42 protein-coding genes, 1 pseudogene and 1 riboswitch (2 of these 44 running past the window's edge) are annotated in these 57,671 nt (G+C 69.8%); of the genes and pseudogenes, 19 read left to right on the top strand and 24 right to left on the bottom strand.

Going from position 1 to position 57,671, the window contains the following annotated elements; genetic code table 11:
• From FMQ63_RS02555 to FMQ63_RS02535, 5 genes are all read right to left on the bottom strand, one after another.
• Positions 1–436, bottom strand: partial view of a HAMP domain-containing sensor histidine kinase gene (locus FMQ63_RS02555; RefSeq protein ID WP_011551059.1) — the beginning only. Its footprint begins 1,043 nt before the window's first position; only the first 436 of its 1,479 coding nucleotides appear in the window; it begins with the start codon at positions 434–436; its stop codon lies beyond the left edge, outside the window.
• A gap of 291 nt (positions 437–727) precedes the next feature.
• Complete coding sequence (locus FMQ63_RS02550) at positions 728–2,293, bottom strand: mucoidy inhibitor MuiA family protein (protein ID WP_011551060.1); 1,566 nt, start codon at positions 2,291–2,293, stop codon at positions 728–730.
• Between the two features lie 15 nt (positions 2,294–2,308).
• Positions 2,309–4,420 (bottom strand): mucoidy inhibitor MuiA family protein, encoded by a 2,112-nt coding sequence (locus FMQ63_RS02545; RefSeq protein WP_011551061.1) that lies wholly within the window; start codon positions 4,418–4,420, stop codon positions 2,309–2,311.
• A 36-nt stretch (positions 4,421–4,456) separates the two neighbouring features.
• A complete protein-coding gene (locus FMQ63_RS02540) occupies positions 4,457–4,993 on the bottom strand; it encodes a metal-dependent hydrolase (protein ID WP_011551062.1) in 537 nt (178 codons plus the stop codon).
• A gap of 32 nt (positions 4,994–5,025) precedes the next feature.
• Positions 5,026–5,259 (bottom strand): hypothetical protein, encoded by a 234-nt coding sequence (locus FMQ63_RS02535; RefSeq protein ID WP_011551063.1) that lies wholly within the window; start codon positions 5,257–5,259, stop codon positions 5,026–5,028.
• 101 nt (positions 5,260–5,360) lie between these two features.
• Between FMQ63_RS02535 and FMQ63_RS02530 the strand changes: the two genes are divergently transcribed.
• Positions 5,361–5,909: a MarR family winged helix-turn-helix transcriptional regulator gene (locus FMQ63_RS02530; protein ID WP_011551064.1), complete on the top strand. Its 549-nt coding sequence runs from the start codon at positions 5,361–5,363 to the stop codon at positions 5,907–5,909.
• A 62-nt stretch (positions 5,910–5,971) separates the two neighbouring features.
• Here FMQ63_RS02530 and FMQ63_RS02525 read toward each other — a convergent pair whose 3' ends face one another.
• Complete coding sequence (locus FMQ63_RS02525; protein ID WP_011551065.1) at positions 5,972–7,021, bottom strand: heparin lyase I family protein; 1,050 nt, start codon at positions 7,019–7,021, stop codon at positions 5,972–5,974.
• Between the two features lie 451 nt (positions 7,022–7,472).
• Between FMQ63_RS02525 and FMQ63_RS02520 the strand changes: the two genes are divergently transcribed.
• Positions 7,473–10,217, top strand: a complete 2,745-nt coding sequence (locus FMQ63_RS02520) for a CHAT domain-containing protein (protein WP_011551066.1) — start codon at positions 7,473–7,475, stop codon at positions 10,215–10,217.
• Between the two features lie 27 nt (positions 10,218–10,244).
• On the opposite strand, the gene FMQ63_RS02515 is transcribed toward FMQ63_RS02520, so the two are convergent.
• The gene (locus tag FMQ63_RS02515; RefSeq protein WP_011551067.1) at positions 10,245–11,252 is read right to left on the bottom strand and encodes a cupin-like domain-containing protein; all 1,008 of its coding nucleotides are present in this window, start codon (positions 11,250–11,252) and stop codon (positions 10,245–10,247) included.
• Positions 11,253–11,348: 96 nt separating this feature from the next.
• Here FMQ63_RS02515 and FMQ63_RS02510 point away from each other — a divergent pair, with 96 nt between their 5' ends.
• The 4 genes from FMQ63_RS02510 to FMQ63_RS02495 all read left to right on the top strand — a co-directional run bounded on the left by FMQ63_RS02510 (position 11,349) and on the right by FMQ63_RS02495 (position 15,497).
• A complete protein-coding gene (locus FMQ63_RS02510; protein WP_141276539.1) occupies positions 11,349–11,579 on the top strand; it encodes a hypothetical protein in 231 nt (76 codons plus the stop codon).
• Between the two features lie 136 nt (positions 11,580–11,715).
• Positions 11,716–12,276 (top strand): RNA polymerase sigma factor, encoded by a 561-nt coding sequence (locus FMQ63_RS02505; RefSeq protein WP_020478156.1) that lies wholly within the window; start codon positions 11,716–11,718, stop codon positions 12,274–12,276.
• Positions 12,273–13,679, top strand: coding sequence for a zf-HC2 domain-containing protein (locus FMQ63_RS02500; protein ID WP_011551069.1), 1,407 nt, complete (start codon positions 12,273–12,275; stop codon positions 13,677–13,679). The genes FMQ63_RS02505 and FMQ63_RS02500 overlap by 4 nt, the downstream gene beginning before the upstream one ends.
• Before the next feature lie 180 nt (positions 13,680–13,859).
• The gene (locus tag FMQ63_RS02495; protein WP_026113878.1) at positions 13,860–15,497 is read left to right on the top strand and encodes an acyl-CoA synthetase; all 1,638 of its coding nucleotides are present in this window, start codon (positions 13,860–13,862) and stop codon (positions 15,495–15,497) included.
• A gap of 11 nt (positions 15,498–15,508) precedes the next feature.
• On the opposite strand, the gene FMQ63_RS02490 is transcribed toward FMQ63_RS02495, so the two are convergent.
• The 5 genes from FMQ63_RS02490 to FMQ63_RS02470 all read right to left on the bottom strand — a co-directional run bounded on the left by FMQ63_RS02490 (position 15,509) and on the right by FMQ63_RS02470 (position 21,546).
• Positions 15,509–16,678 (bottom strand): acyl-CoA dehydrogenase family protein, encoded by a 1,170-nt coding sequence (locus FMQ63_RS02490; protein WP_011551071.1) that lies wholly within the window; start codon positions 16,676–16,678, stop codon positions 15,509–15,511.
• Between the two features lie 170 nt (positions 16,679–16,848).
• The gene (gndA, locus tag FMQ63_RS02485; RefSeq protein ID WP_011551072.1) at positions 16,849–18,273 is read right to left on the bottom strand and encodes an NADP-dependent phosphogluconate dehydrogenase; all 1,425 of its coding nucleotides are present in this window, start codon (positions 18,271–18,273) and stop codon (positions 16,849–16,851) included.
• A 37-nt stretch (positions 18,274–18,310) separates the two neighbouring features.
• Positions 18,311–18,982 carry a 6-phosphogluconolactonase gene (pgl, locus tag FMQ63_RS02480; RefSeq protein WP_011551073.1) on the bottom strand — a complete coding sequence of 224 codons (672 nt, stop codon included), beginning with the start codon at positions 18,980–18,982 and terminating at the stop codon, positions 18,311–18,313.
• Positions 18,979–20,523, bottom strand: coding sequence for a glucose-6-phosphate dehydrogenase (zwf, locus tag FMQ63_RS02475; RefSeq protein WP_011551074.1), 1,545 nt, complete (start codon positions 20,521–20,523; stop codon positions 18,979–18,981). The genes pgl and zwf overlap by 4 nt, the downstream gene beginning before the upstream one ends.
• A 123-nt stretch (positions 20,524–20,646) precedes the next feature.
• The gene (locus tag FMQ63_RS02470; RefSeq protein WP_011551075.1) at positions 20,647–21,546 is read right to left on the bottom strand and encodes an FkbM family methyltransferase; all 900 of its coding nucleotides are present in this window, start codon (positions 21,544–21,546) and stop codon (positions 20,647–20,649) included.
• A 187-nt stretch (positions 21,547–21,733) separates the two neighbouring features.
• On the opposite strand from FMQ63_RS02470, the gene FMQ63_RS02465 reads away from it, so the two are divergent.
• Positions 21,734–22,459, top strand: coding sequence for a 1-acyl-sn-glycerol-3-phosphate acyltransferase (locus FMQ63_RS02465; RefSeq protein ID WP_011551076.1), 726 nt, complete (start codon positions 21,734–21,736; stop codon positions 22,457–22,459).
• A gap of 151 nt (positions 22,460–22,610) precedes the next feature.
• Positions 22,611–25,322 (top strand): PQQ-dependent sugar dehydrogenase, encoded by a 2,712-nt coding sequence (locus tag FMQ63_RS02460; RefSeq protein WP_216608526.1) that lies wholly within the window; start codon positions 22,611–22,613, stop codon positions 25,320–25,322.
• Positions 25,323–25,554: 232 nt separating this feature from the next.
• Here FMQ63_RS02460 and FMQ63_RS02455 read toward each other — a convergent pair whose 3' ends face one another.
• Entirely contained in the window at positions 25,555–26,232 is a 678-nt protein-coding gene (locus tag FMQ63_RS02455; protein ID WP_225909754.1) for a hypothetical protein, read from the bottom strand.
• A gap of 235 nt (positions 26,233–26,467) precedes the next feature.
• On the opposite strand from FMQ63_RS02455, the gene FMQ63_RS02450 reads away from it, so the two are divergent.
• The gene (locus FMQ63_RS02450; RefSeq protein WP_011551079.1) at positions 26,468–27,712 is read left to right on the top strand and encodes an exonuclease SbcCD subunit D C-terminal domain-containing protein; all 1,245 of its coding nucleotides are present in this window, start codon (positions 26,468–26,470) and stop codon (positions 27,710–27,712) included.
• Positions 27,709–31,617 (top strand): AAA family ATPase, encoded by a 3,909-nt coding sequence (locus FMQ63_RS02445; protein ID WP_011551080.1) that lies wholly within the window; start codon positions 27,709–27,711, stop codon positions 31,615–31,617. Before FMQ63_RS02450 ends, FMQ63_RS02445 begins: the two co-directional genes overlap by 4 nt.
• Positions 31,618–31,632: 15 nt before the next feature.
• Here FMQ63_RS02445 and FMQ63_RS02440 read toward each other — a convergent pair whose 3' ends face one another.
• Both FMQ63_RS02440 and FMQ63_RS02435 read right to left on the bottom strand, forming a co-directional pair.
• Entirely contained in the window at positions 31,633–32,556 is a 924-nt protein-coding gene (locus FMQ63_RS02440) for a serine/threonine-protein kinase (protein ID WP_020478159.1), read from the bottom strand.
• A 5-nt stretch (positions 32,557–32,561) separates the two neighbouring features.
• The gene (locus FMQ63_RS02435) at positions 32,562–33,389 is read right to left on the bottom strand and encodes a TIGR02266 family protein (protein ID WP_011551082.1); all 828 of its coding nucleotides are present in this window, start codon (positions 33,387–33,389) and stop codon (positions 32,562–32,564) included.
• A 216-nt stretch (positions 33,390–33,605) separates the two neighbouring features.
• On the opposite strand from FMQ63_RS02435, the gene cglD reads away from it, so the two are divergent.
• Positions 33,606–36,998 (top strand): adventurous gliding motility lipoprotein CglD, encoded by a 3,393-nt coding sequence (gene cglD, locus FMQ63_RS02430; protein WP_011551083.1) that lies wholly within the window; start codon positions 33,606–33,608, stop codon positions 36,996–36,998.
• 116 nt (positions 36,999–37,114) lie between these two features.
• Here the strand turns inward: cglD and FMQ63_RS02425 are convergent, their stop codons facing one another.
• The 8 genes from FMQ63_RS02425 to thrA form a co-directional block, all read right to left on the bottom strand.
• The gene (locus FMQ63_RS02425; protein WP_011551085.1) at positions 37,115–38,890 is read right to left on the bottom strand and encodes a M14 family metallopeptidase; all 1,776 of its coding nucleotides are present in this window, start codon (positions 38,888–38,890) and stop codon (positions 37,115–37,117) included.
• 31 nt (positions 38,891–38,921) lie between these two features.
• Entirely contained in the window at positions 38,922–39,857 is a 936-nt protein-coding gene (locus FMQ63_RS02420; protein ID WP_011551086.1) for an MBL fold metallo-hydrolase, read from the bottom strand.
• Between the two features lie 98 nt (positions 39,858–39,955).
• Complete coding sequence (locus FMQ63_RS02415; RefSeq protein ID WP_011551087.1) at positions 39,956–40,789, bottom strand: MetQ/NlpA family ABC transporter substrate-binding protein; 834 nt, start codon at positions 40,787–40,789, stop codon at positions 39,956–39,958.
• Positions 40,790–40,828: 39 nt separating this feature from the next.
• Entirely contained in the window at positions 40,829–41,500 is a 672-nt protein-coding gene (locus tag FMQ63_RS02410; RefSeq protein ID WP_020478160.1) for a methionine ABC transporter permease, read from the bottom strand.
• Positions 41,493–42,485, bottom strand: coding sequence for a methionine ABC transporter ATP-binding protein (locus FMQ63_RS02405; RefSeq protein ID WP_011551089.1), 993 nt, complete (start codon positions 42,483–42,485; stop codon positions 41,493–41,495). The genes FMQ63_RS02410 and FMQ63_RS02405 overlap by 8 nt, the downstream gene beginning before the upstream one ends.
• 335 nt (positions 42,486–42,820) lie before the next feature.
• Positions 42,821–43,951, bottom strand: a complete 1,131-nt coding sequence (locus FMQ63_RS02400) for a PLP-dependent aspartate aminotransferase family protein (RefSeq protein ID WP_011551090.1) — start codon at positions 43,949–43,951, stop codon at positions 42,821–42,823.
• Complete coding sequence (locus tag FMQ63_RS02395; RefSeq protein ID WP_011551091.1) at positions 43,890–44,990, bottom strand: aminotransferase class I/II-fold pyridoxal phosphate-dependent enzyme; 1,101 nt, start codon at positions 44,988–44,990, stop codon at positions 43,890–43,892. Before FMQ63_RS02395 ends, FMQ63_RS02400 begins: the two co-directional genes overlap by 62 nt.
• 24 nt (positions 44,991–45,014) lie before the next feature.
• Complete coding sequence (gene thrA, locus FMQ63_RS02390; RefSeq protein ID WP_020478161.1) at positions 45,015–47,510, bottom strand: bifunctional aspartate kinase/homoserine dehydrogenase I; 2,496 nt, start codon at positions 47,508–47,510, stop codon at positions 45,015–45,017.
• A 300-nt stretch (positions 47,511–47,810) separates the two neighbouring features.
• Positions 47,811–47,933: riboswitch (SAM-I-IV-variant riboswitch) on the bottom strand.
• Between the two features lie 123 nt (positions 47,934–48,056).
• Here thrA and FMQ63_RS02385 point away from each other — a divergent pair.
• The 4 genes and pseudogenes from FMQ63_RS02385 to FMQ63_RS02370 all read left to right on the top strand — a co-directional run.
• Positions 48,057–48,278, top strand: a pseudogene (locus FMQ63_RS02385) (RNA polymerase subunit sigma-70); the annotation flags it as partial.
• A 166-nt stretch (positions 48,279–48,444) separates the two neighbouring features.
• Positions 48,445–49,368, top strand: a complete 924-nt coding sequence (locus FMQ63_RS02380) for a GIY-YIG nuclease family protein (RefSeq protein ID WP_171452206.1) — start codon at positions 48,445–48,447, stop codon at positions 49,366–49,368.
• 144 nt (positions 49,369–49,512) lie between these two features.
• Positions 49,513–50,340, top strand: coding sequence for an MbnP family copper-binding protein (locus tag FMQ63_RS02375; protein ID WP_253764453.1), 828 nt, complete (start codon positions 49,513–49,515; stop codon positions 50,338–50,340).
• 12 nt (positions 50,341–50,352) lie between these two features.
• Complete coding sequence (locus FMQ63_RS02370) at positions 50,353–51,492, top strand: MbnH family di-heme enzyme (protein WP_011551098.1); 1,140 nt, start codon at positions 50,353–50,355, stop codon at positions 51,490–51,492.
• Positions 51,493–51,590: 98 nt separating this feature from the next.
• Here FMQ63_RS02370 and FMQ63_RS02365 read toward each other — a convergent pair whose 3' ends face one another.
• Positions 51,591–53,003, bottom strand: a complete 1,413-nt coding sequence (locus FMQ63_RS02365) for a chloride channel protein (protein ID WP_011551099.1) — start codon at positions 53,001–53,003, stop codon at positions 51,591–51,593.
• Between the two features lie 35 nt (positions 53,004–53,038).
• On the opposite strand from FMQ63_RS02365, the gene FMQ63_RS02360 reads away from it, so the two are divergent.
• The 4 genes from FMQ63_RS02360 to FMQ63_RS02345 all read left to right on the top strand — a co-directional run.
• Entirely contained in the window at positions 53,039–55,630 is a 2,592-nt protein-coding gene (locus tag FMQ63_RS02360; RefSeq protein ID WP_011551100.1) for a heavy metal translocating P-type ATPase, read from the top strand.
• Between the two features lie 139 nt (positions 55,631–55,769).
• Positions 55,770–56,183, top strand: a complete 414-nt coding sequence (locus FMQ63_RS02355; RefSeq protein ID WP_020480688.1) for a four-helix bundle copper-binding protein — start codon at positions 55,770–55,772, stop codon at positions 56,181–56,183.
• An 87-nt stretch (positions 56,184–56,270) separates the two neighbouring features.
• On the top strand, positions 56,271–57,362 hold the full coding sequence (locus FMQ63_RS02350; RefSeq protein ID WP_011551102.1) for an aromatic ring-hydroxylating dioxygenase subunit alpha: 1,092 nt from the start codon (positions 56,271–56,273) through the stop codon (positions 57,360–57,362).
• A gap of 151 nt (positions 57,363–57,513) precedes the next feature.
• Positions 57,514–57,671 carry the beginning of a hypothetical protein gene (locus FMQ63_RS02345; protein ID WP_026113879.1) on the top strand. 724 nt of this gene lie beyond the right edge of the window, so 158 of the gene's 882 nt are visible here — the first part of the coding sequence; the start codon lies at positions 57,514–57,516; its stop codon lies off the right edge, out of view.

Raw genomic sequence — 57,671 nt, 5'->3', positions numbered from 1 at the left:
CCAGCGACTCGGTGATTTCGATGGCGCCCAGCCGGTTGCCGATGAGCACCGGCGTGTACGAATGAAGCAGGCCGGGGTCCACGGCGGGGTCCACCATGGAGCCGTCCTTGCCTTGGAGCAGGGTCGAGAGCAGTCGCGGCGGGAAGCCGGTGAGGGCCGGGGTGCCGGGGCCGCCATCGAGCCACACCCAGCGCAGGTGGACCTGCTCCTGGAAGCGGTTGGCCTGGTGGAGCAGGGTGAGCGCCTCGCGCTCCCCGGCGAGCTGCCACGCCTTGCCGATGGAGCCAGCGAGCGTGTGGCCGAGCAACCGGTGGTCATGCTGCATGTCCAGGGCGGAGCGCTCGAGCTCACGGCGGACCTGGACGTACTGCAAGCCCGCCATGACGGCGATGGCGAGCAGGACGAGGGCGAGGGTGAACTTGCGGGCGAGTCTCACGGGCGGTTCGAAAGAGGCTGCTCCGGTCCGTGCGCCTCGAGGGGGAGGGAGCGCACGGACCGGAGGTGGGTTCTCACAACGTACCGCGAGTGCTGCAACAAGGAAGGCGGCGTTTGCCGCACGAGCCCTCGCCGGCTGTCGGGACGGGCGGGGCGTGCTTCCTTGGGCTCACGCAAAGCATCCGCTGTGCCAACGGACGCGGGCGGTGCCTCACTCGGGGACGCGTGTGCCGTGTCCCACCCTGGGCGGGGCAGATTGCCCCGGAGAGGGGCAGGATGCCCCGGCGTGACGTCAGAGCCCCTTCGTTTCGTAGCTGGAGGGGACGTCGACGTGGAAGGCGAAGTCCAGGGTGCGCTTCTCACCCGGGGCCAGCGTCACCTTCCAGGTTGCGATGCCGTCGCTGGACTGGAGCGTGTAGCCGGCCGTCGTCTCTGGCTCCATCGCCACCTTCACGTCCTGCAGTTCGGACACGGGAAAGTGCTCGGAGATCTCCACTTCTTCCGGGTGCCCGCGGAGGTTGTTCAGCGTGAACTGGTAGGCGTAGCGGAACCGCTGCGTGTCCTTGAACAGGCCCTTGGGGCGCTGGAGTTCCTCCACCACGCGGCGCTCCACGCGCAGGCCTTCTTCCACGCCGAAGGTCAGCTCGAAGGGGGCACCTTGCGCCACGTGCTCCAGTGACTGGCGGCCGATGAAGCCCGCGCCACGATAGAGGTCCACATCACCTGGCAGCAGCGGGAACGCGGCGGCGTTGTTCAAGCGGGCCACGCGGAAGACGACGGGGTGTAGCTTGGGGATGGTGCGCCAGTTGAACGCGGCTTTGAATCGGGTTCGTGCCACCTGTATCCGCACGGCATTGCCATCGCCGGGGATGCTCACGCGCGCCTGTGCCGCGAACTGCACGGACAGCCCCTGGGGGATGGCTTCGAGTCCCTTCGTGACCGTCGCCGTGGGGGTGCCGCCAGCGTTGGCGTGCTGTGGCTGCTCGTCGCGGCGCACCAGCACCTGACGCTCCTTCGGCCGTTCTTCCGCCAGGACATACAGCGGCTGGATTTCTGGAAGGGTGGCGTCCCGCTGCGGCTGCGCGGTGGACAGCACCAGCTTCGCGTCCGACCAGTCCTCTCCGGTGGATTGGCGCACCGTGGCCAGCGTCGTCAATTCCACCGTCCGGGTACTGTCGTTCGCACGAGCCTCGTAGGAGGGCGTCCAACTGGCGTTCCCCATCAGGTACGTCAGCGCCACGCGGGCCCGGGTGCCTTGGGGACAGGAGAGTCGCACCTCGACGTGGCGCTCTCGTTGTTCGGAGGCGGTTCGGAGTTTCTCCAGTTCGGTGTCTACCTCGGTGAGTTGTTTCTCCAGCACGCGCTGTCGGGCCATGGCGTCCTGGTCCTCGGTCATCGCGCGCCGCCTCACGGCCATGGCCGAGTCGAAGGCGGCCGCCCATGCGCGCGTGTCGGGCTTCGCGTACGTCATCTCATGGGTGACGCGGTACACGGCGACGTCCGTGTATCCGCTCGCGAGTGTCTGGAGAGCGTTCGCTCGCGCCGCCGCATCGCCCAGGGCAGCCCGCTCACGCAGCAGCGTGTCTCGGCGTGCCTCCAGCCGGGTGCGCTCTTCGCGAAGGGCGTCCTCGCGTGAGTGTTCATCGGTGATGAGCCCTTCCACCGTGGCACTGTCGGAGTGGGCCCGGAGGCTGTCGGCCACGGCGGAGAGGGGAACGGCCTCGAATCGGGCACGTGTGGGGCCTGTGCAGGTCACGGTCTCTTCGCGCGTGACCTGTGCACGGTCCGGATACACCACGACAGTAGACACCTTGGCGGACGCGACGAGCGCCCACAGCGTCAGAGGCAGGGCAGGCATGGTTCGGTCCTCGGGCTAGTTCTGGTACTTCTGATACAGACGCCAGCCCTTGGGGCGGCTCAGGGTGTATTGGAAGGAGACGGTGGACTTGCTGGACGGTGGCACCACCACGTCCCACTGAAGCTTCCCCGTTCCCTTGTCGAACTGGGGAGCGGGCACGGCACGGACCAGCGCCACCTCCACCTTGCCGTCTTGATTGAGCGGAAGCTGGTCCACCACGCTCACGGCCAGGGGGAAGGGGTAGGGATTGGGAACCTCCATGGTGACTTCGTACGTGCCCACCTCATCCTTGGAGATGAAGCCTTTCTCCGACTCGACGAGCCGTACGTCCCGGGCGCTGCGTACCGCGCGGTCGATGCCCAGTGGCAGGGTGAAGGACTCCCCGGGAACGATGGTTGTCAGCATCGCGGTGCCGGCCGGGTCGGCGCCCACGAAGAGCGATGCATCCCCCCCTGGAAACACGTTCCGGGATGGGCCCTGAAGCGTTGCGACGAGGTACGTGTTCGGCGAGAGCGCAGGGAAAATCTTGCGCTCCACTTGCACGGGCCAGGACTCGGAGACCAGCGGGAGGCTGCGTTCCCCCTTGTTACTGAGGAGGGTTTCCGGGTGCTGTGAGGTGAAGGTGAGGTTGTAGCCTCCCGCGACGGCGACTGGCGAATCCGGGGCAAATGTGGGGGGGCGCCAGCCAGGCGGTGGGGTCAGTGACATCGACCGCTGAATGGAGCCTGGGATCCGCTTGATGAACTCCTGATCGATGTTGACGCCCATGGTCGAGGACCCGACGTCGATGGTGGGCGGGTGGCCAACGATTTCGACGGACTCGTTCAGAGAGTCGGGAAGCAGCTCCGCATTGACTCGGAGTGTGCGGTTCGAACGGATCTGGATGGGGCGGCGGGCATGGGGCTTGTAGCCCTCACGCTCGTACCGCACGGTGTAGGCTTCGGAGGGGAGCCTGGGGAGGAGGTACTCACCCTTGGCGTCCGTCACCGTCACGTGCTCCGCCTCCCTTGATGAGGGGATCGCGGTGACGACCACATCGGAGAGCGTCTGCCGGGACTGGGTGTCGATGACGGTACCCCGGATGGCCCCCATCCCTCCTTGTTCGCGTTGCGCGGTGACCTGCGGCTTCGAGGCTGCGGGCTGTGTCAGGCCCCGCTCTCCGGCAAGTCGCAGCAACTGCGCGCGCAGCATTTCCTCGGCTGAGGTCGTGGGCTGGGACGGGGTGTTCGAAGCGTCCGGCACGGGTTGAATGGACTCTTCATGAGGACGCGGCGTGGGAATGAATCGCTCCCGGATGCCCAGCTTCCAGGTGCTCAGTTTGGGCAACTCCGTGGCGTTGGCAGGCAGGGCGGTGCTGAGCGTGAGCCGTGCGCTCTCCCAATCCTCGCCTGTCTCCTGGCTCACGCGGCCGTAGAAGGCCATCTGCATCCGCTGCGTTTCGGGTTGGAACTGCAGCTCATAGTGGGGATACCAGCGGGCCCCGGTGGTGAGGTACGTCAACGTCACCTTCGTGGCGCCTTTGCCCGTGAGCGTGGCAGTCACTTCGACACCGGGCTCACCGAACGTCTTGCCCAACGTCGTGGCGCGCTCCTTGTGCTGCTGCTGTTCCTTCTGGAGCGTCGCGGATTGCGCCTCCAGTTCTCGCAGCCGGGCCTCCATCCGGGCCACGTTGTCCACGAGGAAGGACACCGCGGCGTCCCAGGTGGTGGGCGGAGTCTGGGCGCGCGCGGCCTCGCTGTCGGACTGCGCCGAGGGACGAACCCGCCGGAGCGCTTCAATTTGCGCATGGTGGACGTTTCGTTCAGCCGTGATGCGAGCGAGCGCCGCGTCAATTTCCTCCATGCGCGCGATGAGCTTCCGGGCTTCGTCGTGGGAGAAGGCCTCCTCCTTCACGGTGCGCACGTCGACGTGGGACACTTCCGCGCCCTCGGCTTCGACGCGGATGGAATCCGTATCCACGTTCTTGGGCAGCCGGGGAAACGTCACCCGCCGCGAGCCGGAAACCGTGAGGCTGCCGGAGCGCGCCACCTGCGCCTGGTTGCTGTAGACCGTGACTGACGTGACGGGGGCTTCGAGCGACGCCCCCAGCACGCCCACTGCCATCAACCCGAGTCCGAGGATGAGCATGCGTCCATGCTGGCGACGGACGCATGGACAATCACGTCATGGTTCCCGCACGAAATCCTCACGGAGGAACCGGCGACGGAGAGTGCGCGTGACTTCCGCGTCCCACCGGGCGGAGAACACCTCCACGAAGGTCCGGCGGAAGCGCAGCGCGCACGCCAGACACAGCAGCGTGGTGGCCAGCCCGATGACCGCGTTCTGCCAGGAGGCGAGGTTCCACTGCCCCTCCCAGAACCACTCCCGCATGCTCGTGGGCCAGTAGTAGTAGATGGGCCAGCCCGGCCCGCTGCCCGCGAGGTCGCAGAGCAGGTGCAGGTGAAAGGTGCACAGGGACAGGGCCGCCACCCGCAGCCGCTGCCGCGCCAGCGCCGCGCAGGCCACCGCCGTGACGATGGCACCCACGTAGCCATGGAAGATGACGTGGTGATAGCGGACGTAATACGCCTCGCCCGCGAGCAGCGTGAGTCCGTCCAGGTCCGGCGCCAGTCCCGCGCAGGTGACGAGGATGCGGTCCCTGCGCTCCTTGAGGCCCTGTGCCGCGAGCCAGGCCAGTTCGGCATGGACAATGGGATTCATGCCCGCAGCCTATGCCGCTGCCCGGCCTCACTTCACCCGACCACGGGCGCGCGCCGGGGGGTGCCCAGCAGCTCCAGCGTGCGCATCGCCACGTCCACCAGGGAGGAGGCACACGGGTGGCAGCCTCCACCGCAGCAGCCCGGCCAGTCACCCTCCGGGTCGCGAAGGAGGGGATATACGCAGCCCCGCAGCGAGTCCGGCAAGCCGACCTCCTCGCACGCGCGGCGCAGGGCCGTCTGCACGGCCGCGTCCTTCACATCCATCACGGCCTGTTCATAACGCCCGGGCCAGCAGGCGCCAGCCCCCGGTGCGGAGCGCGCCCTTTCTCATTGCCTAAAATCATTAGGGGCCTTACGAGGCCTGTGCCGTGCCTACTCGACCTCCCACTTCCCCGACGCCCGCGGCGATGCCGCGCTACGAGCGGCTCCGGCGCCTGGCGCTGCGCTTCCCCGAGCTCGACGCCAGCGCCATCGAGACGTGCATCACCTTGCTGCGGGCTTCGCACGACTTGTCGGGGGCCTACGAGGCGCACCTGGGCCGTCACGGGCTGTCGATGGGGCGTTTCATGGTGCTGGTCCGACTGTTCACCACCGAGGACGACGACGTGGAGCGCGTTCGTGGGCTCACGCCCGCGGACCTCGCGGAGAGCTCTGGCGTCAGCCGGGCCACGATGACGGGGTTGCTGGACACGTTGGAGAAGGATGCCCTCATCTCCCGCGAGGACCATCCGGAGGACCGCCGCATGTACACGGTGCGCCTCACGCCCAAGGCCCGGCAACTCATCGAGAGCGTGTTGCCGGACCACTACCGGCGGATTGCCGCGCTGATGGCGCCCTTGAGTGAAGAGGAGCGCACCACGCTGCGGACGTTGCTGGCCAAGGTCACCTCAGGGCTCCCCCTGCTCAAGGAGCCCTGACTCACGACCTTCCCACGCGGGGCCTGCCGTATCACCGACACACCCCGCGATGAGGAGGCCGCTCAGCGCTTCGCGTGGGCGCGAGCCTGTGCTGGCTTGCGGCGGCGGGCGAACAGCGCGGCGAAGGAGAGCAGGCCCACCGCGGCGGTGATGGGCACACCCGCCGTTCCGCCGCCGGAGGCATTGCAGCCCCGCGCCCCGTCGGCGCCCAGCGGACTCTCCCCGGAGAGGATGTCCTCGGGAGGGGTGACGCCCCAGCGGGTCCGCGGCTGCGTGTCGGGCGTCCGGACGATGGGCTCGTCGGGGGGCTCCTCGGACGGCGCGTCCTCACCCGGCTGCTCCGGCGCGGGAGTGGTGGGCTCGGGCTCCGGCGCGGGGGGCTCGGGGGTGGGCTCCGGTGTCGGCGGCGGCATGACCTCCTCCAGCGTCGAGGCCATGGTGAAACCGTCGTGGTACACGCTGGCCTCGGGACGGATGGTGTCGTCGCGGTACAGGCCCAGCTTCAGGTAGTTCATCTCCTTGCCGAACTGCGTCGCGACGTAGGTCTTCGGCACGACGACCTCGTTGTTGTGCCAGAGCTGGACGAAGCCCGTCTTCGCGTTGGGCGACCACTTCACCTGCAACACGAAGTCGCTCCAGTCACCGCGCTTGAGCGGGGCCGTCCACAGCACCTTGCCCTTCACGCCGCCCACGCGCATGTGCATCGCTTCGCCGCGCACGTAGAACTCCAGCGGCGGTGAGCCGCAGCATCCCTCCTGGTGCCACTGCGCGAAGACCTGCCAGCTGTCATTGAGCGGGTAGTTGGTGGGGAAGAGGGTGCTCCACTTGTAGTACCAGGTGGAGTCCGGCTTCTCCTGGCTGATGTAGAGCAGTTCATTGCGGTTGCCGCTGGCGTTGATGGGGTCATCGCCCTGGCGCACCGTGGCCTTCAGCGCATAGCGGCCTTCGCGGACCACATCCGTCACCACCTGGAGACGGCTGTTGGAGACGCTCTGACTGCGCGTCCATTGCGAGGTATTGCCCGTCTCGAAGTCGCCTTTCCACACCACGTCCGCGGAGGCGAACGAGGGAATCAGAGACACCAGGGCGGCGAGTCGAAGCAGCTGCGTCAAGCGAGGTCCTTTCGTTCCAGGTTGGCGCAGTGGGACACTCAGGCGGACGTGCTACTTCCCGCTCGTGCCCTCTCGTAGAACCCTCGGGCGGAGGTGGGTCCGCCGTCTCATGTGGAGGGCTGCCTGACGGGCGGGCCCCTGGCGTCATGCCGGCTTTTTCCTCCAAGGAGACAGTGATTCCGAAGGGATGCGCGGAGGACCTGCACTCAAGGTTTTCGGCGCAAGCCGTCTCCAGGTCAGGCCGCCTGGTTCACGGCCTGACCACCTGGCGAATCGTGGGCGGGCAGTCGGGGAGGTGGGTTGGAAAAAGCGGGAGAAATGCCGCGGGTGGCGATGAGCCAGGCGTCTGTTTCAGGTTGCCCAGCCTCCCCGGAAGTCGGTGGGGAACGGTGGATGGTGTACAACGCGGTAGATGGGCGGCTGCTTGGGGGATGGCGCCCGAGGGGGCAGTATGTTGAAGCCGGCGTACGACAAAGTCCTGGTCCTGGCGCTGGCCACGCCCGTCTTGGTGTTGACCGTCCTTCTTGCCCGCACGCCCTCCAAGGGAAGCGGGGCACCTGTATCCGCGCAGTTCTGGGCGGAGCGCCGCTCCGCGTCACGCATCGAGGCTCGGCTCACGCACCCCGAAGCGGACCGCTACCGGCCACGTATGTCGGCGGGCGGCTGCCCCGTCGCTCCCGAACCCATCCCACTGCGAGACCTCGCCCGGCTGGAGGAAGCGGGCGACCTGTCCGGTATCGCCTCCGCGTATGCCCTTCAGGGCGAGTGGAACCAGGCGGCCTCGTTCCTGGAGCGCATGCCCGCCTCTCCGGACCGCGACAGTGATTTGGCCGCGGTGTACCTCGCCCGCGGCTCACATGAGCAGGCCTTGCGGTTGCTGGACGGCGTGCTGAAGGCGCAGCCGAAGCATGCGCAGGCCATGTGGAACCGCGCGCTGGTGCTCCAGGCGATGGGGCTCACGATGAAGGCGGCGGACACCTTCGAACAGGTGGCGCTGATGGGGGAGCCGGGCTGGAGCCGCGAGGCGAAGGCCAACGCTCGCGAGCAACGCGACGCCACGATGGAGCGCGCCCGCCGGTGGAAGGAAGCGCGCGAGGCCACGCTGGCGCTGGTGGATGACCCTCAGGCGCCTCTTCCGCTGGAGGCGGCCCGCAAGGACCCGGGCATCGTCCGGCAGGCCTTCTATGAAGTGGTCCGCGCGGCGCCGTCGAAGGAGCGCGTCCTGGCCCTGCTGCCCCTGGCGCAGGAGTTGGACCGCGGCCACGGAGGCTCCGCGCTGACGGACTACGTCAAGCGGGTGAGCGGCCGGAACTTCACGCGCCGCGGCGTGCTGTCGCGCGAGTACGCGTCGCTGGTGCGCGGCAAGCTGAACCAGCCGGACAAGCTGCTGGAGCGGGTGCTGGCGTCGGGAGAGGACGACCTCTTCCTGGGCACGGCCCAGCACACGCGGGCCACGCGCCGCATGTTTTCGCAGGTGGTGGAGCGGGCGAAGCGCCAGAACGACCCCTGGTTCAACCTCTACATCGAGCGTGAGGAGGCCATCCGCGAGACGGCCGAGGGCCAGTGGTGGAAGGCCGAGCAGCGCATCTTCAACGCGCTCCAGCGCTGCCGCGAGGGCGGTCTGTCCACGCGCTGCGTGGACCTGGAGCTGCGCCTGAGCATCCTCTACGCCGACCTCCAGCGCCTCACCGAGGGCGAGCAGCATGCCCGCACCGCCTGGGCCTGGGCGCGCCAGCTCCGGGAATGGGACATGGAGTTCACCGCCCTGGAGGCGCTGGCCGCCATCACCCGCTCACGCGGGGACTTCGCCAGCTCGCGTGCCTATGTGGAGGAGTGGTCCGCCCGCGGGCACGTCAACTGCGTCTGGCCCCGGGAGAACCTGGCCCACACGTACTACCTGGACAACCGCATGGACGACGCGCGCCGCGAGGTGGACGCGAACGCCGCCTGCAAGAACGAGCCGCTGAGCCTGCTGTTCGCCGTCAACCTCGCGGAGCTGTCGCGCACCCGGCCGAAGCCAGGGGACGAGGCGTTGCTGCGGCAGGCCCTCACGTGGGCCAACCACAGCAACCCCATGCCCAGCGACGCGGTGTATGCCCGTTACGTGGAGGGCCGCTTCCTGCTGGATTCCGACAGAGCCCGGGGGCTGGCGCTGCTGCGGCAGACCATCACCGAGGCGGAGGCATTGCCTCGGGGAGATTCACTGGCGCGCGAGGCCTGGGCGCTGAGCTATTCGTCGCTCGTCACGGACGCGGGCAAGGCGGGCGAGTACACCCAGGCGTTGGAGTTGATGGCCGCGCAGCTTGGCACGCCCGTGCCCCAGCGCTGCGCCCTTGCGGCGGCGGTGCATGGCGAGCGCACGGTGCTGGTGGCGCGCGGGACGCAAGGCCAGGTGCTGGGCCACTACGAGACGGACCGGCAGGGGCCATTCATCCGCGCGGACACCTCGCGGCTGGTGCCGGATCGGCTGCGTGAGGTGTTGCGTGGCTGCGAGCGCGTGGACGTGCTTGCCTGGCCGCCCGTCTTCGGCCACACGGACCTGTTGCCGCCGGAGGTGCCCTGGAGCTTCCGGCTCGGCCGCACGGCCCAGCCGCGCACCACGCCCACGGCCCGGCGGCTCGTCGTCTCCAGCGTGGATGCGCCCGCGCTGCTCCAACTGCCGCGGCTGCCGCAGTGGTTGCCCTCGCAGGAGCCGGAGGCGGTGCCGCTGCAGGTGCTGTCCGGCTCGGACGCCACGCCCGCGCGCGTGCTGGCGGACATGCGGGACGCCACCGAAATCGAAATCCACGCCCACGGCATCATGGACCCGGCGCTCTCGGATGCGTCGCTGGTGGTGCTGTCCCCGGAGACGAGCGGCCGCTACGCGCTCACCGCGGACGTGGTGCGGCAGCAGACGCTCACGGGGGCGCCCATGGTGTTCCTGGCGGCGTGCAGCGCCGGACGCGCGGCGAGCACCACCACCAGCCACGAGCCCTTCAGCCTGCCCGCGGCGTTCATCGATGCGGGCGCACGGGCGGTGCTGGCCTCCACGGTGGACATCCCGGATGCCGCCGGCCGCTTCTTCGATGGGGTCCGGCGCCGCATTCGCGAAGGGGCCGCGCCGGCGGTGGCGCTGCGGGACGAGCGTCAGCGCTGGTTGGAGCGGGACAGCCGTGCCGGGTGGACCCGGCACGTCATCCTCGTGGAGTCATATTGAGCGCAGGCGGCCGCGCGGTGCGGCCGTCTACTGCGGAGTCCTCAGGTGCGTGTTGCCTCCCGGGAGCTGGAAATGATGGAACGTGACAGTGGCGCTCACGTCCAGTGCGCGCACCCAGTGCCACCACCCCACGGGCAGGAAGAGCAGCTCGCCCGGCTCCACCACGCCCTCCAGGACGGTGGCCTCGCCGTAGAGCGGGAAGCGCGCCGCGTCCGGGCTCGCCGCGTCCACGGAGCTGAAGGTGCCATGGCGCGGGTAGACGAGGTGGCGCTGGAAGGACGGCACCAGCCGCACATGCTTGCGGCCCATCACCTGGCCCAGCAGCACGTTCATGTTGTCGTGGTGGAGCGGGGTGACGGTGCCCGGCGGTCCCAGCAGCAGCGTCGTCATGTCCGGACGCAGCTCCGGGTCGATGATGCCGGCGGGCGCGCGGATGTCCTCGCGCAGCCGGGCCAGTCCGTCGCGCTTCCAGTTCTCGTTGCGCGGCACCATGTAGAAGTCATTCGACTCGCCGCCCGTCTCCACCCGCTGGACGTAGTCGCGCAGCTTCACCACCTGGCGGTGTTTGTCGGGCTGCGAGGCATGGTCCGGGTTGGCGTCGCGCCCGGACATGATTTCCACCTCCACGTCTCCGAAGCGCTCCCGGAAGTCCGCGAGCGACCAGCGGCGCATCGCCGGCCAGTCCTCCATGAAGCCTTGCAGCACCACCGGCCGGTGACCGAAGTAGTAGCGGGTGAAGAACTCCTCCGGGCTCACCCCTCGGCGCTTCTCCAGCGTCACCGCGCCGGACTGGCGGTGCAGCTCCGCGTAGAGGTCCGCCAGCGCCTCCAGCCACTCGTAGCGCCGGCCAATCCGCCGCGCCGCCACCACGTAGGGGTGCGCCTGTGCCGTGGCAATCTCCCGCTGCGCCAGCGAAGCCTCCACGCCCGCATCCACGAGCACCCGCTGCGCGTCCTCCGCGCTCACGCCCAGGGCGAGGTTTTCCGCCAGCCAGGTGTGCCACTCCAATGCCAGGCGCGAGTCTTCCCTGCTCATTCAGAACTCCGTGAATTCCATGTCGCGAGTTGCCCCGTCAGATGCGCGGGGTTGGCGCGTGTCATGATAAGGACTGTACGTGTTGCCGTATCATCCATGTCTAGCTTTCAGACCATCCCCAATCGCGAGGTGCGAGCGCTCATGACGCCCGTCGAATCCCTTATGGCCGGTAGCTTGGATTCCGAGTCCGGTGAAGCCCATGTCAAGAACACCTACGTCAACTGCGACACGGCCAGCGTCGCCCCGCGCAAGCGGCTCCCGCTGCCGTCGCCGGCGGTTCCTCCCCTGGTCGGGCCGGAGCATCCGAACGCCAGCCAGGTCCGCTGATCTCCAGGCCCGGGCAGGGTTTTTCACCCTCCCGGGCATTTTTCTGTCCGGGTCCTTCTTTTTTTTCTTCTCAAGGATTGGACCGCTGCGCGTCTTTGACTGGGTAACGCGCAGGCGCGCATGTGAGTGGGGCTGCATGTCCAACCTCTTCAACCGGGACCGGAGGCGCTTCGAAGCGTTCATCCGTCAGCATCGGCCCAGCCTTCTGGGGCTGGCCCGCCGGTTGTGTGCCCGCTCCAGCCTGGAGCCGGACGACCTCGTCCAGGAGACCTTCGAGCGGGCGATGCCGGAGTTCGAGCATCTGAAGGACCGGACGGACTCCGCGGCGGCTGCGTGGCTGTGTACGACGATGACGAACCGCTTCCTGGACTACTGCCGCCGCCAGCGGACGGAGTCCCGGGGGATGCCACACCTGGCGCTGGTCCAGGATTTGGCGGTGTCGCCGGAGGAGACCCAGGAGAACTGGGCGCTGGTGAGCACCGACGCCTTCCAGAAGGCCATCGAGCGGTTGAAGCCGCACCTGCGTGACGCCTACCGCCTGCACGCGGAGGGCAAGCGCTACAACGCCATCGCCGAGCATTTCAATGTTCCCGTGGGCACCGTGGGCAGTTGGCTCACCCTGGCCCGTAGGGATTTGAAGGAACTGCTGCTGCCCCAGGTGGCGGTAGCCCGGGAGCAGGGGGCCACGAGCTCATGACGACGCCATGCACCAATCTGAACCTCTTCGTGGACGGAGAGCTGTCCGCTCCCGACGCGGAGGTCTTCCGCCAGCACCTGGGGCGCTGCCCTGAATGCGAGGCGGGGCTGAGGGAGCTGCTTCAGTTGGAGCTGCTGGCCTCCCGCGCCCTGGGGGGGAGTGCCAGCGTCGCCGAGCCGCCGCCCGCGAAGGTGACGCCGCTGCGGCCGTGGATGCAGCGGATGTCTCGCACGGTGGTGCCGGTGGCGTTGGCGGCGGGTTTGGCGGCGGTGGGTGTGTTCCGTCTCCAGACGCAGCCAGAGGCCCCCACCGACGTGTGGCTGGCGGGCGCGGACGTGCGGACCTTGGAGGCGCGGCTCAGCCACCCGATGGCGGACCGCTTCCGGCCCTACGAGCCGATGCGCGGCACGTCCGGCGCCGCGAACCCGCTGCCGCTGCGGCCCCTGGCGGAGCTGGAGGAGCAGCAGGACTTCCGAGGCATCGCCGCCGCCTATGCGCTGCGCGGGGACTGGCAGCAGGCGGAGTCCTTCCTGGCACGGGCACCGGCCTCGGCGGACCGGGACAATGACCGCGCGGTGGTGGCCCTCAGCGGTCAGCGGTGGGAGGAAGCGCTGAACCTGCTCGGCGGAGCGCTGCGCCAGGAGCCGCGGCATGCGCAGGCGCTGTGGAACCGGGGGCTGGCGCTGCGGGGACTGGGCCTGCTGAAGCAGGCGGAGACATCGTTCCGCGACGTCGCCTCGCTGCCGGGCCAGGCGGCGGGCTGGACGGTGGCCGCGGAGAAGCGCGCGGACGAGATGCGTGCGCTGCGTGACGCAGAGGCCGCGAGGTGGAAGCGCCAGGTGCGGGAGACGTGGACGCAGCTCACCGAGAAGACGGCGGATGCGGCGTACCTGGTGCGGCAGCATCCCGCGGTGACGCGTGCGGCCCTCTATGAAGCGGTGCGTACGGCCACTTCGGTGGACGCGGTGGCCGCACTGTTGCCGCTCGCCTCGGCGTTGGATCGGCTGGGTGAAGGCACGGTGCTCCAGGACTACGTCCGGGATGCGGCATCCCGCGACTTCAAGGTGCGTGCTCCGCTGGCGGAGGACTATGCGCAGCTGGTGAAGGAGGGGGCGCTGGTTCCCGGACTGCTGGAGCGACTGCGCGTCTCCCAGGAGACGGACCTGTACGTCGGCGCGCTGCTCCACACGGGCGAGGCCGCCCGGGATGCGGAGTCGCTCAAGGCCCTGCAGCGCTACGCCCATGGCTCCAGGGACCCGTGGCTCAACCTGCTGGCCGAGCGTGAGCGGGCCCGGAGCGAGGAGGCGTCCGGCCGCGCCGCCAACGCCGAGCACCTGCTGCTGGCCACGCTCCGCACGTGTGGTGCGTACAACACGCTCTTCCCGTGCGCTGAAATCAACTGAGCGCTCGCTTCGAATGACGTCACGCGGAGGCCGGCCTGTGACAGGGCCGGCCTCTTGCTTTTGTGGGCTTCGTGCAGGCGCGTGTCCGGGACCGGGCGAACGCGGGACTCGTGAAGGACGTCCCTGGCGTGTCGTGGCAGGCTCTGACGGTTGGTTTCTTCCGCCCAGGAGTCGGCCACCATGCCCCTGTCACCCCCTCGGAACATGAAGGACTACGAGGCCACCCGCCGGGACTTTCGCTGGGAGCGGCCCGAGCACTTCAACTTCGCGGCCGACGTCATCGACCGGCACGCCGCCGAGCGCCCGGAGGCGCTGGCCCTGCTGTGGTCCGACGAAGCCGGGCAGGCGCGGCGCTTCACGTGGGAGGACTTGCGGCGGCGCTCGCTGCACGCGGCCCGCTTCCTGACGGAGCAGGGGCTTCGCCGGGGGGACCGGGTCTTCATTATGATGCCGCGCGTGCCGGAGTGGTGGTTCCTGGTGCTGGGCTGCATTCGCGTGGGCATCGTCTTCATGCCGGGCACGCCCATGCTCACGCCGAAGGACATCCGTTACCGGTTGGAGGTGGCGGAGGCCCAGGCGGTGATTGCGGACGTGAGCTGCCTGGAGCGCTTCGACGGCCTGGTGGGGACGGCCGGCAAGGTCCGCACCTGGGTGTCGGTGGGCGAGGGCGCGCCGTCTCCGTGGGGGCGCTACGTGTCCGGCGTCGCGGAGGCGAACGCGGGCGCGGCCTTCGAGCCCACGCGCGCGGATGCGCCGCTGCTCATCTACTTCACGTCCGGCACCACGGGCATGCCGAAGATGGTGCTGCACACGCAGGCCAGCTACGGGCAGGGGCACGTGATTACCGGCCGCTACTGGCTGGACCTGACGCCGGAGGACCGGCACCTGACGCTCAGCGACACCGGCTGGGCCAAGTGCGCGTGGGGCAAGCTCTTCGGCCCGTGGAGTCAGGGCGCGTGCAACGTCGTCTATGACTTCCGTGGCCGCTTCGAGCCCGCGAAGCTGCTGAAGGTGCTGGAGACGCAGAAGGTCACCACCTTCTGCGCGCCGCCCACCGCGTGGCGGGCGCTGGTGCTCCAGGACTTGAAGGCCTTCGACCTGTCCTCGCTGCGGCACACGGTGAGCGCGGGCGAGCCGCTCAATCCGGAAGTCATCGACACGTGGAAGGATGCCACCGGGCTGCACATCCATGAGGGCTACGGGCAGACGGAGACGGTGATGATTGTGGGCATGTTCCCCTCCATGGCGCCGCGCGTGGGTTCCATGGGCAAGCCGTCCCCGGGCTTCACGGTGAGCGTCATCGACGACCAGGGCCAGGAGGTGGCGGACGGGCAAGAGGGGGACATCGCGGTGCGCGTGGCGCCCGAGCGGCCCGTGGGGTTGTTCCAGGGCTATCTCGGGGACGACGCGGCCAACGCGGCGTGCCGGCGTGGTGACTGGTACGTGACGGGAGACCGGGCCGTGCGCGACGCGGACGGCTACTTCTGGTTCGTGGGACGCGCGGATGACGTCATCAAGACGTCGGGCTACCGCGTGGGGCCCTTCGAGGTGGAGTCCGCGCTGCTGGAGCACGACGCAGTGGCGGAGTCGGCCGTCATCGGTGTGCCGGACGAGAAGATTGGCCAGCGGGTGAAGGCCTTCGTGGTGCTGGCGCCGGGGCATACGGCATCCCCGGTGCTCGCGCAGGCGTTGCAGGAGCACGTGAAGCGGACGACGGCGCCCTACAAGTACCCGCGCGAAATCGAGTTCGTCACCGAGCTGCCCAAGACGGTGAGCGGGAAGATTCGCCGCGCGGAGCTGCGCACCACGCGGACGTAGCGGGCGCGCCGTCAGGCTTCGAAGAGGACGGGGAAGCCCAGGAGCGCGCTGCCTTCCTGGGTGAACCAGCCCTCCGCCACGGCCGCGTGCTGGGTGAGGGTGTGGATGTCGCGGAAACGGCGCTGGAGTGATGCGCCATCGCGCACGGACGTGGCGCCGCCCGCGTGGTAGCAGGCCGTCACGACCTCGGCGGCTGTCTCCACGGCCCACGTCAGGGTGGCGGACACCTGCGGCGCGAGGGCGAAGGCCTTCATCGGGGACTGCTGGCAGGCGTCCCAGAACACCTCGCCCATGCGGCGGAGGGCGTCGTGAGCGGCGCGGGCGCCCGTCTCCGCGCGGCCCAGCCGGTTGCGGAACACAGGGGAGTCCACGAGCGAGGTGCGCGCATACAGCCGGCGCTTGCCCGAGCGGGCCAGGGTGAGCAGGTCGTCCACCGCGCCCTGGGCGATGCCCACCGCCACCGCGCCGATGTGCATGGCGTAGTGCAGCACCGGCACCACGAAGTTGGCGCCCGGCACGGAGGGCTGGCCGGTGAAGATGTCGAAGGTGCGTTGCTGGGGGACGAAGGCGTCGATGGCGATGTCGTGGCTGCCGGTGCCGCGCAGGCCGAGCACGTCCCAGTGCTCGATGATGCGGACCTCGCTGGCGGGGAGCAGCATGGCGCGCGTCTCGGGCATGCCCTCGGCGGGGCCAGCGCGGGGCGTGCCGTCTGGGCCAAGGACGACACAGTTGCCGAACAGCCATTCACTCTGGCGGCAGCCGGTGGCGAAGTTCCAGTGGCCGGTGACGCGGTAGCCGCCGTCCACCTGCACGGCCTTGCCCTGGGCATTGAAGGCGCCGCCCACGGTGGCATTGGGCCCGGCGGCGTAGACGGCATCGAACTCCTCGCGGAGGAGGAGGGCGAAGAGTTGGGGGCTCTCCGTGGCTATCATCATCGTCCAGGCGGTGGAGGCGTCCGCGCGGGCCAGCTCGGAGAGGACGTCCAGCCCGGTGACAAGATTCAGCTCCAGCCCGCCATGGCTGCGAGGGACAAGCATCCGGTAGACGCCGATGTCCTTCAGCGTGGCGATGAGGTCCAAGGGGAGCTGCCGTGCCTGCTCAATCTCCCCACTGCGAGCGGAGAGGGCAGGGGCCAACTCACGTACCGCATGTAGCAGGTTCGCTCCGGCATCCAGCGTCATGGTCGAGGCTCCGGAAAGAGAGCCTCAAAGATGCCTGATGCTCGATGTCTGTGAAAGGTGCAGTGCGCTAATGCTTTCAGGTCCTGCGCGCCAGGGCATTCGATGAGCAGGAATTGCCGTGTTCGCGGCCCGGGCGTTCGGGTGAACGCCCGGGTCAAGCAGGCCCCGTGCTACTTGCCCCACTCCGTGTGGACGAAGCCCGCTTCCGGTCTGTCCTTGCGCTGATACGTGTGCGCGCCGAAGGCGTCACGCTGTGCCTGGGTGAGGTTCTGCGGCAGCTCCGCGGTGCGGTAGCTGTCCAGGTACGCCAGCGAGGAGCTGAACACCGGCACGGGGATGCCCACGCGCGTGGCCACGCCCACCACCTGCCGCCACGCGGGGGCCATGCGCTCCAGCACCGGCGCGAAGGCGTCGGACACCATCAGGTTGGGCAGCGTCGGCTGCTGCTGGAAGGCCTCACGCAGCGGCGTGAGCAGCTTCGCGCGGATGATGCAGCCCCCCCGCCAGATGCGCGCCAGCTCCGCCAGGCTGATGTTCCACTGATACTCCTGGGACGCCGCCTGGATGAGCCGCATGCCCTGCGCATACGTCACCACCCGTGCCGCGTAGAGCGCGTCGTGCGTCCACGCCGCCAGTTGCGCTCGCTCCTCCTTGCTGAGCTGCCCCACCGGGCCGTTCAGCTTCGGCGCGGCGGCCACGCGTTCGTCCTTCATGGAGGACAGGATGCGTGCGTCCAGTGACGCGGCGATGGAGGGAATCGGGACGCCCAAATCCAGCGCCACCTGCACCGTCCACTTGCCGGTGCCCTTCTGGCCCGCCTTGTCCAACACCAGGTCCACCAGCGGCTTGCCCGTCTCCGGGTCCTTCTGGCGCAGCACCTTGATGGTGGTCTCCAGCAGGAACGAGCCGGCGATGCCGTGGTCCCACTGGGACAGCAGGTCCGCCAACGCGTCCGCGTCCAGCCCGAGCCCGCGGCGCAGCACGTCGTACGTTTCCGCGAGCAACTGCATGTCCGCGTACTCGATGCCGTTGTGCACCATCTTCACGAAGTGCCCGGCACCGTCCGCCCCCACGTAGGTGACACACGGCCCCATGTCCGTATTCGCGGCGATGGCTTCGAATACCGGACGCACCAGCTCGTACGCCGAGGGAGCACCGCCCGGCATGATGGAGGGGCCGTTGCGCGCGCCCTCCTCGCCGCCGGACACGCCGACGCCCAGGAAGTGGATGCCCTTGGCCTTGCACTGCTCCTCGCGGCGGCGCGTGTCCAGGAACCACGAGTTGCCGGCGTCCATGATGACGTCGCCTTCCGCCATCAGCGGCAGCAGGCGCTCCAGCATGGAGTCCACCGCCGCGCCCGCCGTCACCATCAGCAGCACCTTGCGCGGGCGCTCCAGTCGCTGAACGAAGGCCTCCAGCGACTCGGTGCCCCAGACCTCGGGGTGTCCGTGTTTGCGGTGCATCTCATCGATGCGCTCCGCATGCCTGTCCCACACGGCCACCCGGAAGCCGTGGTCCGCGATGTTGAGGGCGAGGCTCGCCCCCATGACGCCCATTCCCGCCACGCCGAACTGCGCGCCCGCTGACTCACTCATCGTTGGTTCCTCCTGGAAGGTTCGCGACTGGGAGCCCTCACCGCCCGGCGGCGGCGGGGTCCAGCATCCACTCCGAATTCGTCACCCGGGCGGCGGGGAGGCTCAGGTCCCCCGCCAGCGCCCGGCGCACCGTGTCCTGCTTGCCCGCCCCCGATACGAGGGTCAGCACGTGCCGCGCGGACCGCAATACCGGCAGCGTCAACGTCATCCGCCAGGGCGGCGGCTTGGGCCCCACCACCGCCAGGACGCGCTGCTCGGATTCCTCCAGCGCGGGGTGGCCGGGGAAGAGGCTGGCCGTGTGCCCGTCCTCCCCCATGCCCAGCAGCACCACGTCCAGGGAAGCAGGCAGCTTCGCCGCGTAGTCCTTCGCGGCGGCGTCCCGGTCCTCGCGCTCACCCTCCATGCGGAACACCTGCGACGGCGACAGCCGAAGAGGACGCAGCAGTGTGTCCTCCACCATCCGGTAGTTGCTGTCCGCGTGGTCGGGCGGCACGAAGCGCTCGTCCACGAAGTAGACGTCCACGCGCTCCCAGGGAAGTACCTGCGCCGCCAGCGCCCGGTACGCGGGCCCCGGCGTGCTGCCGCCCGACAGGGCCAGGCTGACGCGACGCTGGGTGGCGAGCGTGTCCTGGAGCGCGCGCGCCATCCACGTCGCGGCTTCCCGGGGCAGGGACTCGGTGGGCACGACGTGCGTGCGCGTGGCGCTCATAGGCCGGTCCACCGGCGGCCATCGCGGGCCAGCAGCGCGGCCGCGGCATCCGGGCCCGCGCTGCCACCGGGGTAGCCGTGCGCCGGTCCGCCCTCGCCGGACTCCAGGGCTTGGAGGATGGGCGTCACGAAGGTCCACGCCTGCTCCACGCTGTCCTGCCGCGCGTAGAGGGTGGCGTTGCCGCGCATGCAGTCCAGCAGCAGGCGCTCGTAGGCCTCGGGGACCGGCCGCTGGAAGGTCTCCTGATAGTTGAAGTCCATGGTGACGCCCGCGATGTTGACATCCTCGCCCGGCACCTTGGATTCGAAGGAGAGCGCGATGCCTTCCTGGGGCTGGATGCGCAGCGTGAGCACGTTGGGCTGCAGCCGCTGGCAGGTGGCGCCTTCCCCGGAGAAGAGGCTGATGGGCACCGATTTGAAGTGGATGGACACCTCCGTCACGCGCCGCTTCAGCTTCTTGCCCGCGCGCAGATAGAAGGGCACGCCCGCCCAGCGCCAGTTGTCGATGTTCATCTTCATGGCGACATAGGTCGGCGTGCGCGAGCCGGCCTTCACGCCCTTCTCCTGGAGGTAACCCTCGTACTGGCCGGCCACCACCGCGCGGGACACCTCGCGGCCCTCCAGCGGGCGCAGCGCGCGGAAGACCTTGGTCTTTTCGTCGCGGATGTCCTCGGCGCCGAAGGACACGGGCGGTTCCATTGCACACAGCGCGAGCACCTGGAGCAGGTGGTTCTGCACCATGTCCCGGATGACGCCCGTCTCGTCGTAGAAGCCGCCGCGCCCCTCCACCCCCAGCGTCTCCGCCGCGGTGATTTCCACGTGGTCGATGTGCTGCCGGTTCCACAGCGGCTCGAAGATGGCATTGGCGAAGCGGAAGACGAGGATGTTCTGGACCGTCTCCTTGCCCAGGTAGTGGTCGATGCGGAATATCTGCCGCTCGTCCAGCACCGCCGCCAGCTCACGGTTGAGCGCGCGGGCGCTCTCCAAATCGTGGCCGAAGGGCTTCTCGATGATGAGCCGCTGCCACGGGCGCGGGTCGGCCTGTTCCTGGCGCTTCAGCAGCCCCGACTCCGACAGGCCCTGGAGGATTTGGGGGAAGGTGGAGGCCGGAGTGGCCAGGTAATAGAACTGGTTGCCCTGGGTGCCGAACTTCTGGGCGACCCGGTCGAGCTCCTCGCGCAGGCGCACGAAGGACTTCGGGTCGTCATAGCCGCCGGAGATGAGCTCCAGGCGCGGGGCGAAGTCGTTCCAGACGGCCTCGTCCAGGGGCTGGGTGCGGGCGAACTTCAGCAGGGACGCCTTCACATGCTCGCGGAAGGCCTCGCTGTCTCCTTCGGAGCGGCTGAAGGCGACGACGGCGAAGTTCTTCGGCAGCAGGTGGGCTCGCGCCAACTCGAAGAGGGCCGGGAACAGCTTGCGCTGGGCCAGGTCTCCGGTGGCGCCGAACAACACCAGCGCGCACGGGTCGGGCCGCCGGGCGCGAACCAGCGGGTCTCCTTCTCGGGGATGGGTCTCGATGTGCAGGCCCTGATGCGCGTCCATTCGCTGCCTCCCTCCGGGTTCGGTCCGGCAGGCACCTTACGCCTTCCGAGCAACCACCGGGCAAGGGAGAGTGCGGGCAGTGACGCCGGTCCGACGTTGCGGAGCGTGCCTGCTCCGCGCCCTTCAAGGCAGGCAGAGCAACTGGTACCGTTGGGTGTCGTGCTGCTTCACTTCGCGCAGGTCGACACGGCACGCCTGTTCAATGTCATCGAAAGGCGACACCCGACCCCACAGCCGGCGCAGGTGGCTCCGCTTCGCCTTGAAGTCGTCGGGGGGCAGGTAGGCGCGGATGTTCTTGTAGTGACCTTCGAGCACCTCGCAGACGCGGCGAGGGTCGGCTCGCGCATACTCACCCCGTCCGTGGACCTTGATGTAGAGGATGGGCTTGTCCGGACGTTCGAGCGTGGCCCGCATGCCAGCCAGCACGTCCAGCTCGAAGCCCTCCACGTCGACCTTCACGAAGTCCACGTGTGACAGGCCCTGCTTCTGGACGAAGCCGTCCACGGTGACAACCGGGACGCTGATTCCCTCCGCGCCCTCTACGGGAACGTGTCCGTTGAGGCCCGTGGCGAAGGTGATGACGCCTTCCTGCGAGCCCACCGCCGTCTGGATGGCCTGGCAGTTGCGCAGGTGGTTGTTCCGGAAGTTGGCGTCCAGCTCCGCGTAGTTCTCCGGCTCGGGCTCGAAGCTGAAGAGCTGTCCCAGCGGGCCGATGCGGCTGCGCAGGTACATGGACAGGTAGCCGATGTTGGCTCCCACGTCGAAGGCCACCATGCCCGGCCGCAGATGGGGGGCGATGAGCGGGAGGTCCGACAGGAAGTCGTCGCCCTGCAGGTACAGCAGCATGTGCGTCGTGCTGCGGTGGGCCTTCAATGTCAGGTCATAGCCAAACAGCCTGCGCTGGACCTCGAGCGGTTGCTGACCGTTCAGCTCCAGCAGCAACCGCGCCGTGCGCAGCTGGCTGAAGAGGAGGAATGTGTGGGCGAGTCGGGCGGCTCGGAGCGCGGGGGTGATGGGGCGCATGGGGGCGCTCCCGTCTTTATGGCAGCGGCAGGTCCACGGACAAGGAACGGCGGATTGCCCTTGGGGCCAATCTCCATGACGCCCCCAGGCCGGTCGGCTGGATGGGAGGGGCGCGGCCGTGGGAGTGCGGGGCCGTCAGGAGGGGAGCGTGGGATGGGCCCGAAGGTGGTATGCCTGGGGCCTCGCCATGAAGTACGCCGTCACGCTCTGGTTCTGGGTCGTCTTCCTGCTCACCGCCCCGGTGCTGTTCACCCTGGGCGCGCTGCTGCTCATCGTCACGTACCCGTTCGACCGGGACCGGCGGCTCTTGCACTCATTGGTCTGTCGTTGGTGCTATGGCCTGTGGCTGCACGCGTCCCCAGGCTGGCGCACGCGAATCGAAGGCCGTGAGCTCATTCCGCCCGGGCCCTGTGTGATGGTGGTCAACCACCAGTCCGCGGCGGACATCCTCGCCGTCATGGGCCTGTTCCGTCCCTACAAGTTCGTGGCGAAGGCGTCGCTGTTCTCGCTGCCCCTGGTGGGGTGGATGATGACGCTGCTGGCCTACGTGCCCATTGTCCGGGGCTCGTCCACCGCCATGAACCAGCTCCTGGATCCGTGCCGGCGCTGGCTTCGTCGTGGCATGCCGGTGCTCATCTTCCCGGAGGGGACGTACTCCAAGGGCGGGCAGTTGCTGCCCTTCAAGCGGGGCGCCTTCCAGCTCGCGCTGGAGGAGCATGTGCCGGTGGTGCCCGTGGTGGTGGAGGGCACGCCAGGGCTGCTGGATGGAGACGGCCCCTGGATGAGTCCCACCGCCTCCATCCGCGTGCGCGTGCTTCCCGCGCTGCCGCCCGAGTCCTTCAGTCCGGACTCACAGGCGTTGGCCACGCAGGTTCGCGCGCTGTTCGAGCAGACGTTGGCGAAGACGGGCTGAGTGCCCCCGCGCTCGCGCCTGGCCACGGTCAAGCCCACCCTGGTGCAAATAATGGGGGGCTGAAACACTGACACAATCCAATACAGGATGGGTGAGTCCTCGCGTACGTCTCATGCGTGCTGAGGGGGACATTGCGCTATCCTCAACATACATGCGCTCTACTTTGATGTTACTTGGGTTGTTAGGGCTGTCTTCGCCCGCCTGGGCCGCGGTGCCCTCCGGCTTCGTGGAGATGCCCTTCATCTCCAATACCCTCACGCAGGCCACGGGGATGGCATGGGCGCCGGACGGTTCAGGCCGCTTGTTCATCACCCTCAAGACGGGCGAAATCCGGGTGGTGTCGCTGAAGGACGGCCAGCCTGAAACACAGCCAGGGAACAGCACGCTGGTGACGCAGGTGTTCGCGACGGAGGATTCCGTCTACACCGGCAGCGAGTGCGGCCTCCTCGGTATCGCTTTCGACCCGAACTACGTGGTCAACCGCTACGTTTATTTCTTCGTCACCGTCTCCGCGTCGGAGCAGCAGATTGTCCGCTACACGGATGTGGAAGGGACGGGCAGGGCGCGCACCGTCGTCGTCAGTCGGCTGCCCACGCGGGGCGCGAACAATGTCGGCGGTGCCATTGGCTTCGGCCCGGACGGAAAGCTGTACTGGGCCATTGGCGACCTGGGCAACGGCACGGGCGTGAATGCGGACCTGACGTCGATGGCGGCCAAGGTGAGCCGCGCGAACCCGGATGGCACGCCCGACAGCGACAACCCCTTCAACGACGGCGTGGGGCCCAACAACGAGTACATCTGGGCGCGCGGCTTCCGCAATCCCTTCACCTTCACCTTCCAGCCCACCACGGGCCGGTTGTGGGTGAACAGCGTGGGCACCGACTACGAGCAGGTCTTCGTCGTCACCCGCCGAAGCCATGCCGGCTACAGCGACTACGAGAACAACCAACCCAGCACCAACGACTTCATCACTCCCGTCGTCAAGTACAGAACCAACGGTTCCGATACCCGCGGCCTCTCCGCGGGTGGCGCCGTACGCAGCAGCGGGGTGGCCACCTTCACCACCGCCGGGAACCATGGCTTCCGCAAGGGTGAGCGGCTCACGCTCAGCGGTGTGGAGGATGCGAGCTTCAATGGCCTGTTGCTGGTGGCCAGCGTTCCTTCCCCCACGACCTTCACCGTGTCGCAGCCTTCACTGCCGGACGCGGCGAGCAGCGGGGGAACGGCCACGACGCAGGAGCTCGGTGGCTCCATCACCGGTGGCACCTTCTACGACGCGACCCTGTTCGACGAGGCGTACCAGGACAACTTCTTCTTCGGGGACTTCAACACCGGTCAGTTGACGCGAGTCACCCTGGAAGAGGACAACTCGGTGGCTACGGTGGATGAATGGGCCACCGGCTTCACCTCGCAGGTGGACATGTCGGTGGGCCCGGACGGCGCGCTCTACACCATCGGCGCGTCGGGCGGCGTCCTGCGGCGCATCACGCCCGAGACGCCGGGACAGAAACTGGTGGTGTCCGGGCTGCAGCCGCGCGTCGAGGAGGGCGGACGCGCTGCCTTCACCGTGCGCCTGGCCGAAGCGCCGGCCTTCGATGTCTCCGTGCGGGTCTCCCGCGCGCTGGGCGGCTCCGAGGACCTGAGCATCGTCAGCGGCGCGGCACTCACCTTCACCGCATCCAACTGGAACGTGCCCCAGGTGGTGACGCTCAGCGCGGCGGTGGACGAGGACGAGACGCCGGAGGTCGCTACCTTCATGGTGGTGGCGGACGGGCTGCAGGAGGTGGCGGTGGTGGCCACCACCATCGACAACAACTCGCCGCGCCTGGTGCTGACCGAGTCGCAGGTGACGGTCGTGGAGGGCGGGACGGCGACCTTCGGCGTGTCGCTCTCACAGCGGCCCCTGCGCAACGTCACGGTGACCGTGGTGCGCACCCGCGGGGACGAGGACCTCACCGTCCAGTCCGGGGCGACGCTGACCTTCACCACCTCCGACTGGAACACGCCCAAGGACGTCACCCTGGCCGCCGCGCCGGACGCGGACGCCGAGGACGGCACGGCCATCATCACCGTGTCCGCCCCGGGCGTGGACGCACGTGAGGTGGAGGCCTTCGAGCAGGACACGACTCTCCTGCCGCCCGCCATCCTCTCCGCGCCGGTGACCCGAGCCGTGGTGGGCAGTCCGTACCGGTATGAAGTGCAGGCGACGGCACGGCCTGCGCCCACGTATGCGCTGGTGAGCACGGTGCCGGGCATGAGCATCGATGCCGCCACCGGTGTCATCACCTGGGAGCCCACCGAGACGGGCACGGTGGAGGTCTCCGTGCGCGTGAGCAACGGCGCCGCGCCGGACGCCGTGCAGGACTTCACCATCACGGTGAGCCCGGACGCGCCGCCCACCGCCATCCTCACGCGCCCCGAAGATGGTGAGCACGTGTCCGGCACCACGGCGGAGTTCTACGGCGACTGCCAGGACGATGTGGGCTGCACGCACGCGGAGTTCTACGTGGACGACGTGCTGCGCTACACCGACGAGCGGACCGAAAGCCCCTACTACTACGGCGGCGAGCCCAGCCGCTGGGACACCACGGGCCTGACGCCGGGCTGGCACCGCGTCCGCTTCGTCGTGGTGGACTCGACGGGGCAGCAGGGCTCCGCCGAGGCGACGGTGTGCATGGGCGATGCCCCCTGTGAGTCGCCGCTGTTGGATGCGGGGACGGACGCCGGAACCGACGCGGGCACCGAGCTTCCGCCTCCCAACGAGCCGGGCGGCTGCAACTGCAACACGATGCCGCTGGCGCCGTTGGCCTGGGGCTCGCTTGCGTGGCTCGTGCTCCAGCGGCGACGGTCGCGTCGCAGTTGAGCGCGCCTGGCCGCTCTTGCGCCCGCCGCCCTGTTTCACCTCGCGCAGGGCATCTTTGAGCAGAAGCGCTGGAGTCACCATGGACTCCAGCGCTTCGTCGCTGTCGGGCATGCCGAGCTTCACGGCCTTGCGCCGCTCGTCCCCGAGGGTGACGTTCCCGAAGTGGCGGCAACGCATCATGCGCGGATGCCGCACGCGCGGGACCCGCAGCGTGTCAGCAGGGTCTCCAGCCTCAGGACTGGGTGCCTTCCTGTCCAGTGCCCTCCGACCGCCACTGGGTATGGCCGCGCGTGCCCTGCACGGCGTCGGCCAGCTCACGCACGGGCGTCAGGAAGCCGTACAACTCGATGGGGGTGCATGGGACTTCGTCTGTCACCTCCGCCGACAGGACGCCGTTCTCGATGGAGAAGCTCTCGAAGGCGCGGGCCAGGTTCAGCAGGGGGCGCCGCATGCCCGCGCTGAGGAGGATGGCGCGGGCCTGAGGGGTGACGTTCTTCAGGTCCAGCATGGCGTCGAGGCCGGCATCGCCAATTTGCTCGTCCTGTACGCCGAACAGCTTGAGGAACTTGTCGCCCAGCCCCTCGGGGCGGATGACCACCTCGCGCGGAAAGTCGTCGCCGAGCTCGTGCCGGATGATGGTGGCGATGCGGTACGCCTTCTCCTGGTGGCGGTACTCGGTCTCCAGGGTGAGCGGACGCCCGGCGTAGCTGCCCTCCATCTTCAAGGTCCCCGCGGAGTACATGAACCTGCCAGGCGTCGGCATGAAGGACCAGCCACGGGTGGTCGCGAAGTCCTGCCAGGCCTGGATTTGCTTCTTCCAGCGGCGCCAGCGGAAGTAGCCAACGATGCTCGAGACGCCGACGCCCGCCCCGAGGATGCCGGCGAAGATGCCAATTTGTAGCCCGGTCATTCCCGCGAGCATCTCTGCTCGGAGCGTCTTGGCCAACCCCCTCCGTGCGTGAGGGCCTCCAGAGGGGACGTGGCGGGGCGTCTTCTCCAGAACGGCCTGGAATTACAGGAACTTGCGCACATGTCAGAGTGAGGGAGTAAGGGAGCAGGCGCCCGCCGCTTGGAGCGAGCAGCCCCTCTGTTGGAGGCTGCCCGCTGGCCAGAGCGCCACGGGAAAGAGGGAGGGTGGACGCCTGATGCGCCTGCTGCACACGTCGGACTGGCACCTGGGACACACGCTGTACGACGTCTCGCGGGATGCGGAGCACGCGGCCTTCCTGGACTGGCTGCTGGAGACCCTGGAAGCGCAGTCCGTGGATGCGCTGCTGGTGGCCGGAGACATCTTCGACACGGCGAACCCCAGCGCGGAGGCGCAGGCGGCCTGGTACCAGTTCGTCGCGAAGGCGCGGCGGCGGATGCCCCGGCTGGACGTGGTGGTGATTGGCGGCAACCACGACTCCGCGGCGCGGCTGGACGCGCCGGACCCGCTGTTCGCGGCGCTGGGCGTGCACGTGGTGGGCGGACTGCCGCGGGCCCGAGGCGCCATGGACCAGGAGCGGCTGCTGGTGCCGCTGCACGACGCGAAGGGACGGGTGGGTGCGTGGGTGGCGGCGGTGCCGTACCTGCGTCCCGCGGACCTGCCGCCCGTGCCCGGGGACATGGGAGACCGGCTGGTGGAGGGTGTGCGCTCGGTGTACGCGGAGGTGCTGGCCGCGGCGCGGCGCAGGCGTCAGGCGGGACAGGCGCTGGTGGCCATGGGGCATTGCTACATGACGGGCACGGAGCTGTCCGCGTTGAGCGAGCGGAAGATTCTCGGCGGCAACCAGCACGCGCTGCCCGTGGACCTGTTCCCGGACGACGTGGCCTACGCGGCGCTGGGGCATCTGCACAAGGCCCAGCGGGTGGGCGGACGCGAGGGGGTGCGTTACAGCGGCTCGCCGTTGCCCCTGTCGCTGTCGGAGGCGGGCTACCGGCATCAGGTGCTGCTGGTGGAGCTGGAAGGCGACGCGCTGCGCGAGGTGCAATCCCTGCCCGTGCCCCGGACCACGGACATGGTGCGCGTGCCTTCGCGGGACGCTGCTCCCTTGGACGCGGTGCTGACGCAACTGGAGGGCTTGCCGGCGCACGACGCGGACACGCTGGAGTGGCGGCGGCCCTACCTGGAGGTGTGCGTGTCGTTGCCCCGGCCGGAGCCCGCGCTGCGGCAGAAGGTGGAGAAGGTGCTGGAGGGGAAGGCGGCGCGGCTGGTGAAGCTGACGCCCGCCTATACCGGGACGGGAGGCGCGTTGGCGGAGGTGCAGCCGGGCCTCTCCCTGAAGGAACGCACGCCCGAGGATGTCTTCCGCGCGCGTTACGCCCGTGACTTCGAGGAGCCACCCGCACTGGCGCTGCTGGAGGCCTTTCATACGTTGCTGACCGACGTGCAGGAGGAGTCGCCGTGAAGGTGCTCGCGATTCGCGGTTCCAACCTGACGAGCTTCGCGGGGGACTTCGCGCTGGAGCTGGACCAGCCGCCGTTGGACCGGCTGGGCTTGTTCGCGATTACCGGCGCCACGGGCGCGGGCAAGAGTACGTTGCTGGATGCCCTGTGTCTGGCGCTGTTCGACCGCACGCCCCGGCTGGGGGGACGCGGCGGCGCGCCGGTGGGCCGCGCGGACGAGGACGAGGACGCGCGACTGTCCGCCTACGACGTGCGCGGCATGCTGCGCCGGGGCGCGGGCGAGGGCTATGCGGAGGTGGACTTCCTGGGCAAGGACGGGCGGCGCTACCGGGCGCGCTGGTCCGTGTGGCGCGCGCGAAACCGCGCCGAGGGGCGCTTCCGGCCCCAGGAAATGCAGTTGATGGACGTGGTCACCGGGCAGCTCACGGGCCGCACCAAGGGCGAGGTGCTGGCCGCCATCCAGGAGCGGCTGGGGTTGTCGTTCGACCAGTTCCGTCGCTCGGCGCTGCTGGCGCAGGGCGAGTTCGCGGCCTTCCTCAAGGCGGATGCCAGCGAGCGCGCGGAGCTGCTGGAGCGGATGACGGGCACGGAGGTGTACAGCCGCTTGTCCATGGCCGCGCACGAGAAGAACAAGGCGGAGCAGGAGTCGCTGGCGAAGCGGGCGCAGGGATTGGCGGCGATTGCCCTGATGCCAGAGGCGGAGCGCGCGGCGGCTGCGGCTGCGCTCGGTGAGGAGTCCCGGGCGCGTCAGGCGGTGGAGGCGCTGCTCAAGGACGCGGAGGGCGCGGCGGCGTGGCATGTCGCGCGGGCGGGGCTGCGGGAGGCGGAGCTCGCGGCGGAGGCAAAGGCGAAGGCGGCCACGACGGCCCTGGAGGAGGCGGCGCCGCGCGCGGCACGGCTGGAGGCGGTCCGCGAGGCAGAGGCCTTCCGGGGGCCGGTGGCGGCGGCGGAGGCCGCGGAGCGCCGGTGGGCGGAGGCGGAGGCGGCGCAGGTGGCGCGGGCGTCGGAGGTGGAGGCGGCGCTGTCGGAGGTCTCGGCGCGGCGGGTGGGGCAACTGGAGGCGGAGACCGCGCGCGCCGCGGCGCAGGAGCGGGAGGTGGCGACGCGTCCCGCGCTGGAGGAGGCGGCGCGACTGGATGCGCGGCTGGACGGTGTCTCCCGGGAGGCGGGGGAGGCGCGGGCGCGGGCGGAGAAGTCCCAGGCGGCGCTGTCGGAGGCGAAGGCGGAGCTGGATGCCGTGCTCGTGCGCGAGGCCGAGGCACGGGACAAGGGGGAGGCCGCGAGGCACTGGCTGACGGAGAAGGCGCACTGGGTCGCGCTCACGAGCGAGTGGCCGCGCTGGCATCGCGAGCTGGAACGCTACGAGGGGGCGCAGGGCGAGCGGCGCAAGGCGGGTGAGGAGTCCGGACGGCTGCTCGGTGAGGTGGAGGGACTGCGCGAGACGGTGGGCCTTCGGCGGGGGGAGCGGGATGCCGCGGTCCGTGCGGAGGAGATGGCCCTGGCCGCGGCGACGCATGCCGAGGCGGCCGTGGGGACGGAGACGGGCGCGCAACGGCGGGCGCAGCGTGAACGCCTGTTGGCGCGGCAGGAGGCCGTGCGGGGCTTGAAGACGGCTCACGAGGGGCTCGTCGCGGATGAGGCCGAGGCTCGCGAGGCGGGCACGGAGGTGAAGGCGGCGAAGGCGGAGGTCGAGGCCGCGACGGCGGAAGCGCGCGCGGCGGAGACTCGGCGGACGCAGGGGGAAGCCGCGCTCAAGGAGGCGCAGCGTTCACTGTCTGTGGCGCAGGCGACGCAGGGCTATGCGTCCCACCGTACCTTGCTGAAGGACGGTGAGGCGTGCCCGTTGTGTGGCGCGGAAGAGCACCCCTACGCGCGCGAGGTGTCCGCGCTCGATGGGCTGGTCGCGGAAGCAGCTTCGCGCGTGGAGACGCTGGAGACGGAGCGGACCGCGGCCACCCAGGCGGAGGTAGCGGCGAGCGCTCGGCGCGCGGCGGCGAATGCGCGCACCGGACAGGCGGAGGCGCGCAGGCAGTCCGCGGAGGCCCGCGCGGAGGCGCACGGTGACGCCTGGCGGAAGGGGCACACCGCGTGGCTGGAGTCCATCCGGGAAGAGGGCGCGGAAGTGTCCTCCCGTACCACCTCCGTGCCGGAGTCCGATGGCAGCGCTCGAAGGTCCAGTGCGGACGGGGGAGCCGAGGCTGCGCGGTCGTCGGCGCGAGCCGGAGGCGCTGATGCGTCGCCACCGGCCGCAGGGGGTTCGCCCAAGGCGGGCGCGTGGCTCGACGCGGCGCGTGCCGAGGTCGCGGAGCGGCTTGCGGCGCTGAAGGCCGACGAGCAGGCCGCCGAGTCACTGGCCCGCACCGCGCGCGAGGCCCGCGCGGCGCTGGAGACGCAGCGTACTCGGCGCGAGGTGGCGGCGGAGTCGCTGCGCCGGGCGGAGGAGGCGCTGTCGCGCGCGGAGTCGGTGCTCAAGGACGTCCATGTCCGGCTCGAGACCGCGGAGCAGACGTTGCGGCAGGTGCTCGCGGAGGTGTCACCCGTCTTCACCGCGGACGTGGGCTGGGACCGGAAGCTGGAGGAGGACCCGGCCACCTTCCGCCGCAAGTGTGGAGAGCGGGTGGTGATGTGGAAGGGGAAGGAGGAGGCCCGGCTGAAGGCGGAGGAGCGCGAGGCCGAGGAGCAGCGTCATCGCGCCCGGGCGCAGGGGCTGGTGGAGGTGAGCACCCGCCACGCCGAGGAGCATCAGGCCTTCGCCGTGCGCAAGGAGCAGGAGCGCGGCGAGCTGACCCGCGCACGCGCGGCCCTGTTGCACGGCCGTCCCACGGTGGAGGTCCGCGCCGAGCTCCAGGCACGGCTGGAGGCCACGGAGTCGGCCTTCGAGCAGGCACGTGAGCGCGCGGAAGCGGCGCGTCAGGCGGCGCAGGTCGCCACCGCGCGTGCCGAGGATGCCGTGCGCGCCAGGACGGAGGCGCTGGCCCTGCGTGAGTCGGAAGGCGCCGCGCTGACAACGCTGCTCGCCGCGCATGGGACCACGCTGGAGGCCGTGCGGACGCTGCTGGCATTCGACGCGGCCTGGCGCGAAGCAGAGGCTCGCGCACTGTCGGCCCTGCGCGAGGCGCTCGCCCAGGCGACCGCCGTGCTGGCGGAGCGAAGCGAGCGTCGCGCGCGGCACGAGGACTCCGGTCCTCCGTCACTCTCCGAGCAGGACGCGGGCGCCGAATGCGAGCGGCTGCGCGCGGAGGTCGAGGCCCGTCGTCATGCCGAGGCCGCGCTGCACGCGCGCCTGGTGGCCGACGACACGGCGCGGGCGCGGCATGGCGCCGAGGCCGCGGCCCTGGAGGAGGGCCGCCGCGCGGCGGAGGTGTGGAAGGTGCTGGGCGACCTCATCGGCTCGCACGACGGCAAGCGCTTCAAGGTCTTCGCCCAGAGCCTCACGCTGGACGCCTTGCTGCTGCACGCCAACGCGCACTTGCGGGAGCTCGCGCGGCGCTACCGGCTGATGCGCGTTCCCGGACACGACCTGGACCTCCAAATCGTGGACGGGGACATGGGCGACGAGGTCCGCAGCGTGGCCAGCCTGTCCGGCGGTGAGAGTTTCCTGGTGTCCCTGGCGCTCGCGTTGGGGCTGGCGTCCCTTTCGTCGGAGACGACGCAAGTGGAGACGCTCTTCATCGACGAGGGCTTCGGCACGCTGGACCCGGAGACGCTGGAGGTGGCCCTGGCCACGCTGGACGCGCTCCAGGCCACGGGCCGGCAGGTGGGCATCATCTCGCACGTCAGCGGCATGGCGGAGCGCATCGGCGTGCAGGTGCGCGTGGTGAAGCAGGGCGGCGGGCGCAGCCGGCTGGTGGTGGAGGGCGACCCGGGCATGGTGCCTCCTTCCATGGGACAGCAGGAGGTGGCGTAGCGGCACCTCGCGGGCTCAGGTCTCCATCAGCCCGCGCACCACCGCGGCCACGGCCAGGGGCGTGGCCACGCGGTCATCGCTCAGCGGCGCCAGGGCCCGGGCGAACTGCTCCGCGGAGCCGAAGCGCTGCGAAGGGACGGGCGCCAGCGCGCGGTCCAGCACCAGCGCCAGCGCGTCGGGGACGCCGGGCACACGCATGCGCACGGGAGTCACCCGGCCGCCGCGGATGGAGGACTCCACCTGCTCCTCCGGGCCGGAAGGGAAGGGCGACTCCAGCGCCAGCAGTTCGTAGAGCAGCACCGCCGTCGCCCACAGGTCCACCGCCACGGACACGTCGCCCGCGAGCAGTTCCGGGGAGCGGTAGTGCTGCTTGCCCAGCCGCCGGATGTCCTGCACCGCGCCCGCGCGGGAGCGCGCCACGCCGAAGTCCGCCAGCTTCACCTCACCGGTGCGGGACAGCAGCACGTTGTGCGGGGACACGTCGCAGTGCACCACGCCCAGGGGGCGGCCCGTGGTGCTGACGGCATGGTGCGCGTGCGACAGGGCCTCCAGCACCTGCCGGACGATGAGCACGGAGATGTCGATGGGCAGCTCGATGCGGCGGCGGCGGCACCGCGCCAGCACGCGGCCCAGGTCGGGGCCTTCCACCAGCTCCAGCGCCAGGTAGCCACCGTCCGGCAGCTCGCCGTACTCCACGAAGCCGACGATGTACGGGTGGCGCAGGCAGCGAGCGAGCTCGGCTTCGTGCAGGAGCTGCTCGTGGGCCTCCGCGTCTCTCAGGCGCTCGGGACGCACGCGCTTGAGGGCCACCTGCGCTCCGGCATGTGGGCCCTGCTGCATCCGCGCGAGAAACACCTCCGCCATGCCGCCGCGTCCCAGCCGGGACAGCAGCTGGAAGCGGCCATGGTCGCGAGGCCAGATTTCCCGCACGTTCTCCATCACGTTCAGCCCACGCCACCCGCGAGGCTCGCCAGGTAGTCGTCCAGCGTCTGGGAGAAGGTGGCGTCGTCATTGAGGAACGCCAGGCCCACGCCGCCCGTGTACGGGTCGTCCACCACGTGGACCACCACCGCGTCGCCCTGCAGGCGTTCGCCGTTGGGCAGCTTCACGTCCACGGTGACGACGCTGTCGGGCAGGGGCCGGTGCGCGGTGCGCACGAAGAGGCCGCCGTTGGAGATGTTGAGGGCGTGCTCACGCACGAAGTCCAACTCGGTCCGGAACTCCATTTCCAGCTTCACGGCGAAGCGGCGACCGCGACGCTGAGGCCCCTCCGGCGGGCGGACGAGCACCTGGTGATGTGGGCTGCTGGGAGAGGGAGCGGGCGCCTCCACGGGCTTCGGGCTCGGTTGAGGCACGGAGGCCGCGGCGCCACCCACGGTGGGCCCCGCGGGACGCACGCTGCTGACGGGCAGCGTGGTCAGGTGCTGCTGAAGCACCCGCGCCGCGGCGGAGCATTCGTCTCCCCGGAAGGTGGTGCCGCCCCCGAAGGCCGCCGCGCGAAAAGCATCTCGCTCCGCCTTGGGCAGACGCCACAGCTCCACGAACGTGCCGCCGCTGCGCTTCGCGTCCTCCGCGAGCCGCTCCACGGCGGAGCGTGGATAGCCTGGCGCCTCCACCTTCAATTCAATGCCTGCTTCCTCGGGGCGCAGGGCCACCACGAGTTGGAGTGACTGCGCGGAGGTGAGCACCTCGCCAATCCCTTCCACCCAGGCTGCCACGCGCTCCGGGGGAGCCGAGCCATTCCACAATGCCGCAAGACCGAAGACGGGCACGGGCGCGACGATAGCCGACCCCTCTCAACCCGCGAACCCCGTTTACCAACAGCCTGGGCGCAATCCAGCCACGTCACTGGACTGGGATCATCCAGACCCCGACTCAGAGTTGCCCCAGGGGAACAGGTACTCGGAAACTCCCGCGTTGTTCTCTATTATGGAAGTCTGCTTCGACTCACCCCCCACTTGGAGTCGGAGTCATTGGAGTCAAAGACGATGCGCAACTCCCTGATGCGGTATTTCACCTGCGCGTTGCTGGCAGCGTCGTTGCTGACTGGCTGCGGCGGTGGGAAAGACCCTGACCCCAATCCACAACCGGACACCGATGCTGGCCCCGGCGGCAACGGGGACGGCGGTACGGATGCCGGCCCAATTGAAGAAGACGCGGGCGTGATTCCGGATCCGGACCCAGACCCGGGTTTGGTGCCCACGGATATCGATGACCCTGACAACTCGACGAAGGACTCCGACTGTGACGGCCTGACGGACGCGGAGGAGTTCGCGACCATCTATCCCGGCGGCGCGAAGACGAACCCCGGCCTGCGCGACACGGATGGCGACGGCATCCGCGACGGCGTGGAGGTGGGCCGCACCTCGAGCCCCGACCCCCGCTGCAACTTCCCCGGTGACCAGGACACGACCACGCGCACCTCGCCGGTGTTGGCGGACACGGACGGCGACGGCATCCCGGATGGCCTGGAGGACCTCAACCGCAACGGCCGGAGGGACCCGGGCGAGACGGACCCGAACGCCATCGACTCGGATGGTGACGGCCTGTCGGACGGTGCGGAGGACGCCAACCGCAACGGCGTGGTGAGCCCCGGTGAGACGGACCCGCGCAAGCGCGACACGGATGGCGACGGCCTGGATGACGGCCTGGAGTCGCGCACCGGCACCAACCCGCTCGCCCCGGATTCGGACGGCGACACCTGCAGCGACGGTGACGAGGACGTCAACCGCAACGGCATCGTGGACGGCAACGAGACGGACCCGCGCGTGGCGGACTGCGCCGCGTCGATTCCGGACGCCGACTTCGACGGCATCCCGGACTCGGTGGAGGTTGCGACGGGCACGGACCCGAACAACGCCGACACGGACGGCGACGGCATCCCGGACGGTGTCGAGGACAAGAACCGCAACGGCCGCGTGGACGCCGGTGAGACGGACCCCCGCCTGGCGGACACCGACTGCGACGGTCTCCAGGACGGCCCGGGCCGCAATGGCTTCCGCGGTGAGGACACCAACGGTAACGGCCGCGTGGACCCGGGCGAGACGGACCCGACCAACCCCGACACGGACGGTGACGGCCTGCTGGACGGCCTGGAGCTGGGTGTGACGACGGCGCAGGCGCCGCGTCAGAACTGTGGCTACGTGGGCGACGCGGACCCGACCACCACCACGTCCCCGACGAACCCCGACAGCGACGGTGACGGCATCCAGGACGGCGCGGAGGACGCCAACCAGAACGGGCGCGTGGACGCGGGCGAGCTGAACCCGAACGACTCTGCCGACGGCGCGGCCAACACGCCGGCGGGCCAGGCCTGCCGCACGTCCAACCTGCGCACCGTCACCTTCAAGGAAGAGAACGGCGCGGACCTGCGGCTGGCGCTGCCCTCCACCTTCACGGACGCCAACCTGCGCACCATCCGCGATGGCAACAACGCGGTGGGCATCATCGGCTGGGACGCCACCAAGCAGGTGACGCTGATTGCGTACAAGCGCGGCCGCGTGGGCTCGTCGTCCAACCCCACGAACGACGAGGCGGGCATCCGCTCCGCGTCGTTCAACTCCGCCACGCGTGACTTCCAGCAGACCTTCAATACCTGGGACGGCTACGCCGCGCTGTCGGCGCGTTACGCCATGTCGGGCGGCGCGGACCTGAAGACGTTCACCAACACCCTGACCCGCTCGCTGGTGCCCGGAAGCACGGGAGAGCTGACGGGAACGGCCGGCATCACCGGGCCCTTCACCATGCAGGCGCAGTACGTGCACCGCTCCGACCAGAGCGTGGTGGTGGTGCTGGCCATCACCCCGACGTCTCGTTACAACGAGGCGGGCAGCCTCTTCACGACGGCGGACACGGCGGGTGGCTCGGCGCTGGCGCAGTTCGGTGACGCGGACGCGGTGCAGTGCGAGAAGTTCACCGTGCGGCAGGCGGTGGTGGACTTCATCTTCGTGGTGGACGACAGCGGCTCCATGGCCTCGTCGCAGCAGTCGCTGGCCAACGCGGCCACGGCCGTGGCGGACAAGCTGGCCAACGCGACGCTGGATTATCGGCTGGCGATGGTGAGCACCACCTATACCTATGGCAGTGGTTCGAACTCGGGGCTGCTGCGTGGCTTCACGCCGAACATCAACCAGTTCCGGGCGTGGCTGACGCAGAACAGCACCTGCGGCGGCAACGGCCAGTGCACCACCGTCACCATCCCCGCGGGGACCCAGCCCACCACCTGTTCGTCCAACTCGCAGTGCTGGGTGGGGCAGAGCGGAAACGGCACGGAGCGTCCGCTGGAGGCCGCTCGCGCCGTCATCAACCTGTTGGCCTCGTCCGGTGGCACGGCGGAGACGCGCTTCCGCGCGGGCGCCAAGGTCGTGGTCGTCATCCTGACGGACACGCGGGACCAGTCCAACGGCACCATCGATACGTACAGCCAGTACTTCCTGGGCACGGGCAACGAGCCGGGGACGAACCGCAACCCGCTGAATCAGCCCATCGACGTGCACGGCATCCTCTGCCCGCATGAGAACGCCACCAACGACACCAGCACCTGGTGCCAGACCCAGGAAGACCCCCGGAACCCGCGGCACCTGGACATCATCCAGGCCACCGGCGGCGTGTACGGCAGCATCCGGGACTCGAACGCCATCACCACCACCATCAACGCCATCATCGACAGCGTCATCGCGTCGGTGGGTTACCGGACGCAGAAGCCGCCCATCGGCGCCTCGCTGAAGGTGGCCATGGACGCGGTGGCGAACGCGTCGCAGTGCCCCACGCCGGGAGACCTGCCACGCAGCCGCACTCACGGCTTCGACGTGGACGGCATCAGCCGCGCGGTGTCCTTCTACGGCGGGTGCCGCCCGCAGAACGCGGGGACCACCCAGGCGGCGCTGTCCTACCGCTACTGGACGGACCGCACGACGAACCCGAACGGCATCCCCGCGCCGTGCGCGGCGGACCCGTACCACGACCCGAACGACCCGGACTTCTGCGAAGGCAAGCTGACGTGCAACCGCACCACGGACCAGTGCGAGTGCCCGGCGGACTGCGGCGGCGGCGGTGACCCGGGCCAGGTGTGCAACACGGACCCCGCGGTGTGCGCCTTCACCTGCGCGCCGGACTGCGGCGGCACGTGCGGCACCTACGAGACGTGCAACACGGACACCTGCTCGTGCTCGTGTGCCCAGACGGCCACCTGCGCGCCGGGCTTCACGTTCAGCCAGGACGCGTGCGGCTGCGTGTGTGACACGGCCGCGCTGAACTGCGGTGACCGGTACCAGGCGGACCCCAACACGTGCGCCTGTGCCTGTAAGTCGGACTGCGGCGGCTGCGGTCCGAACGCGGTCTGCAACCAGAGCTACTGCGCCTGCGAAGGCATCATCGGCTGATGATGCGGAAGCGCTCCGGCCTTCGTTGAAGAAGGAGGCCGGAGTCAGCAGGGCTGAATGAAAAACGCCCCGGGGCCTGCTGGCTCCGGGGCGTCTTCATTTCATGGCCAGGCTTCCTACGGCTTCGCGGGCTTCACCGCCGCCAACCCCTGGGGCGCGGCCTGGATGCGCAGCACGGGGTAGACGCGGAGCTGGACGTCGCGGGCCGGGTGGCGCTCATAGAAGAAGCGCAGGCGGGCGCGCGCGTCCTTGGCGAAGGCCGGGTCCTTCAACTTCGCTTCCCACTCCGCCTTCACCGAAGCGTCCTTCGCGAGCAGCTCCCGCGCGAAGGGCTCCAGCACGTAGTCCTCCACGTACTCCTTCTGCTCGAAGTGGGCGTTGAAGAAGCCCCAGGACAGCAGCGAGTCCGGCCCCGTGGGCTCAAACAGGTGCGCCACCAGCTCCACGCCCTCCTGCGCCACCGGCACGTACAGCGTGCCCGCGGGGAGCGTCTGTGATTGCGGCTCCCACGCGCCCTTCACGTTGAGCGTCTGCCGGTTCTCCACGGACTGGATGCTCCACTTCGCCTCGGTGGCGCGGAAGCTTTCCACCGCCGCGCTGGCCACGGGCTTGGCGAGGCGCTGCGAGCGCAGGCCGTGCGCGGCCAGCTTCGCTTCCACCCAGGTGGCGTGCGCGGGCGGAACCAGGTAGCCCCCCGCGGGCAGCGAGGCGGTGAGCGCGGGCTGAATCTCCTCGAAGTAGGGCACCTTCCAGACCTGGGGCTTCGTGTCGTCGTAGCGAATCCACGTCTGGCCGGACACGTCGGAGGCGCCCCGCTCATAGGCGTAGCCCCGGAAGTCGATGGTCCGCTTCTGCTCCGTGTTCTTCCACGTGAGCACCACCTCGCGCGTCTTGCCGGCCGCGTCCGCCGCGTCCGCCGCCTTCACCGCCGCGCGCAGGGCGGCGCCGTCACGGGCCACCAGCCGCAGCAGGCTGGCCACGATATTCCGCGTGGCCTTCACGCGCTCCGCATAGGGCTTCCATGAGTGTGTCTCCACCAGCACGCCGAAGCGGCGGTGCGCGGCCCAGTAGGCATGGCTGAAGCGCGGCGGCGGCACGCCGTAGGCGAAGCCGGAGCTGGGATCATCGTCCTCGATGAAGGACGGGTAGAAGGGCACGGGCAGGTGCTGCTGGGACTCCAGCTCGGTGAAGAGCTCCTCGCGCAGCTTCACGCCCAGCTCGCGCAGCGCGGCCGGTCCGGACTTCTGCGGCTCGATGCCTACGGACACGTCATGTTCGAACTTGGCGCCGTTGGTGGCGTGCAGGTCGGCGTAGACGAGCGGGTCCCACGCGTGGAGGTACTTCAGCAGGGCCACCATCTCCGGGGCCTCCGCCTTGGCGTAGTCGCGGTTGAGGTTGAGGTTCTGCGCGGTGGCGCGCCAGCCCATCTCCTCGGGGCCATTCTGGTTGGGACGGTGGTTGGGGCCGAAGCGCTCATGGCCGTCCACGTTGAAGACGGGGACGAAGACGGCGGTGACGCGCTTGAGGACGCCGGGCTGCTCCTTCCCGGCGAGCAGGTCGCGCAGCAGCCAGAAGCCAGCGTCCTTGCCGTCAATCTCACCGGAGTGGATGCCGCCCTGGAAGAAGACGACGGGGCGCTGCTTGCGCGCCGCGGCGGCGGGCGTGAGGGTGCCATCCGCGCTGGCGACGAGCGCAAGCAGCGGCCGGCCTTCCGGCGTGGTGCCAACCGTGTCGCAGCGGACCTTGCCGGGAAACGCCTTGGGGAAGGCGCGGCAGAGAGACTCCACTTCCGAGTAGCGGCCCGTGCGCGTCCAGCCGCTCTGTTCGGAGACGGTGGTGAGGGACGACGGTGCCTGATGCAGCGTCATGGCGAGGAGGGTGGGCAGGAGCATGCCCTTCCCACAACATAGCCCCTGGTGGGTTTCAACCGTGGCGCACGGTGAGTGTTCCACCTACCGGCAGCACTTCGACGCGCTCACGCGCCAGGCCCCGCCGGGTCCACTCCGCGTCCAGGCGGCGGGGCGGTTCGTCGAGCGGCTCGTCGGTGAGCTTGAAGGTGCCCCAGTGCATGGCCAGGAAGCGCGCGGCGCCCAGGTCCTCGAAGGCCTGCACGGCTTCCTCGGGGTTCATGTGCTGACGGCGCATGAACCAGGCCGGGTCATACGCGCCAATGGGCAGCATCGCGGCGTCGATGCCCGGGTAGCGCAGGCCAATCTCCTTGAAGCCCTCGAAGTAGGCGGTGTCGCCGGAGTGGAAGACGCGGGCGCTGGAGCCTTCGATGACGAAGCCGCCCCAGAGCATCTCGTTGACGTCGTTGAGGCCGCGGCGGCTCCAGTGCTGCGAGGGGACGAAGTGCACCGTGACAGCGCCCACCTGCGTGGAGCGCCACCAGTCCAGCTCCGTGACGCCCAGGCCCGAGCCCCGGAACACCGGCGCATGGCCCAGGCCGGTGACGATGGGCGCGCCCACCTTCTCCAGCGTGGGCAGGTCCAGGTGGTCGTAGTGGTTGTGGGAGACGAGGCTGGCGGTGATGGGCGGCAGCTTCTCCAGGGGGACACCGGGCGGGACGTTGCGCCGGATGACGCCGCTGATGGCGTCGCGCAGCACCGGGTCGATGAGCAGCGACAGTCCGTCCAACTGCACGAGCCAGCTCGCATGCCCCAGCCACGTCAGCCGCGCGCCTTCTCCCGTCGCGGGCGGCGTGGCGAGCAGCGCGAGGTCAGGCTCCACGCGGGGGACCTCGGCGCGGGCTGGGGCCTTGCGGCGGCGGCCGGCGAGCTTGTCCGCCACGGCCCACTTGAAGATGCTGCTGAACGGCTGCGGCCCGCTGCCATCGAGGTTCTTGAACCGCAAGGCCATGTGCTCGCTCCCTCGCCTGGCGGGGCTGGGAGGGCCCCGCGCGCGAGCCCCTGTCATGCTCGGACCGGGCACGGCGCGCAAGGAAGACGTGGCGTCCGTCAGAAGGCGGGCACCACCGCGCCGCCGTAGGTGGACTCGATGTAGCGGCGCACGTCGTCGGACTGGAGCGCCTTCACCAGCGTGCGCACCTCGGGGCGCTGCTCGTCACCCTGACGCACGGCGAGCACATTGGCGTAGGGGTTCTCCCGCGCCGCCTCGCGGGCCAGCACCTTCGCGTCCAGCTTCAGGTGCTTCTGGGCCTCCAGGAAGTAGTTGCCGTTGATGACGGCGGCGGCCACGTCCTCCAGCGTGCGAGGCTGCTGCTCCGCATCAATCTCCCGCAGGTCGAGCTTGCGCGGGTTGCCCACCACGTCCCGCACCGTCGCCGTGGCGCCCGCGTCTTCGCGCAGGCGCAGCAGACCCTGGGCTTCGAGCAGGCGCAGCGCCCGCGCCAGGTTGCTGGGGTCGGCGGGCAGCGTCACCTGCGCGCCCTCCGGAAGCTCCGCGAGCTGACGGAACTTCGTGGAGTAGAGCGCCAGGGGCTCCAGGTGCACCGGGCCGGCGCTCGTCAACGCGAGCTTCCTGTCTCCGGCGAAGCGCTCCAGGTAGGGCACGTGCTGGAAGTAGTTGGCGTCGAGCTGTTTGTCAGACAGCGCGATGTTCGGCTGGACGTAGTCGGTGAACTCCACCACGTCGACGCGCACGCCCTCGCGCAGGGCCACTGCGGCGGCGGCGCGGAGAATGTCTCCGTGGGGAACCGGGTTGACGCCGACCTTCAACGTGCGGACGCCGGAAGACTCGCCCGAGGACGCCTCCTGCTTCTGGCAGGCCGTGAGCAGCAGCGTCACGGAGAGCAGCAGCGGGGTGAGCAGGGAACGAGAGGGGGACTTCATGTCGGAAGACTCCAGGGGCAGCGGGGAGGAGAGGGCGCGTCAGCGCGACGAGCGCGCGCCGGTGTGGTCGAAGCGGGAGGCCAGCGCGTCACCCAGCCATTGGACGAGCTGCACCAGCACCAGCAACACCACCAGGCAGCCCAACATGACGTCGGTGCGGAAGCGCATGTAGCCGTACTTCACCGCGAGGTCGCCCAGGCCGCCGCCGCCCACCGCGCCCGCCATGGCGCTGTAACCCAGCAGGCTGATGATGACGAGCGCGGTGCCGCGCACGAGCGACGGCAGCGCCTCCGGAATGAGGACCTGGAAGACGATGCGGCGGTGGGTGGAGCCCATGGCGATGGCGGCCTCCACCAGCCCGGCGTCCACTTCGCGGAGGCTCTGCTCGACGACGCGGCCCATGAAGGGAATGGCCGCCACGACCAGGGGAACGATGGCGGCGGTGGTGCCGATGGTGGTGCCCACCAGCAGGCGGGTGAGCGGGACGATGGCCACCATGAGGATGATGAACGGGATGGAGCGGCCCACGTTGACGAGCGTGCCCAGCACCCGGTTCAGCGCCGGACGTTCCCACAGGCCACCCCGGTCCGTGACGACCAGCAGCACGCCCAAGGGCAGTCCCGCGAGGAGGACGAGCGCCGAGGCCACGGACGTCATGTAGAGCGTCTCACCGGTGGCCACGCCCAGCAGGCGCGGAAGCTGGCTATCCATTTGCGGCCTCCTCGAGCGTCAGTCCCTGCTCACGCAGGTAGGCGAGTGCCTGGCTCACGGCATCGGCGGAACCCTGGAGGTCGACGAGGAGCCTCCCCACGCGGGTGTTGCCCACGCGCTCCATGGCGCCTTCGACCAGCAGGGCGTCCACGTCGAATTGGCGCGCCAGGGTGCCCAGGAGGGGCCGCCGGGCGTGCTCGCCCGCGAGCGTCAGCGCCACTCGGCGGCCCGAGGGTGCGTCCGTCGGCGCGGCGAAGGCCGGAAAGCACAGTTGATGCAGCCGGGTGCTGGGATGGGCGAGCAGCTCCGTCACCTTGCCCTGCTCCACGAGCCGTCCCCGCTCCAGCACCGATACCGAGTCGCAGATGGCCTTCACCACGTCCATCTGATGGGTGATGAGGAGCAGCGTCACGCCGAGCTTCTGGTTGATGTCACGCAGCAACCCCAGCACCGAGCGCGTCGTCTCCGGGTCCAGCGCGGAGGTGGCCTCGTCGGAAAGCAGGACGCGAGGCCGGGGCGCCAGCGCCCGCGCGATGCCCACCCGCTGCTTCTGTCCGCCGGAGAGCTGCGAGGGGTAGGCCTGCGCCTTGTCGGACAGTCCCACGAGCGACAGCAGCTCCTCCACGCGTTCGCGGATGGCCTCGCGTGGGGTGCCCGCCACTTCCAGCGGGTACGCGACGTTCGCCGCCACCGTCTTCGAGCCGAAGAGGTTGAAGTGCTGGAAGATCATCCCGATGCCCTGGCGTGCCTTGCGCAGTGCCTCCGGACTGAGGGCCAGCAAGTCCTGTCCGTCGACGGAGACGGAGCCCTCGGTGGGGCGCTCCAGGAGGTTGGCGCAGCGGATGAGCGTGGATTTGCCGGCGCCGCTCTGTCCCAGCACGCCGTGGATTTCACCGGCCTCCACCCGGAGCGACACGTTCCTCAGCGCCGCGACCTCCCGCCCGCCCGCCGTGTAGACCTTGCTGACTCCGCGAAACGCAATCACGGCGTGGCGCTCCGGCTGGGCGTGGCTCGCGCGGGCCCAGGGGGCCGCTGCTCATTCGTGTCCGGGGTGCCGCGCATGGACTGCTCCTGGGGACTGCGAAGGTGGGACGGGGGCTCGCACGAGGTGCGCGAAGGACGGCCCGTGCCTGGACGAAGCAGGCAACGGGCCGGGAGGAACGTCGGTTCGTTTCGTGAGGGAGGCTCAGCGCGCGCGAACGGACGGACCCGTGGGGGCATGACAACACATGCCTCCGCGACAGAATCCGAACATGGCGCAACCAGCGAGCATCGGCACAGACAGGTAATGGAGCCGACGCGCCATGTCAACCTGACGGCCTATGCCGCCGCGCGGTCTGCCTGCGTGAATGCCCGCACGAAGTCCTCTTGCAGGTCCTCCAGGTCCTCCAGTCCCACCGAGAAGCGGATGAGTCCGTCGGTGATGCCTCGGCGCTCCCGCTCGGCGACGGGCACGGAGGCGTGGGAGTGCCGCGCAGGGACGGTGACGATGCTCTCCACCGCGCCCAGCGACACACCCAGCAGGGGGAGCTGGAGCGATTCCACGAAGGGCGCCGCCAGCGTGTCCTGGGCCAGCCGGAACGACACCACCGCGCCCGTGCCCGGATAGAAGACCCGCCGCACCTCCGGCCGCTCGGTGAGCCACTTCGCCAGGGCTCCCGCCGTGCGCACCTGTCGCTCCAGGCGGACCTGCAGCGTCTTGATGCCCCGCTGGAGGAGGAAGCAGTCCTGGGGTCCCAGCACTGCGCCCACCGCGTTCTGGAGGAAGCCGAGCTCCTGCGCGAGCGCGGGCGTCTTCACCACCACCGCACCGGCGACGACGTCACTGTGGCCGCCGAGGTACTTGGTGGCGGAGTGGATGACGATGTCCGCGCCCTCGGTCAGCGGACGCGAGAGGGCCGGGGACAGGAACGTGTTGTCCACGATGAGCAGCGCCCCATGCGCCTGGGCCACCCGCGCCATCGCGGGGATGTCGGTGCGCTTGAGGAAGGGATTGCTCACGCTCTCCACCAGCAGCGCTCGTGTGTTGGGGCGGAGGGCTGCGCGCACGGCGTCCGGGTCGCTGGTGTCCACGAAGGTGGCCTGCAGGCCGAAGCGGCTGAAGACGCGTGTGAGCACCCGGTAGGTGCCGCCGTAACAGTCGTCCGTCACGACGACGTGGTCCCCCGCGCTGAAGAGCATCAGCACGCTGGACACGGCGGCCATGCCAGAGCCGAAGGCAAAGGCCGCGTGGCCTTCGTCCAGTGCCGCGAGCACGCCCTCCAGGGCCTTGCGCGTGGGATTGCCGGAGCGCGCGTAGTCGAACTCGCCGGGCGTCTCCAGGCCCGGCTGGTCGAACATGGACACCTGGTAGATGGGGACAGCGGCGGCGCCCGTGGTGGGGTCCTGCTCATGCCCCGTGTGCAGCAGACGGGTCGCGAAGCGCCTGGGCCAGGTCGGCGATGATGTCATGGGAGTCCTCGATTCCTACGGAGAGCCGGAGCAGCCGGTCGGAGATGCCCAGCGCCTCCCGGCGCTCGGCGGGGATGTCAGCGTGGGTCTGCGTGGTGGGGTAGGTGATGAGCGTTTCAACGCCGCCGAGCGACTCGGCGAAGAGACACAACTGCACGGACGCGAGCACCTGGGGCACCAGGGCCGCGTGGGCGACGGTGAAGGACAGCATTCCGCCCACGCCGGGATAGAAGACGCGCTCCACGCCCGGGTGGGCGCGCAGCCACGCGGCCACTTCCCGCGCGTTGGCCTGGTGCCGCTCCATGCGCAGGGCCAGCGTCTTCAGGCCGCGAATCACCAGGTACGCGTCCTGCGGACCGAGAATCGCGCCGATGCCGTTCTGGAGGTACGCCAGCCGCTCGCCCAGCGCGGCGTCCTTGACCACCAGCGCGCCCGCGACGACGTCGTTGTGTCCGGCCAGGTACTTCGTCGCGCTGTGCACGACGATGTCCGCGCCCAGCTCCAGCGGGCGTTGCAACCACGGCGTGAGGAAGGTGTTGTCGACGATGAGCAGCACCCCGGCCTTGCGGGCAATGGCCGCCAGTTCGGAGAGGTCGGCGGTGCGCATCATCGGGTTGGTGGGCGTCTCCACGACGATGGCGCGGGTGTTGGGGCGCAGCGCGTCCCGCACGGCGCTGGGGTGTGAGGTGTCCACGAAGGTGCAGGGGACGTGGAGGATGCGGTCCACCAGCCGGTAGGTGCCGCCGTAGAGGTCCTCGGTGAGGAGGATGTGGTCCTCCGGGCCGAAGAGCTGGAGGGCACAGTGCAGCGCCGCCATGCCGGAGCTGAAGGCCAGGCCCCGGCTGCCACCCTCCAGTTGCGCCAGCGCATCCTCCAGCGCGGAGCGGGTGGGGTTTCGCGTGCGCGAGTAGTCGTAGCCGGTGGATTGCCCGAGCGCGGGGTGCTGGAAGGTGGCGGATTGGTAGATGGGGACGGCGACCGCGCCGGTGGTGGGGTCGCGGCGCACGCCGGCGTGGACGAGAGCGGTGGCGAGTTTCATGAGAGGACCCTTTCGGTGGCGCGCTCAGCGACCGCGCAGCGTCTGGGAGATGCGGAGGATGTCCGCCAGCACGCCGGACGCGGTGACGGCGCCGCCCGCGCCCGCGCCTCGAACGGTGAGCGGGAAGTCGCTGTGGCGGGTGGTGGTGAAGGAGACGAAGGACTCGGAGCCGCGGAGGTCCGCCGCGGGGTGGCCCGCTTCAACGCCTACGGGGCCCACACGGATGACGGGACTGCCTGTGCCCGCCTTCGATGGGTCGATGCGTGCCAGGTAGCGCAGCACGGTGCCGGCGTGGCGGCAGCGGGCCACGCGCTCCGCGTAGGCCGCATCCTGCGTGGCGAGCACCTGGAAGAACGAGTCCACGCTGGCGCATTCGTCCGTGGCGACGAAGGGCTCCAGCGCCACGTCCGACAGGGAGAGCGGCAGGCCCAGCTCCCGAGCGAGGATGAGCGCCTTGCGCGCGACGTCCGTGCCGCTCAGGTCCTCGCGAGGGTCCGGCTCCGTGAAGCCGCGCTCCCGGGCGGTGCGGACGGCCCGGGACAGGGGCACGCCGGCCGTCAGTTCGTTGCAGATGAAGCCCAGGCTGCCGGACAGGGACGCGGTGATGAGGCGAACGGTGTCACCGGTGCGCACCAGGTTCGCCAGCGTGTCGATGACGGGCAGGCTGGACGCCACCGTCGTCTCGTAGTGGTACGCGACGTGGTTGCGGCGCGCCGTGTCCACCAGCGCTTCGCGGGCCTCCCACGGCAGCGCCAGCGGCTTCTTGTTGGCCGCCACCACGTGGATGCCGCGCTGGAAGGCCTCCGTGTAGAGCGCCTCCAACCCGCCCGCGGCGGTGCAGTCGACCAGGATGGGGACGGGCAGCCGCCGGAGCGCGTCCAACAAGGGGACCAGGGTGCGCGCCTGGGGCGCCTCGGGCGTCACGCCTTCGAGCCGCGCCTCCACGCCATCGAGCGTGAGCCCCGCCGCGTCGAAGAGCGCGCGCTTGCTGTCCGCCAGCCCCACGACGCGCAGCGCGATGCCGTGCCTGTCCCGGAGCAGCGCTTGCTGGGCGCGCAGCTGGGCCAGCAGTTGTCCGCCCACCGTGCCTCGGCCGAGGACGAAGAGGCTCACCTGCTGATGGGCCAGGTTGAAGGCCGCGTGCGTGGTGCGCGCGGCGACGGCGGTGTCCGCCGCGTCGACGACACACGAAAGGGAGCGGGAGCTGGCACCCTGGGCGCTGGCGCGCACGTTGACGCCCACCGCGCCCAGCGCGCTGAAGAAGCGCCCGGCCACGTTGACGCCGTGGCCCATGGTCTCCGCCACCAGCGTCAGCAGCGTCACCGGCTGGCGGACCTCCAGCGGTTCCACTTCGCGGCGTGACAGCTCCTGCGCCAGCTCGGTGACGAGCACGGACCGCGCGTGCTCCGCGTCGGGGCGAGGCACGACGACGGCCAGTGACTGGCCATTGGCGGACTGCGCGGTCATCCACACCGTGACGCGCGCTTCTCGCAGCGCGGCCAGCACGCGCTCCCCCAGTTGGAACTGGTCGGACAGCTTGCGCACCTCGATGCCGAGCAGCGCCAGGTCCTCGCGCGTCGCGATGCAGGCGGGACGCTGGCCGTCGCGCGAACCGATGGCGTCGATGAGCGTGCCCGGGTGCTCCGGCTCCATGGTGTTGCGGATGCGCAGGGAGATTCCGGACTCGATGAGCGGAATCATCGTGCGCGGGTGCAGCATGCGGGCACCCACCGCCGCCAGCTCCAGGCCCTCGCCATGGGTGAGGTGCGCCACGGGGTAGGCGTCCGTGACCAGCTCCGGGTCGGCGGTGTGCAGGCCGAGCACGTCCGTCCACACCGTGACTTCCGACGCGCCCAGGCCCTGGGCCACCAGCGCCGCGGTGTAGTCGGAGCCGTTGCGGCCCAGCGTGGTGGTGCGTCCATCCGGCGTCGCGGCGATGAAGCCGGGGAGCACGGGCACCTCGACGCCCCACGTCTCCCGGGCGGCTTGGAGTCGCTCCCGCGTCCGAACCAGGTCCACCCGCGCCGCGCCAAAGCGGTCATCCGTCACCAGGAGCTGCCGCGCGTCACGGAAGGTGGCGGGCGTGCGATGGGCCGTGAGCAGCTCCGCCAGCAGCGTGGCGGACACCAACTCACCGAACGACAGCACCCGGTCTCTCGTGGGGGCGGAGCACTCTCGCGTGAGTGAGACGCCATGGAGCAACTGACGCAGCGGCGCGAGGAGCCCGTCGACACGCTCGGCCAGCGCGGTGGCTTGTCCGGGCGCCAGCGCCGCGGCGTTGGCCTTCGCGAGGTCGGCGATGCGCGTGGCCACCGCGAGCGCGCCTTCCAGGTCACCCTCGGTGGCGAGGTGGGCCGCGTCCAGCAGCCAGTCCGTGGTGTCGCCCATCGCGGAGACGACCACTGCCAGCGGGCCTTGCCGCGCGTGCTTGCCAATCAGCTCCACTACCTGGCGGAGCCGCGTGGGTGAGCCCACGGACGTGCCACCGAACTTCATCACCTGCAGGGACGTGCTGCTCATTGAAGAACCTCAAGGGGGCCGGCGGGCCCTGATTCGAAAGGGAAGGGCAGACGCGGCGCCCTGTGCCGGACACACGCCGGCCAGACGCGGCGCGCGAGCGCCCACGGAGGGAAGAGTGAATGGGTTGGAGTTGGAGCCCTGGCGGACTAGCGCGTGCCGCCGGGCCAGCGCATTCGACGCGTGACGCGCGCGCGGCGAAGCACGGGCAACACGGTCGCGGCGGTCAACGGTGCGGGTGCGGAGCAGGTGGATGGAACCACGGAGGTCCTCTCTCACCGAAGCGGGAGGGAGCCCTCCGGCTTCGGACGCTTGGATTGCTCGGGGAGCCCCTGCTCCTCGAACCGCATCGTTTGGACACCTTGGAGGTCCGACTCCAGGTTGTCGGGCCACCGCGCGAGGCGGCGGCCGCTCTTGATGCTGCGCACGAAATAAGCGTGGACCCGGGTGTCTGTCAATGCCTCGTGTGGTTTTCACTTCCGTCACGGCATCTTCCATTCACGTCAGGGTTTGGCGGGAATGCCCGGTGCCCGGGGCGGATGCCGGCGGTGCGTGGGTGTGCTGGTGCCCACGCTCAAGCCGGAGTACGCCGACATCCTGCGGAAGGTGGACCTGGTCGAGCGCGGTGTCCCGGGCGTGGCGCGCGAGGCGCTGAAGAAGCAACTGGAGCGAAGCTGCGGCAGCTGCGCCGCGCACGGATGCCTGGACTGCTCTTGCAAGCCATCCCACCGGGCAGGCGAGGCCTTGGCGCCTGGCTCGGCGGACGTCTGAATGCGCTTGCACCGGGACGGTCCGCCTCGTTAACTCCCCCCAGGTGCCGAGGGGCGCCTGCCCGAAAAGACGACGTCACCCTCGCTTCTCTCCGCCGTTCGACAGTTCCAGATGAGTTCCTTCCACGGCCCACGAACGGGTGAGGGCCGACGCCAAGGGACTTTTCATGCGAACCGTCGTCACCCTCCACGAATGCAAGGTCCGCGCGTCGCTCCTGCTCAAGGAGCTGGCTTCGGCGGATGCGTCGCGCGCGGCCCAGGCAGCGGAGCGGCTGCGCGTCCTGCCCGGCTTCGCGGGACTGGCCTTGGGCGAGGTGCTCGCGCGCAAGGAGACGGTGCAGCACAAGCATGCGCTGACTGTCATCGCGCGTGAGCAGGGGCACGCCACCTGGGGCGAGCTGAAGCAGGTGCGTGAGCTCGACTTCGAGCACCTGCTCGCCCCCGTGGGCGGCTCCCACCTCAACCGCTGGTTCTCCTCCTATGCGGAGGCCGCTGACTCCCTGCGGACGCAGGGCGGCTTCCTCTTTCCATTCCGCGAGCAGTTCTTCGTCTGCGAGGCCAGCCTCGTCGAGGCGCTCGGTGTCGACCCCGAGGACGCGGACTGGTCGCTCATGGGCCGCGACTGGATGGCGCCGAAGGATGGGGCCGCGCAGGCCCGGCTTGCCCAGCGGTTCGCCCTGCATTCGCCTTCCCACGCTTCAACTTCCCCAGACACGAGGTCTCCCATGTCCGCTGGCTCCCGCCGCTCCGAACTGAAACGTGCCTACCGAGAAGCACCGCCTCCCATGGGCGTGTACGCCGTGCGCTGCCTCGCCAACGGCAAGGTGCTGGTGGGCGCGAGCGCCAACGTCCAGGGCATGCTCAATCGCATCCGCTTCGAGCTGTCCACGGGCATGGACCGCCTGCCCACGCTGCTGGAGGACTGGAAGCGCTACGGGGCGGAGCAGTTCACCTTCGAGGTGCTCGACGTGCTGAAGCCTTCCGACGAGCCCGTGGTGGCGCCGGAGGAGGAGCTGAAGGTGCTGGAGGCGCTCTGGTTGGACCGGCTCAAGCCTTACGGCGACGCGGGCTACAACGTGCAAGGCGGTTGAGGTTGGCCGCCTGCTTCCTTCCATGGGGCAAGTACAGTGGCCTGTGGCAACTTGCCACGTTCACCACCCGTCGGGATTGCGTTACGCGGAGACTCCATTTCAAGGGAGTCCGCCATGGTGTCCGCTCATCGTCGTGCCGTCCGTATGCTTCCCTTCGCGCTGCTGGGCGTCCTGGGCTGTGGCGATGGCATGGAAGTCGCCATCCCCTTCGAGGCCCGGGTGGGCAGCGAGCCCTTCGCATGTGGCCGCATCTACACCGGGGTGGGGACGACCGGGACGACGTATGAGCCCATGGACCTGCGCGTGTACCTGCACGACGTCCGGCTCGTCACGGCCGACGGCATCGAGGTGCCACTGAAGCTCGAGCAGGACGGGCGGTGGCAGACACGAGGCACGGCGCTGCTCGACTTCGCGGACAAGGCGGGCCTGTGCACCAACGGCACGCAGGCGACGAACCTGCGAATCACCGGCACGGCGCCCGAGGGCACCTACACCGGCCTGCGCTTCAAGCTGGGCGTGCCGGAGACGCAGAACCACCTCGACGTGTCCACGGCGCCCTCGCCGCTGAACGACACGAGCCTCTACTGGGGCTGGCGCTCGGGCTATCTCTTCACGCGCATCGAAGGCCGGACGAAGGGACTTCCCGAAGGGCACGTCATGCACCTGGGGAGCACGGACTGTGCACCGCCGCCGGAGGGCCAGACGAACGGCACCGCGGGATGTACGTTCGGCAACCGTCCGGAGGTGGCCCTGGACTCGTTCGACCTGGCGTCTGGCAAGGTGGTGCTGGATTTGGGGGCGCTCTTCTCAGGCTCGAACCTGGACGAGAACGCGGAGGTGCCCAACACCTCCGTGGGGTGCATGTCGCAGCAGGCGGACCCGGACTGCGCGCCCGTGTTCAGCCGGATGGGGCTGACGCACCGGAGCCAGGAGCTGGCACCGGGGCCTCAGGCGTTCATCAAGGCGGAGTAGGAGGGGGACGTCATGGCGTGGCGCGTGGGAAGAAGAGCAGGGGTACTGGCGGTGCTGGCCTGGCTGGGCGCGGGTTGTGGCGGCAAGGACGGCGAGGCGGAGCGCTACGTGTGGAAGCTGCCCACGGGGTTTCCCACGCCGCGAGTGCCCGCGGACAATCCGATGACGGAGGAGAAGGTGCAGTTGGGCCGGAGGCTCTTCTTCGACGTGCGCCTGTCACGGAACGAGACGCAGTCCTGCGCGTCCTGCCATGACCCGGCGCGGGCCTTCACCGAGCCCCTGATGACGTCGCAGGGCAGCACGGGCGAGACGCACCGCCGCAACTCCCAGGGGCTGGCCAACGTCGCCTATGCCACGAGTCTCACCTGGGCGAATCCCTCGCTCACGACGCTGGAGGCGCAGGCGTTGGTGCCCTTGTTCGGCAAGGAGCCGGTGGAGTTGGGCTTCGGTGACAGGGAAGAGGAGTTGCTCGGCCGACTGCGCGCGGTCCCGGAACTGGAGGCGGAGTTCCAGCGCGCGTTTCCGGAGGCCGTGGAGCCCGTGTCCGTGGCCACGCTGACGCGGGCGCTGGCGTCGTTCCAGCGCACCCTCATCTCCGGCAACTCCGCGTATGACCGCTATGTGTATGGCAATGACGTGGAGGCCATGACGCGGCAGCAGAAGCGGGGCATGGAGTTGTTCTTCTCGGAGCGGCTGGAGTGTGACCATTGCCACTCCGGCTTCAACTTCCAGGACGCCACGGTGCACGAGACGACGTCCGAGCCCATCTTCCCCTACCACAACACGGGCCTGTACAACGTGGACGGGCAGGGGGCGTATCCGGCGAAGGACCCGGGCCTCATCGAGCTGACGGGCCGTCCCGAGGACATGGGCCGCTTCCGCGCGCCGTCCCTGCGCAACGTGGCCGTCACCGGGCCGTACATGCATGACGGCAGTCTGGCCACGCTGTCGGACGTGCTGGACCACTACGCCGCGGGAGGACACGCGCGGCGGGTGCGCGGCGGCGAGGCCAGTCCGCTGCAAAGTGGCTTCGTGAGAGGCTTCACGTTGACCGCGGAGGAGAAGGAAGACGTCTTGGCGTTCCTCGAGTCGCTCACCGACACGGAGTTCCTGACGGACCCGCGCTTCTCGGACCCGTCCAGCGTGCCGTGAGGACCGCTGTGCTCACTGCGGGGGGCGCCAGCGTGGTGGAGGCCACCATGCCGCCGCGGTAGTGCTCCAGGACGTCTTCCAGGGGCGCGAGCCGTCCGTCATGAACGCGTTGAACACGCACTCGCGACGGGCTCCGCCTCCACGGCCTGTTCGCGGCGCTGCTCGTTGTAGACGGACAGCCGCAGCGTCAGCACGTAGGTGACGCAGCAGGCGAGGACGGCGGGCGGGCCATACGCGGAGCCGAACACCTCCAGCACCAGGGCAATGGCCGCCAGTGGAACGCCCACCACCGCCACCAGCGCGGAGGCGATGCCCACCACCACGAACACCGTCACATCCGCCGGCCCCGTGCCCGTTACCGACGCGAGCATCTGCGCCGTGGCCGCGCCCGACACGCCGCCCAGCACCATGCTGGGGATGAGCATGCCCGCCGAGCCACCCGACTGCACCGTGAAGCCCGTGGTGAGCAGCTTCCCACCCACGATGAGCAGCAGGTACCACCACAGCGACAGCGGCCCCGGCGTATCCGCCAACAGCTGGGCGATGGTGTACTCGCCCATGCCCAGCACGTGCCGGAAGTCCATGCCCGCGCCGTAGTAGAGCCCTCCGGCCACCAGGATGGTGCACAGCGCCCCCATGGCGCCGCGCAGCACCGGGCTGACGCGCTCCACCACCTGGCGCGTGTGTTTCATGGTCAGGCCGAACAGCAGCGCGACGGGCGCGGACACCGCCACGGCCACCAGCGCGGTGAGGCCGTACTCCCCCAGCGTGTACGTGTGCGGGTGCGGCGGCGCCACGAAGATGGGCTTGAAGCCGAGGAGGCGGTTGTTGAGCGCGTACGCGATGATTCCCGCCAGCAGGCAGTACGCCAGCTTCCGGTAGACAATGCGGTTGCCGTAGACGACCTCGAGCGCGAAGAGCGCGGCGGCGAACGGCGCGTTGAGCAGCGTTCCCACCGCCGCGGCGATGCCCGCCAGTTGGCAGGTGCGCAGCGTGTGCTCGGAGCGGGCACGGGTGATGCGGGCCACGCCCGCGCCCAGGGACTCGCCCACCAGCACCACCGGACCCTCCAGCCCGCCCGACGCGCCGGTGCCCAGCGTGAGCAACGTGGCCACCGCTTTGCGCAGGGCGAGCCGGATGGCGGGCCGTGAGTAGCGAGGGCGCGGGTCGTCCGCCGGGTCCTCGTAGGTGATGTGGTAGTTGAAGAGCGCGACATTCACCCCATCCGAGGCCACGTCGCTCCAGCCGGGCCGGCGGTTGAGCAGCCCTCGCAGCAGTCCGCCCAGCAGCAGCACGCCCGCGAGCACCAGCGGCGCCCACCAGAGGCTCCGCCCCGACGCGAACGCCAGCAGCGTGTCACTGGTGGCATGGACGCCGTACCGCAGCGCCGAGCACACCCCCCAGATGAGCACCGTGCCCAGGACCACCCGGCCCACCGTGCGCAGCACCGTGTCCCACGAGTCGTGAAGAGCACTCTGCTCTTCGTCCAGGGGCTCTCGACGGCCAGCCATGGAGCGAGAGGGAATGTGCTTTGAGGTCAAGATGAATGTCCGTGGCCGGAGGAGCGATTACCTCTAGAGAAACACCCAGTAAGCGTCGGCCGGGTGCTTCGTTGGCCTGGGCGATTCGTTGGCCTGGGCGAAAGGAGCCTCGAAGCGCCATGCCCCAACACCCTTCGCACGTGCCGCATTCCCGCACGCCCCCTCCCTCTCCGGCCGGGGAGGCGCCTGCCATCGACCCCGTCTGCGGCATGAAGGTGGACCCGAACGCCCCGAAGGGCGGTCACCTGGAGCACGCCGGGCTGACCTACGCCTTCTGCAATCCCCGGTGCCGGGAGCGGTTTCGCGCGGACCCGGAGCGCTACCTCTCGCCCGCGGAGACCGCGCCGGAACCGACGCCGGCGCCGGGGACCCTGTACGTCTGCCCCATGGACCCGGAGGTCCGCCAGTCGCATCCCGGCGCCTGCCCCAAGTGCGGCATGGCGCTGGAGCCAGAGACGCTTCCCGTCCAGGAATCCCGCGTGGAGTACGTGTGCCCCATGCATCCGGAGGTGGTGAAGGACGGCCCGGGGACCTGCCCCAAGTGCGGCATGGCGCTGGAGCCGCGCACGGTGCTGGCGGAGGAGCCGCCGGACCCGGAGCTGCAATCCATGCGGCTGCGCTTCCGCGTGGGCCTGGCGCTCACTGCGCCGCTGCTCGTGCTGGCCATGTCGGACATGCTTCCCGGGCAGCCCGTGCAACGCGCGGTGTCCGCGGGCGTGCTGGCCTGGGCGCAGCTCGTGCTGGCCACGCCCGTGGTGCTCTGGGTGGGCTGGCCCTTCTTCCAGCGTGGCTGGGCGTCGGTGCGCAACCGGCACCTCAACATGTTCACCCTCATCGCGCTGGGGACGGGCGCGGCGTATCTGTTCAGCGTCTTCGCCACACTGCTGCCGCGGGCCCTGCCACAGGGACTGCGCACGGGGCACGGCGGCTCCGCGCCCCTCTATTTCGAAGCCGCCGCCGTCATCGTCACCCTGGTCGCGCTGGGACAGGTGTTGGAGCTGCGCGCCCGGCACGCGACTTCCGGTGCGCTGCGGGCGCTGCTGAGCCTCGCGCCGCCAGTGGCGCGGCGAATGGGAGAGGACGGTCACGAGGAGGATGTGCCGCTCGCGAGCGTCCAGTCTGGGGACACGCTGCGCGTGCGCCCCGGAGAGAAGGTGCCCGTGGACGGCGTGGTGCTCCAAGGGGCCAGCGCGGTGGATGAGTCCATGGTGACGGGCGAGTCGCTGCCCGTGGAGAAGGCCCCGGGCGCGCAGGTGACGGGCGGGACGGTGAATGGCACAGGCTCATTGGTGATGCGCGCCGAGCGCGTGGGCCAGGACACGTTGCTCTCCCGCATCGTCCAGCGCGTGAGTGAAGCGCAACGCACCCGCGCGCCGATTCAGCGGCTCGCCGACAAGGTGGCGGGCGTCTTCGTGCCGGTGGTCATCGCGGTGGCGGTGGTGACGGCGGGCGTGTGGGCCATCTGGGGCCCCGAGCCCCGGTTGGTGCACGCGGTGGTCAACGCGGTGGCGGTGCTCATCATTGCCTGCCCCTGTGCGCTGGGGCTGGCCACGCCCATGTCCGTCATGGTGGGCACCGGGCGCGGCGCCCAGGCGGGCGTCCTCATCCGCGACGCGGCGGCGCTGGAGCGGCTGGAAGCGGTGGACACGCTGGTGGTGGACAAGACGGGCACGCTCACCGAGGGCAAGCCGCGCCTCGTGACGGTGGTGCCCGCGCCGGGCTTCGAGGAGGCGCGGCTGCTGCGGCTGGCCGCGAGCCTGGAGCGTGGCAGTGAGCACCCGTTGGCCGCGGCCATCGTCGCGGGCGCGAAGGCGCGTGGCGTGACGCTGGCGCCCGTGGAGGACTTCCGCTCGCTCACGGGCAAGGGCGTCGTGGGCAGGGTGGAGGGCGCCTCCGTGGCCCTGGGCAACGCGGCCCTGACGGAAGCGCTCCAGGTGCATGGCGGGGAACTGACCTCCCGGGCCGAGGCGCTGCGGGCAGAAGGCGAGACGGTGGTGCTGGTGGCGGTGGAGGGGAAGGCAGCGGGGTTGCTCGGCGTCGAGGACCCGGTGAAGTCCTCCACGCCGGAGGCCCTCGCGTTGCTGCGCGAGGAAGGGCTTCGGGTGGTGATGCTCACGGGCGACAGTCAGACGACGGCGGACGCGGTGGCGCGGCGCCTGGGCATCACCGAGGTCATCGCTGGCGTGTTGCCGGAGGCGAAGGGCGACGCCGTCCGGAAGCTCCAGCAGGAGGGGCGGGTGGTGGCCATGGCGGGAGATGGCGTCAACGACGCGCCCGCGCTGGCGCAGGCGGACGTGGGCATCGCCATGGGCACCGGGACGGACATCGCGATGGAGAGCGCGGCCGTGACACTGGTGAAGGGGGACCTTCGGGCCATCGCTCGGGCACGCCGCCTGAGCCAGGGCACGCTGCGCAACATCCGGCAGAACCTCTTCTTCGCCTTCATCTACAACGCCGTGGGTGTGCCGGTGGCGGCGGGCGTGCTGTACCCTGTCTTCGGTCTGCTCCTCAGTCCCATCTTCGCCAGTGCCGCGATGAGCCTCTCGTCGGTGTCCGTCATCGGCAATGCGCTCCGGCTGCGGAAGCTGAAGCTGTAGGTCCGGTTGTGAGGGAGGCCGCCTGTACCGGGCTCCCTCCCTCGGGCCGGGGGCGGGCGGCCCGCCGAGGCCCACCCGCGCGGCGCTGGGATGCCCACCCTTGAGCTCGAACGCACCGCACCCTGGGAGGGTGGACACCATGACCCCAGCCGAAGTGATGAATGCCGACAGCGACATGCGCCAGTGCATCGAGGCCTGCCTGGCCTGTCACCGCATCTGCATGGAGACGCTGACGTATTGTCTGGGAATGGGTGGCAAGTATGCGGAGGCCAGACACCTGCGCTTGCTGATGGACTGCGCGGAAATCTGCCAGACGAGCGCGAACTTCATGCTGCGGGGCTCGGAGCTACACAGCCGCACCTGCTTCGCCTGCTCGGAAGTTTGCGGGCGCTGCGCGGAGTCCTGCGCCCAAATGGGCGAGGACGTGGTGATGAATGCCTGCGCGGACATGTGCACCCAGTGCTCGGATTTGTGCTGGAAGATGGGCGGCGGTGTCATGTCGCAGACGCCCAACCCGGAGGCCGCCCAGCGCGCCGCCGACCTTCCCGCATGAGGGGGCGCCCGGAAGAGTCCAGGCAAGCCGGAACGGCCCTGTCGCGGAGCCCTTCACTCGCCGTCGAGGCCGATTAGAGTGCGCTCCATGAGCTCTCGCGAGGAGGGGCGCACCTCCGGTACGCCCGCTGGACATATCTCCGTCGTCCACCTGCCCAACGCCTGGTTCATCCTCTGTGCTTCGAGTGAGCTGGGAGACAAGCCCCTGGCACGCACGCTCCAGGGCTCGCCCCTGGTGCTCTTCCGAGGTGAGGGCGGCAAGCCCGCGGCCCTGGTGGACCGCTGCCCGCACCGCAACGTGCCGCTGTCGCTGGGCCGGGTGAAGGAAGGCCAGCTCCAGTGCGGCTACCACGGCTGGCGTTTCGACGGCGCGGGGCAGTGCCGCGCCATCCCTGGCTTCCTGGGCGAGCCCGGCGCGCGTGCTCGCTGTGCCACGGCGCATGCCACGCGTGAGCAGGATGGCTTCGTCTGGGTCTACTCCACGCCGGGCGTCGAGCCCACCACGGAGCCCTACCGCTTCCCGCTTCTGGAGGCGCGCGAATACACCACCGTGCGCCGCACGCTTCGGGCCCCCGGCTCGCTGCACTCCACGCTGGAGAACACGCTGGACGTGCCCCACACCGCGTACCTCCATGGCGGGCTGTTCCGCACCGAGGAGAAGCGGAACGAAATCGACGTGGTGGTGCGCCGGAGCGCGGACAAGGTGGAGGCCGAGTACATCGGCGAGCCGCGTCCCAGCGGGCTCGTGGGCCGGCTGCTCGCGCCGGGTGGCGGGGTGGTACAGCACTTCGATCGCTTCCTGATGCCCTCCATCGCCCAGGTGGAGTACCGCATTGGTGACACCAGCCACATCATGGTGACCTCCGCGATGACGCCCGTGTCGGACTGGGACACGCTGGTGTACGCGGTGGTGACGTTCCGTCTGCCATTGCCCCGCTGGTTGGTGCGCGCGGCGCTCCCGCTCCTCATGCCCGTGGCGCTCCACATCTTCGGGCAGGACGCGCGCATCCTCCGGCAGCAGACGGAGACCATCCGCCGCTTCGGCACGGAGGCCTATGCCTCCACGGAAATCGACGTGCTCGGTCCCGGCATCCTCCGCCTGCTGCGCGCCGCCGAGCGCGAGAAGCCTGGCGCCGTGGGGGACGCGGTGCATGAAACACGACTGAAGATGCGGACCTGAGAGCCATTGCGACGCGGCGTGTCGTGAGACACGGTGGAGACACTGGGTCTCACGATACCTGGGGCCGCTCCATGTATCTGAATGGAGCCCTGGGCTGAAACACTTGCCTGCTGTTAGCGTGGCGCCCCCTCGCAATTCCCCCGGAGTCCCCATGCGGTTTCCCGTTCGCGCGGCGCTGGCAGGCGCGGCGCTGCTGTTCGCGCCCCAGGCGTTGGCCACCAACTACACCCTGTGGATTCACGGGAAGAACTCCGGAGGCACGAAGCAGGGCAACTACGCCGACTTCTCCGCCTGGGGGCCCGCGTCCAC

It is taken from the genome of Myxococcus sp. CA005, from assembly GCF_006518205.1.
GTDB classification, from domain to species: domain Bacteria; phylum Myxococcota; class Myxococcia; order Myxococcales; family Myxococcaceae; genus Myxococcus; species Myxococcus xanthus.
The sequence above is the reverse complement of the archived record's forward strand: the minus strand, read 5'-3'. Positions and strand labels throughout refer to the sequence as shown.

Coding starts and splice junctions, on each gene's coding strand:
- cglD (WP_011551083.1), top strand. CDS start 33,606: ATGCGCAACTCCCTGATGCGGTATTTCACCTGCGCGTTGCTGGCAGCG.
- FMQ63_RS02410 (WP_020478160.1), bottom strand. CDS start 41,500: ATGGATAGCCAGCTTCCGCGCCTGCTGGGCGTGGCCACCGGTGAGACG.
- thrA (WP_020478161.1), bottom strand. CDS start 47,510: ATGAGCAGCACGTCCCTGCAGGTGATGAAGTTCGGTGGCACGTCCGTG.
- FMQ63_RS02520 (WP_011551066.1), top strand. CDS start 7,473: ATGTTGAAGCCGGCGTACGACAAAGTCCTGGTCCTGGCGCTGGCCACG.
- FMQ63_RS02540 (WP_011551062.1), bottom strand. CDS start 4,993: ATGAATCCCATTGTCCATGCCGAACTGGCCTGGCTCGCGGCACAGGGC.
- FMQ63_RS02415 (WP_011551087.1), bottom strand. CDS start 40,789: ATGAAGTCCCCCTCTCGTTCCCTGCTCACCCCGCTGCTGCTCTCCGTG.
- zwf (WP_011551074.1), bottom strand. CDS start 20,523: ATGGACGCGCATCAGGGCCTGCACATCGAGACCCATCCCCGAGAAGGA.
- FMQ63_RS02500 (WP_011551069.1), top strand. CDS start 12,273: ATGACGACGCCATGCACCAATCTGAACCTCTTCGTGGACGGAGAGCTG.
- FMQ63_RS02440 (WP_020478159.1), bottom strand. CDS start 32,556: ATGGAGAACGTGCGGGAAATCTGGCCTCGCGACCATGGCCGCTTCCAG.
- pgl (WP_011551073.1), bottom strand. CDS start 18,982: ATGAGCGCCACGCGCACGCACGTCGTGCCCACCGAGTCCCTGCCCCGG.
- FMQ63_RS02465 (WP_011551076.1), top strand. CDS start 21,734: ATGAAGTACGCCGTCACGCTCTGGTTCTGGGTCGTCTTCCTGCTCACC.
- FMQ63_RS02400 (WP_011551090.1), bottom strand. CDS start 43,951: ATGACATCATCGCCGACCTGGCCCAGGCGCTTCGCGACCCGTCTGCTG.
- FMQ63_RS02365 (WP_011551099.1), bottom strand. CDS start 53,003: ATGGCTGGCCGTCGAGAGCCCCTGGACGAAGAGCAGAGTGCTCTTCAC.
- FMQ63_RS02515 (WP_011551067.1), bottom strand. CDS start 11,252: ATGAGCAGGGAAGACTCGCGCCTGGCATTGGAGTGGCACACCTGGCTG.
- FMQ63_RS02355 (WP_020480688.1), top strand. CDS start 55,770: ATGACCCCAGCCGAAGTGATGAATGCCGACAGCGACATGCGCCAGTGC.
- FMQ63_RS02495 (WP_026113878.1), top strand. CDS start 13,860: ATGCCCCTGTCACCCCCTCGGAACATGAAGGACTACGAGGCCACCCGC.
- FMQ63_RS02470 (WP_011551075.1), bottom strand. CDS start 21,546: ATGCGCCCCATCACCCCCGCGCTCCGAGCCGCCCGACTCGCCCACACA.
- FMQ63_RS02550 (WP_011551060.1), bottom strand. CDS start 2,293: ATGCCTGCCCTGCCTCTGACGCTGTGGGCGCTCGTCGCGTCCGCCAAG.
- FMQ63_RS02455 (WP_225909754.1), bottom strand. CDS start 26,232: ATGACCGGGCTACAAATTGGCATCTTCGCCGGCATCCTCGGGGCGGGC.
- FMQ63_RS02490 (WP_011551071.1), bottom strand. CDS start 16,678: ATGACGCTGGATGCCGGAGCGAACCTGCTACATGCGGTACGTGAGTTG.
- FMQ63_RS02375 (WP_253764453.1), top strand. CDS start 49,513: ATGCTTCCCTTCGCGCTGCTGGGCGTCCTGGGCTGTGGCGATGGCATG.
- FMQ63_RS02505 (WP_020478156.1), top strand. CDS start 11,716: ATGTCCAACCTCTTCAACCGGGACCGGAGGCGCTTCGAAGCGTTCATC.
- FMQ63_RS02350 (WP_011551102.1), top strand. CDS start 56,271: ATGAGCTCTCGCGAGGAGGGGCGCACCTCCGGTACGCCCGCTGGACAT.
- FMQ63_RS02370 (WP_011551098.1), top strand. CDS start 50,353: ATGGCGTGGCGCGTGGGAAGAAGAGCAGGGGTACTGGCGGTGCTGGCC.
- FMQ63_RS02510 (WP_141276539.1), top strand. CDS start 11,349: ATGTCTAGCTTTCAGACCATCCCCAATCGCGAGGTGCGAGCGCTCATG.
- FMQ63_RS02450 (WP_011551079.1), top strand. CDS start 26,468: ATGCGCCTGCTGCACACGTCGGACTGGCACCTGGGACACACGCTGTAC.
- FMQ63_RS02380 (WP_171452206.1), top strand. CDS start 48,445: ATGCGAACCGTCGTCACCCTCCACGAATGCAAGGTCCGCGCGTCGCTC.
- gndA (WP_011551072.1), bottom strand. CDS start 18,273: ATGAGTGAGTCAGCGGGCGCGCAGTTCGGCGTGGCGGGAATGGGCGTC.
- FMQ63_RS02460 (WP_216608526.1), top strand. CDS start 22,611: ATGCGCTCTACTTTGATGTTACTTGGGTTGTTAGGGCTGTCTTCGCCC.
- FMQ63_RS02425 (WP_011551085.1), bottom strand. CDS start 38,890: ATGCTCCTGCCCACCCTCCTCGCCATGACGCTGCATCAGGCACCGTCG.
- FMQ63_RS02360 (WP_011551100.1), top strand. CDS start 53,039: ATGTCCGTGGCCGGAGGAGCGATTACCTCTAGAGAAACACCCAGTAAG.
- FMQ63_RS02395 (WP_011551091.1), bottom strand. CDS start 44,990: ATGAAACTCGCCACCGCTCTCGTCCACGCCGGCGTGCGCCGCGACCCC.
- FMQ63_RS02545 (WP_011551061.1), bottom strand. CDS start 4,420: ATGCTCATCCTCGGACTCGGGTTGATGGCAGTGGGCGTGCTGGGGGCG.
- FMQ63_RS02420 (WP_011551086.1), bottom strand. CDS start 39,857: ATGGCCTTGCGGTTCAAGAACCTCGATGGCAGCGGGCCGCAGCCGTTC.